This is a genomic window from Janthinobacterium psychrotolerans, from assembly GCF_001677885.1.
GTDB classification, from domain to species: domain Bacteria; phylum Pseudomonadota; class Gammaproteobacteria; order Burkholderiales; family Burkholderiaceae_D; genus Janthinobacterium; species Janthinobacterium psychrotolerans.
This window is the reverse complement of the sequence record NZ_LOCQ01000059.1, coordinates 57672-115046: the sequence shown is the minus strand read 5'-3', so window position 1 is coordinate 115046 and position 57375 is coordinate 57672. Positions and strand designations below refer to the sequence as shown.

Below are 57375 nucleotides of genomic sequence, written 5' to 3'. Positions count from 1 at the left end.
ACAGCGTCAAGCTGCATGCCGTCGCTGGCCACGCGCTGCTGCAGGGAGCGGGCGGCATCGGCGCCATCGCCCTCGACGTGTGCCTGCACCACCATGAAAAATTCGACGGCAGCGGCTATCCGCACGGTTTGAAAGGCGAGGAAATCAGCCTGTACGCGCGCATGGGCGCCGTGTGCGACGTGTATGACGCCGTCAGTTCGAATCGCCCGTACAAGGCGGGCTGGGGACCGGCCGAATCACTGCGCCACATGGCCGAATGGAACCGTGGCGGGCATTTTGACGAAAAAATCTTTGCCGCCTTTGTCAAATGCCTGGGCATTTACCCGGTCGGCACGCTGGTCAGGCTCAAGTCGGGCAGGCTGGGCGTGGTGGCCGAACAGAAACAGCAGGGCTCGCTGTTGCAGCCCAAGGTAACGGTCTTCTTTTCAACCCGGTCGCTGACCTATATCGTGCCGCAGTTGCTCGATCTGGCGCAGCCGGGCGTGGGCGACGCCATCATCTGCTGCGAGCAGGAACGAACCTGGGGCCTGTCCGATATCGACCGGTTCTGGCAAGCTCCGCCGGGCGCCAGCCGTGACGGTTAAGCCGGGTCCGCATAGCGCTGCTGAATCTGCAGCAATTGCGGCATCAGATCGATGAACAGGGTGGTCAGTCGCGGATCGAACTGCAGGCCCGCGCCCGCCCGCAGGTGGCTGACGATATCGGACACCGGCCACGCCTCCTTGTAAGGACGGCGCATGCTGAGCGCGTCGAACACATCGGCGAGCGCCACGATGCGTGCCGATTCCGGAATATCGGTGCCCGCCAGGCCGTACGGGTAGCCGCCGCCATCCCAGCGTTCATGGTGGTACAAGGCGATTTCCGCCGCCAGCCTGAATACTGGCGCATCGCTCTTGCTCAATATGTCGTGGCCCAGCCGCGGATGAGTCCGCATGATCGCCCACTCGCCGGCGTTGAGCGGGCCCGGCTTTTGCAAGATGGCCTGGGGCACGCCGAGCTTGCCCGTGTCGTGCATCGGCGCGGCCAGTTCCAGTTGCGCGCAGCGCTGCGCATTCCACCCTGCGGCATGGGCCAGCGCCACCGCATAGGCGGCCATGCGCCAGATATGCGCGCCGGTATCGTTGTCGTTGAAATGACCGGCATGCCCCAGCATCTGGATGGCGTCGCGGTAGCTGCGCTCGAGCATGGTCGCGCGTACCAGCGACAGGTGCGCCGCGACACGCGCGCGCACCAGTGGCGCATGCACCGGCTTGACGATGTAATCGACGCCGCCGGCGGCAAAACCGGCCGCTTCCTGTTCGGCGCCGCTGTTGGCGGTAATGAAAATGACTTGCAGCGCCTGGCCGGGATCGATCCGGCGCAGCTCGGTGCATAGCACGTAGCCGCAGATATCGGGCAGCCCGACATCGAGCAGCACCAGCGCCGGCCGATGCTTGAGCACGGCGGCCATGGCTTCGGCGCCATCGCGCGCATACACCATCTGGTAATCCTGGCCCAGGATGCTGCGCAGCTGGGCCAGGTTCGCCGGTTCGTCGTCGACCACCAGAATCACAGGGGCGCTCATGAATGCTCCTCGGCGTGTGCAAGCTGCCGCGCCGCCAGGATGCCCACGGCTGCGCGCGCGGCGCGGAAATCGAAATTGGACAGCGCCGTCGTCACTGGCTCCAGCTGCGCGCCAGGCAGCCAGGCGCGCAGCTGGCCGAGCAGCGGCTCGGCTGGCGCCGGGTCGTCCTGGTCGAGCACCGCCAGCAGCTGGCCGAGCAGTGCGGCCAGTGGCGCCGGCGCCTCTTGCGCCAGCTGCGGCGCCGGCGGCAGCGCCGCAAGATGCACGGCGATGGCGCGCTGCGCCCGCGCCAGCTCCTGCTCCAGCACGTCCAGCGCCCCGTTCACCTCATCGATCGCATGCTGGTCCCGGCTGGCCAGCAGCAGCCGTTCGACGCCGCGCGCCGCGCGTGCGACGCCTGGCAGCGCCAGGTTGGCGGCGATGCCGGACAAGGCGTGCGCCAGCGCCAGCATGGCGCCGGTGTCGCCGGCGCCGAGCTGCTGGCGCATGCGCGAGGCGCTGTCGGCATGACTGGTGCCGAAGCGTCCGAGATGATGGCGGTAGGGCGCCTCGTCCAGCCATTGCGCCATGCCGCGTACCGGATCGAGCGCCGCGCCGGCCGCGGCGGGCTGTGGCGCCTCGGGGCTGTTCTGCGCCGGTGGCGGCGCCATGGCGGGCGCCGCGCCGCCGTGGCACCGGTGCAGCCGGGCGATCAGGGCAATAGCCAGCGGCACATCGAACGGTTTGCTGATGAAATCGTTCATGCCGGCGCGCAGCGCCACCGCGCGCTGTTCCTGGAAGGCGCCGGCTGTCAGCGCGATGATGGGCAGCGTCTCGAATTGTCGCATGGCGCGCAGCCGCCGCGTCGCCTCGATGCCGTCCATGACCGGCATTTGCACGTCCATCAGGACGATGTCGGCTTGCGCCGGGTGCGCGCACAGCCAGTCGAGCGCCTGCCTGCCGTCGCTGGCGAATACCGCGTGGGCGCCCTGGTCCTGCAGTATATGGCCCGCCACCTCACGGTTGATGTCGCTGTCATCGACGACCAGCACGCAAACATCCTGCAGGGCGCGCCCGGAGGACTGCGCGGGCGGCGCCACATCCAGGTCCGCCGGCGCTTCGGGCAGCATGCGTAGCGGTATCGTGAAGCTGAAGGCGCTGCCTGCCCCTAACTGGCTGTCGACGCTCAGCTCACCGCCCATCAGTTGCACCAGCTGGCGGCAGATCGTCAGTCCCAGCCCGGTGCCACCGAAGCGCCGGGTGGTCGAATCGTCCGCTTGCGTGAACGGTGAAAAGATGGCCTCGCGCTTGTCGTCGGCGATGCCGATGCCGCTGTCGCGCACGCAAAAGCGCAAGCGCACCTGCTCGTTCTCGCAGTCGGCCACCGCGATCCGCAGTTCGACCTGGCCGGCGGCGGTGAACTTGACCGCATTGCCGGTCAGGTTGACCAGCACCTGTTCCAAGCGCAGCGCGTCGCCGACCAGCCGCACCACGCCGACCGGCGGCGCGTCGATCAGCAATTCCAGCGCCTTGCCATTGGCGGCCACGGCCATGCCGGCGGCGACCGTGGCCAAGACGTCCGCCAGGCGAAAGGGGGCCTGCTCGATGCGCATGTGGCCAGCCTCGATCTTCGACATGTCGAGCACGTCGTTGACGATGGACAGCAGGGACTGGCCGGCGGCGCGCACCTTGCGCACCATGTCCTGCGCTTCGGCGTCGAGCCGCGCCCGCTCCAGCAGCCAGGCCATGCCGAGGATGGCATTGAGCGGGGAGCGGATCTCGTGGCTCATGTTGGCCAGGAACTGCGCTTTGGTAAGGCTGGCGGCCTGGGCCGCGTCGTGCGCCAGCCGCATTTCCTGCTCCGCATGCTTTTGCGCCGAGATATCCTGGGCAAACACCAGTGTTGCCGGCCCGTCGGCCAGCAGCACCCTGGCGGTGGTTTTGAACACCGGTACCAGGCTGCCCTGCTTGCCCAGGCCCAGCGCTTCGAAACGTTGTTCGTCGGGCGAATCGGCGTCGATCATGGCCGCGCTGGCGGCCAGGCTGGCGCGCGATTGTGGCGCGATCATGCTGTGCCACGGCAGGCCGCCCAGGTCGTCGTGCGGCGCGTAGCCGTGCAGCGCCCGATAGCGCGGGTTGGAATAGAGGAAATAGCCGCCGCGCAAGATGGCGATGGCCAGTGGCGCATCCTCGATCAGGGTGCGAAAGCGCGCTTCGCTGCTGGTCATGGCCAGCAGGGCCTGGCGCTCCTCATCGCGCTTCTCTTGCAGGGCCGCATGGTAGGCGCGTCGCCGCTGCAGCCAGTATAACAGTGCGCTGCTGGCCAGCGTCACCAGGCCGCTGGCCAGCAGCCAGGTCCACGCCTGGCGCTGCAGCGGCGCCGCGATCGCCGCTTCGCTGCGGCTCAGGCCGATCATCAGGGCGCGATCCATCTTCAGCGCGTCCGGCCTGACCGTGTTGATCGCCATCACGCGCGCCTCGCCGTTGTCATGCAGCGTACCGCGCAGGATGCTCGCCGGCAGGGCACTGTCGCGATGACGGCGGAAAAACGAGCCTGGCCGGTCCAGGTCGTCTCCATCGACGGCGCCGCTGAGCGGATAACTGAGAATCTGCCGGCCGTCTCCATGCATCAGTACGCCCCAGACATCGGACGCATACATGGCCGTATGAAATTTTGCCTTGAAATAGGCGGGATCGAGGGTCGCCACCACCACGCCGTCAAAATTGCCGGCCGCGCCAGTGACCATGCGCGCCACCGAGATCACCAGATCGTCCCTGAATGAGCGGTAGGGCGCCGCGACGTGCAAGGCGCTGGCGTCGGGCGTGCGCAGCAAGGCCTGGAAATAAGCGCGGCCGGAAAAATTCTTGCCGATGACGTCCGGTGCGCTGGCGGCCGTCGCCAGGCCGGATTTGTCCAGGACCGCCAGCGCGCGCACGCCCGGCATCGCCGCCACGATCGCGTCCAGGCGCCGCGCCAGTTCCACGCCCTGGCCGATGGCCGCGGGGCCTGCGAGATAATCGTGGATGATGCCGGCCAGGGCCGCATTGGTGGCGGCGAGGTCCGCTTCGATGTTGTTCGCCATCAGGGCCGACAGCACGCCCAGTCTCTCGCGCTCGGCGTGGTACTGGCGCGCCTGTTCGGCCAGGTGTGACAAGGACAGCGCCGCGCCTGCCATCAGCAAGGCCGCCGCCAGTCCCAGCCATTCCATCACGCTTCTGCGCCTGCCTGTCACTGGTTTTTTTAACATGCATTCAATGCTATACCTCTTGCGTATTATCAACAATGACACAGTCGACTTGCAACTTGATAGTGTTGTTGAACAGCATGAAATAGCATCAGCTTGGGCTTGACTTTCAGCCATTTTTGACCTGCAGGCCGAATATCGATCCCTTGCCCGGCGCTGATTGCAAGGTGATGCTGGTGTTCATCAGCATGGCCAGCCGGGCGGCCGTGGCCAGTCCGAGGCCGGCGCCCGAGCGGGCGCGGCTGGGCGCATCGTCGATCTGGGAAAACTTGTCGAAGATGCCCGCTTGCCGTTCCGCTGCGATGCCGGCGCCGCTGTCGGCCACCTCGAAGCGGCAGGCGCCGGCTTGCTGGCTCACCCTGAGCGTGACATGGCCGGCGTCGGTGAACTCGAGCGCATTGCCCAGCAGGATGTCGAGCACACGTACCAGCTTGCTTCGATCACATGGCAACAGCGCCGGCAGGCCGTCCTGCCGCGACAGCGCCAGGGCGACGCCTTTTGCCGCAGCCTGCGCGCGGTGTGGCGCGAGCGCCTGTTCCAGCAGCTCGTCGAGCGGCGACAGGGCGATCCTCAACTGCTGCTTGCCCGATTCGAGCGCGCTCAGCTCGAGCACCGCCTCGATCATCCCGAGCAGCTTGCGTCCGCTGGCGGCGACCGCCTCGGCGCATTTGATCTGCGCGGGCTGGTCGAGCTGTTCGAGCAGCAATTCGGAAAAACCGAGTATGCCATTGAGCGGTGTCCGCAATTCATGCGACATGTTCGACAGGAAGCGGGACTTTGCCAGACTGGCCGCGATGGCGCGCCGGCGGCTGTCGATCAGCCGGCCGATCAGCAGGATCAGCGCACCGCAAAACAGCACGATCGCGGCGCTGCTGATGCCGGCAAGCAGCAGCGACTGCTTGCGGCGTGACTGGTATTCGGCCAGCACTGCGGTGCCGTCGAGTCCGACCAGCATGTACAGCGGGTAGTTGGTCATCTTTTCAAACGCGTAGTAGCGCAGCACGCCGTCCACCGGACTGCGCTCGACGAAGCTGCCGCGCTCACGTCCCCGCATGCGGCCGAACAGGGCGCTGCCACTGATGTCCTGGCCGATCGAATTGGCGCTGCCCACGCGCCGCGCGCGCACCACGCCGTCGGTGCCGATCATGGCGATCGAACTGCGCTGACCGAGATCGACCTCGTCATACAGGCGCGTGAAATAAAACGGGTCCATCGAGACCACCACCACGCCCTTGAAGGCGCCGTCGGCGTGATTGATGCGCCGGGTCATCTGGATCGACCATTTTTTCGACACCCGCCCCAGCACCGGTTTGCTGATGAACAGGCTGCCGGTATCCTGCCGTGCATGCACGCGGAAGTGCTCGCGGTCGCTCAGGTTGGTGGGCTTGAACGGCTGGCTCGACAGCACCATGTCGCCATGCGCGTCGACGATGGTAAACAAATTGTAGAGATTGCCCGGATTCAGGCCCTGCCTGAGGTCCTGCGCGATGTCGAGCGCGGCGCCGGCCGTGTTATAGCGGTGGCGCAGATAAGTGACGGCCTGATCGGCTGCTTCGATGGTGCGTACCGCATGCTCGTCGAACACCCGTGCCAGCCCGCGCACTTCGCGCTCGGCGTCGGCGATGGCGCCGTCGCGCGCCTGCCGCAATTGCAGCAGTGTCGCGCCCCATATGCCCGCCATCAACAGCACCACGAACGCGCACAACAGCATGCGTGCATCGACGCGATCCCAGCTCCGGCGTTTGACGATGGACCACATGGCATCTCCGGAACACAAGGTAAATGAAGAGCCTAGTGTAACAAAGTGCAATGAAAAAAACAAATTAAATGATTTTAATTTTTAAAATTAATTTAATCGTTAAAAAATCTGTGCGATTCAGGTGCGAAAGCCGATTGTGGCGCGCCGTTCAGGCATGACTCAGCCAGCGTGCGATGACGGCGTTCAACTGGGCGGCACTGAACGGCTTGGACAGATAGTCGTCCATGCCCGCCTGCAGGCAGTGCAGGCGGTCATCGTCAGTGGCGCCGGCCGTCAGCGCGATCACCGGCGTGCGCGCCAGTCCCAGCCGCGACTCTTTCTCGCGTAGTGCGCGGCAAGCCTGGTAGCCATCCATCACCGGCATCATGCAGTCCATCAGCACCAGGTCGTAGCGCTGGCGCTCCAGCGCCGCCAGCGCCAGTGCGCCATCTTCGGCGATATCGATCTGGTGGCCATGGCGGCGCAGCTGCAGCGTGACCAGTTGCCGGTTCATTTCGGTGTCGTCGACCAGCAGGATGTGCGCCGGCGCGCTCGGCGTGATCGCGGCGCCGGCGGCAAGCTCGGCTGGCTCGGCGGCGGCAGCGACGGCGGGCGCGGCGGCGCAGACGATGCGAAAGGCGAAGCGCGAGCCGCTGCCGATGGTGCTGCTGCAAGTGATGGCGCCGCCCATCAGGCTGACCAGCTGCCTGCAGATGGCCAGCCCCAGTCCGGTGCCGCCGTAAGCGCCGTTGATGCTGTCGTCGGCCTGCGAGTAGGGCAGGAACAGGCGCTCCTGCTGCTGCGGCGTGAGGCCGATGCCGCTGTCGCTGACGGCAAAATCGAGGCAGGCACGGCCCTGCTCAACGGCGCCGGCCAGCCGCACCGTGACCAGGCCGGCCGGCGTGAACTTGACCGCGTTGCTGACCAGGTTGCCCAGCACCTGAGCGATGCGGGCGCGGTCGGACCAGGCCAGCGGCGCGAGCGCGGCGTCGATCTCGGCACGGATCTGCACGCCCTTGGCGTCGGCCTGCGGCCGGTGCAGCGCGATCACGTCGCGCACCAGGGCGCGCGGATCGAACGGCGCGGTCATGATCGGCATCTGGCCCGCTTCCACCTTCGACAGGTCGAGGATATCGTTGACGATGCGCGTCAGGTCGCGCACGCCGTCGCTGACATGGCGTGCATAACGGCGCTGGCTGTCGTCCAGCGGCGTGTCGGCCAGCAGTTCGGCCATGCCGGCGATGCCGCCCAGCGGCGTGCGGATCTCGTGGCTCATCAGGGCCAGGAAGCGCGACTTGGCGGCATTGGCCTGTTCCGCCTCGGCTTTCAGCGCACGCGCCAGCGCCGCATCGCTTTCCTGGCGGCGCAGCAGCCGCGCCATCAGCCATAGCGCCACCGACAGCGCGGCCAGGCTCAGCACCATCGAGCCGCCCATTGCGCGCAACATGCGCCGCCAGTCGGCCAGGAACACCTGTTCGGTGACGGTCACATTGACCAGCAAGGGATGGTCGCGCACCACGCGCGCGGCGCCCAGGCGGTGCACCGGCTTGCCGTCGTCGGCCGCCCGCGGTCCGCGCGTTTCCAGCACGCCATGGTCGGCGCCTGGTCCGATGATGCTGTGCGTGGTGCCGCCCAGGTTCTGCCTGCCCATCTGTCGCGGCGCGGCCGGCCAGCGCGCCAGCAGGGTGTAGTCCTTGCGGTACAGCGAGACTGCGGCCGATTCGCCGATGCTGGTGCGGCGAAAGAAATCGCTGAAAAAATCGCAGGAAAGGCCGACCAGCGCCACGCCGATGAACTGGCCGCCGGCGCCGTCGATGCGCCGGCTCAGGTAAAACGTCCACTTGCCGTTGACCTTGTTCTGCACCGGCGCGCTCACATGCTGGCCGGCGTCGCGGTGCTCGCGGTGGTAGGCGACATAGTCGCGCTCGGCCAGGTTGACCGGCGGCGCCGGATAGGCGCGCGTGGAGGCGACCAGCGTGCCGTCGGCGCCGACGATGCTGGCCACGTCGATCTGCGGCGCGCCGCTGATCTTGTGAAGCAGCATCTGGTGCGTTGGTAAAGTGGCGTAGGCCGCCACCAGCGCCGGCACGCCCGGCGGCGCGCCAGCGGCCACTTCGGCGGCCACGCTGTCGAGCACCAGGCTTGCCGAGGTCATGCTTTGCGCCGTGTTTTCCGCCATCAGCAGCGACAGATTGCTCAGGTCGCGGCGCCAGTCATCGACCGCTTCCTGTCGCAGCACCCAGGCCGAGGCCACGCTGCGCACGGCCAGCGCGCCGATCAGCACGGCGCCGATCAAGGCCAGCGTGGTGCGCGGACGATAGCTGCCAGCAAGACGGCGCAGCGATGGGCCGATGCCGGCAACGGCCTTCATCGGTCGTTTTGGCCGTTGGCGATGCTCAGCCGCACTTCGTCACAGGTCAGCGCGAACAGGCGCGCCACCTGCCGCAATGGCGCCGCAGCGGGCGGCTCGCCAAGCCGCGCCTGGCGTTCCAGTCCGGCCAGCAGCGCGCTCAGTTCGTGCCCGCCCAGCAGCACGGTGGTGCCGCGCAGGGTATGGCAGGCATGCATGAAGGACGGCAGGTTGCCGGCGCTGGCGCTTTGTTCCAGCTTTGCCAGCAGCGCCGGCGCGGTGTCGAGGAAGGTTTGCGACAGGCTGCGGAACAGCTCCAGGTCGCCGCCGGTGGCAGCGAGCAACACTGGCGGATCGATCATCAGGTAGGGCTGGCTCATGGTGCTGCGGGGCAGGCGGCGAATCAGGCGCCTGGCGCCACGCGTCGTGCGTGGCTGGCGCAGCAGGCGCGCAGATAGCCGCGCAATTCGTCGTAGTTGACCGGCTTGGAAAAGAACACCACGCCGGACGGAATGCCACCGCGTTCGGCCAGGTCGTCCGGTGTCAGGCTCGACAGCATGGCGATATGCATTTCGGCCAGCTGCGGGTCGCGCATGATGGTACGGATGACTTCATAGCCATCGATGCCCTCCATGACGATGTCGGCCAGCAGGATGTCGGGCTTGTGGCGGGTGATCTCGATCAGCGCCTGGTAGCCATTTTCACAAAAGCGCAAACTGGCCTGCAGGCCCCAGGAATTGATCTGCTTGTCGTACAACTGGCGCTGCATCGGATTGTCTTCGATGACCAGGATGGCCGGAACGGCGTTGGCAGCCTGGCGCGACTGGCCACCCGCATCCGGCGCGGGCGCGCCCCGATAGGCATGGACCGCCGCCAGCGGGATGCGGCGGTGTCCGCCCTTGGTCTTCCAGGCTTCGATCACGCCCGCCTCGACCAGTTGTTGAACCGAGGTGACCGAGATGCCGAGAATTTCGGCGGCTTTTTGCGTGGTACAGACGTCAGCGCTTTGCATGAGTGGCAATTCAGACAGAGAAATGCCTATCATACCTATTTGAGTGAAATAAATCAAATTCCACAAATTGCATGAATTTCAGCGCATGCCTGGCCGTCAGGATCAGGTAGCGATGCCGTATTTGTGCTGCGTGGCCTCATACTGATTCTTCAGCGATTCGAGTTTCGGATGCGTGGGGTCGATCTTGCGGATCACCCGCAGCTGCTCGACCAATTGCTCGGCCAGCACCGGCTCCCAGCCCAGCATGTTCAACTGGCGCAGGATCGCCTCGACCGAGGCGAACAGCACCGGCATATTGCCCGGCGTGCGTCGCAGGGCCTGGCGCAGCATGAAGACGGCGCCCTTGAATTCGCCGCTTTCGGTCTTGCCGGCCGCGTCTTCCAGCAGTTCCTGCACCTGGTTTTTGATCTGCTGGCCCAGGCCCTTGGCCAGGTCGTGGCGGCCGGCCTTTTCAAACACGTCCACCGCCTGTTCCATGCTGACGCTACTGTCGGTCTCGTTGACCATCTTCATCATCACTTCCGCGGCGGCGTCGTCGAGATTGTTTTTCAGGCAGCTTTGCACCAGGCCGATCTTGAGCCGGGTCGACAAGCCTTGCGCCATGCCGGCGGCGCTGGCGGCCTGTTGCAGTTCGTGGGCGGCCGCCAGGTCGTTGCCAGCCAGTTCATGCAGCATGGCGGCCGAGATGGCGCGGCACGCTTCCACATTGGCGCCGCCGCGCAAGGAGCGCTCCATGTCGCGCAGCACGCCACTGGCTTGTGGCGCATCGCCTTTTTTTACCAGCGTTTTCACCAGGTTGACATGGTCTTCCGGGTCGCGGAATTCCGAATACTTTGCCTTGATCACCACCTGCTTGTAGGACCGTTCGGCCGCGCCGATATCGCCCGATTCGAACGCCATGCCGCCCAGGCGGCGCAGGCGGCGCACCACGTGCGGCGAAATCGTCACCGCGTCTTCAAGGATTTTCTTGGCCTGCAGCTGCTGGCCCATCGCTTCATGGTTTTGCGCCAGCAGGTCGTAGGCGGCCATGAAGCGGGGATTCTGTTCGATCAATACGCCCAGCGCCTCGGCCACTTCCTCGTGGCGCTGCTGCTCGAACAGGGTGCGCGCCAGGCCCAGGTGCACCCAGGCCATCGGCCGCGTGGCCAGCATGTCAAGGTAGATCTGTTGCGCGTCCTGCCAATGGCCCAGCGACAGCTGCAGCTCGGCGCGCAGGCGCGCAAAATCGGCGGCCAGGCGCGGATGCTTCGCTTCGGCGGCCAGGCAGGCTTTCACCGCGCCCTGCAGGTCGCCCTTGTCCATCAGCTGGTAAGCGGGCAGGAAGATGGCGCGCCGCTCGATGGCGCGCGCGATCCGCCCGCTCAGCACATCGACCGTAAATGGCTTGAGGATGTAGTCCGAAGGCGACAATTCGGCGGCGCTGACCACCTTGCCGTGGATCGCTTCGGAGGTCAGCATGATGAAAATGGTCCACGGCTTGACCAGTTCGTGGTGGCGCAAGTCTTCCAGCAGTTGCTGGCCGTCCTGGGCCTCCGTGCCACTACCAAGATCGTATTCACACAGGATGATATCGAACGATTTCTTGGTCAGCAAGCGGATCGCGGTGCCGGCGCTGACCGCGTATTCGACCTTGCTGATGGCCGCCTGGTTCAGCATATTGTGCAAATTGCCGCGCATGCTGGGGTTGGGGTCGACAATGAGGACAGATAAGTTGCTATTTTCCGGCATCGTTCAGCTCTCGTTCATCCGTTCGGCCGCCAGGGGCCGGTATGCAAACAGGTGGTCGTGGCAACCGCGTTTTTATCAGCATACTGCAAAGCCGCGTCTTCTTGCCAACTACCTGGCGTGTATCGGCGCGCGCCGTGCCGGCGGGCCAACTTCGGGCAAAAAGAGGGGGCAAAAACGGGTATAATGCGCGCAAAGGAAATTTGCCACACCATGATCTTGTCTTGTCATACCTACCTTTAACCCGCAGCCACGCTGCATCAACCACCTTCCAACCATGTTGATACTGCCGGGTTCCAATGCCCTGTCCGCCTTCCGTAGCCACCGCCTGCTGACCCAACTGCAAGCCGTCTCGCCTGCCATCGTCGCGGTGCAAGCACGCTATGTCCATTTCATCGATGCCAGCGCGCCCTTGTCCGCCGACGACAGCACGCGCCTGGGCGCCTTGCTGACCTACGGCGAGCCGGCGCAGCCTGACAATACCGATGGCGGTGTCGAAGAGTTCTTCGTCATCCCGCGTTTCGGCACGATCTCGCCGTGGGCCTCGAAAGCCACCGACATCGCCCATAACTGCGGCATGGCGCACATCAGGCGCGTCGAGCGCGGCGTCGCCTTCCGCATCAGCCTGAAGTCGGGCATCCTGGGCAGCGTGATCGGCGCCGGCAAGCTGGCGGCAGAACAGATTCAGGCCGTGGCCGACCTGCTGCACGACCGCATGACCGAATCGGTGCTGCGCAGCGCCGACCAGGCGCAGGATCTGTTCCGCACCCTGGAAGCGCGCCCGCTGGAATCGATCGATCTGCTGGGGCAGGGCAAGGCCGCGCTGGAAACGGCCAACGTGGAGCTGGGCCTGGCCATGTCGGAAGACGAAATCGACTACCTGGACGCCGCCTTTACCAAGGCTGGCCGCAACCCGACCGACGTCGAACTGATGATGTTCGCGCAGGCGAACAGCGAGCATTGCCGCCACAAGATCTTCAACGCCGACTGGACCATCGACGGCGTGGCGCAAGCCAAGTCGCTGTTCGGCATGATCAAGAACACCCACGAACTGCAGCCGAAAGGCACGGTGGTTGCCTACAGCGACAACTCGTCCATCATGGAAGGCGCCACCGTCTCGCGCTTCTACCCGCGCGGCGAAGGCCACGAATATGCCGCCTCGGAAGAACTGACGCATACGCTGATGAAGGTGGAAACGCACAACCACCCGACCGCCATTTCGCCATTCCCCGGCGCCTCGACCGGCGCCGGCGGCGAGATCCGCGACGAAGGCGCGACCGGCCGCGGCGCCAAGCCGAAGGCCGGCCTGACCGGTTTCACGGTCTCGAATTTGTCGCTGCCGGGCGCCGTGCGCAGCTGGGAAAGCGCAGCTTCCGTGACCGCGCCGCTGGCCGGCCGCCAGGAAGCGGCGCAGTACGGCAAGCCCGAGCGCATTGCTTCGCCACTGCAGATCATGATCGACGGCCCGCTGGGCGGCGCCGCGTTCTCGAACGAATTCGGCCGCCCGGTCTTGGGGGGCTACTTCCGTACCTATGAGCAGAACGTCGGCGTGGACAAAGATGCGGTGTTCGGCTACCACAAGCCGATCATGATCGCCGGCGGCATCGGCAATATCTCGGCGCAGCACACGCATAAAAACGATATCCCGGTCGGCAGCCTGCTGGTGCAGCTGGGCGGCCCCGGCATGCGCATCGGCATGGGCGGCAGCGCCGCCTCGTCGATGACCACCGGCAGCAACACGGCCGACCTGGATTTTGATTCGGTCCAGCGCGGCAACCCGGAAATGGAACGCCGCGCCCAGGAAGTGATCAACGCCTGCTGGCAGATGGGTCCCGACAATCCGATTATCTCGATCCACGATGTGGGCGCGGGCGGCTTGTCGAACGCTTTCCCGGAAATCACCAACGACGCCAAGCGCGGCGCGATTTTCGACCTGCGCAAAGTGCCGCTGGAAGAATCGGGCATGGCGCCGAAGGAAATCTGGAGCAACGAGTCGCAGGAACGCTATGTGCTGGCGATCGCCCCGGAAAGCCTGCCACTGTTCAAAGCCATGTGCGAACGCGAACGCTGTCTGTTCGCCGCCGTCGGCGTGGCCACCGAAGAGCGTCAGCTGAAGCTGATCGACACGGAACTGGGCAACGAGCCGGTCGACATGCCGATGGACGTGCTGCTGGGCAAACCGCCGAAGATGCAGCGCGACGTGGTCCACGTGGCCAACGACTTCCCGGCGATTGACCTGACCGGCATGGACCTGGCCGACGTGGCGCAAAAAGTGCTGCTGCTGCCGACCGTGGCCGACAAATCCTTCCTGATCACCATCGGTGACCGCAGCGTGGGCGGCATGACCGTGCGCGACCAGATGGTGGGCCCGTGGCAGGTGCCGGTGGCCGATTGCGCCGTCACCACCATGAGCTTCGAGGGTTATCTGGGCGAAGCGATGGCGATGGGCGAGCGCACGCCGCTGGCCGTGATCGACGCGGCGGCTTCGGGCCGCATGGCCGTCGGCGAAGCCGTCACCAATATCGCCGCCGCCGCGATTGGCGACATCTCCGACATCAAACTGTCCGCCAACTGGATGGCCGCCTGCGGCCAGCCGGGCCAGGACGCGGCCCTGTACGACACGGTCAAAGCGGTCGGCATGGAACTGTGCCCGGCGCTGGGCATCAGCATCCCGGTCGGCAAGGATTCGCTGTCGATGCGCACCACCTGGAAAGACGAAGACAATGGTGCTGCCAAGTCGGTCACGTCGCCGGTGTCGTTGATCGTCTCCTCGTTCGCGCCGGTCACCGACGTGCGCAAGTCCTTGACGCCACAGCTGAAAACCGATGCCGGCGAAACTTCCCTGATCTTGATCGACCTGGGCCGCGGCAAGAACCGCCTCGGCGCTTCGGCACTGGCGCAAGTCATGGGCCAGCTGGGCAATGCCACGCCGGACGTCGACAGCGCGGAAGACCTGAAAGCCTTCTTCACCGCCATCCAGCAATTGAATAGCGACGGCAAGCTGCTGGCCTACCACGACCGTTCGGACGGCGGGCTGTACGCCACCCTGGCGGAAATGGCGTTCGCCGGCCACACCGGCATGTCGGTGAATCTGGACATGCTGACCATGGAAAGCGAACACGCCAGCGACTGGGGCGACGCCAAGAACTGGACCGGCCAGGTGGCCGAGCGCCGCAACGAACTGACCCTGCGCGCCTTGTTCAGCGAAGAGCTGGGCGCCGTCATTCAAGTGCGTGCCGAAGAAAAATCCATCGTCATGGACGTGCTGCGTACCTTCAACCTGGGCGCCTGCAGCCATATCATCGGCAAATTGAACGACCGCGACGTAATCGAATTCACGCGCGACGCCAAGCTTGTCTACACCCAGCCGCGCGCGCAACTGCACCGCCTGTGGAGCGAAACGAGCTGGCGCATCGCCCGCCTGCGCGACAACCCGGCCTGCGCCGACGCCGAGTACGACCGCCTGCTGGACGTGCAGGACCCGGGCATGCTGCCTGTCGTCACGTTCGACCAGAACGAGAACATCGCCGCGCCGTTCATCGCCACCGGCGTGCGCCCGCGCGTGGCCATCCTGCGCGAGCAGGGGGTCAACTCGCATATCGAAACGGCGTACGTGATGCACCAGGCAGGCTTTGTGGCCGTCGACGTGCACATGAGCGACCTGATCGCCGGCCGAGTGAAACTGGACGACTTCCAGGGCGTGATTGCGGTCGGCGGCTTCTCGTACGGCGACGTGCTGGGCGCCGGCGAAGGCTGGGCAAAAACCATTTTGTTCAACGCCAGCCTGGCCGACCAGTTCGCGCGCTTCTTCGCCCGCAGCGACAGCTTCGGCCTCGGTATCTGCAACGGCTGCCAGATGATGAGCAATTTGAAATCGATCATCCCCGGCGCCCACGCCTGGCCCAAGTTCACGCGCAACAAGTCGGAGAAATTCGAAGGCCGCTTTGCCATGGTCGAGGTGATGGACTCGCCATCGATCTTCTTCAACGGCATGGCCGGCACGCAAGCCGGCATCGCGATTGCCCACGGCGAAGGCTATGCCGACTTCTCGCAAACCGGCGACATCACCCAAGTCAGCAAAGCCATGCGCTTTGTCGACAACCAGGGCGCGGCGACGGAGGCGTACCCGTACAACCCGAACGGCTCGCCAGAGGGTATTACATCGGTGACCACGGCGGACGGCCGCTTTACAGTGTTAATGCCGCATGCGGAGCGGGTGTTCCGTTCAGTCCAGCAGTCGTATCATCCTGAGGCGTGGGGTGAGGATTCGCCGTGGATGCGCATGTTCAGGAATGCACGGAAGTTTGTGGGGTGATATAGTTGTTCGCAAGGTAGCACTTTATTGCAACGTGCTGCCAGTGCCGAAAAATGAAAAGCCGCTGTTGCAAAACAGCGGCTTTTTTCTTGCCCAATGACAGGGAAATATCGGTTGATGTCCAGAGTGTCTATCCAAACATATTGCGCATGGATATACGCGGCCTGTAACTGTCACTTCAGTGCGCGGCTTGCTTGTATTTCAAGCTAGCGCCCCCAGCTAGCAACCAGTGGTAGTGTTCATCGCTGCTCAAACCCAACCAACCCGGAGATCCCCTATGAGTTTCGATTCCTTTCTGTCCAAACTGAAGACCAAGGCAAGTGAACTGAAGACCGAAGCGCTGAAGTACAAGAACAAGGATTTCCTGAACGCCGCGATGGCTGGCTCGGCCCTGATCGCCATGGCGGATGGCAGTGTCAGTGCGGAAGAGAAGCAGAAGATGGTCAAGTTCATCGAGAGCAATGAGGCGCTGTCGGTGTTTACCACCACCGATGTGATCAAGGCTTTCCAGGACTTTGTCAGCCAGCTGGAGTTCGACAAGGATATCGGCGAGGCCAAGGCTTACCAGGCGCTGGGCAAGATGAAGTCGAACGTGGAAGCGTCGCGCCTGCTGGTGCGGATGATTATTGCGGTGGCGTCGTCGGATGGCAATTTCGATGGGAATGAGCAGCGGGTGGCCAGCAAGATTGCCAAGGAACTCAATCTGAATCCGGCCGAGTTCGAACTGCAGTAAGCCATGCTTGCAGGCGCCGGCTGATCCCTGCCGCGTGGCACGGCCGGCCCGCGCTGTTGTTACATGGGGCGGCGCATGTTACCTCTGCGGAAACTGCAGCGCCGCCACTTCTTCACCGCCGATGCTGCCGTCGGGCGGTACGCGGCCCGGCACCACCATCACCAGTTCTCCCTTGATGCTGCCGTCGCGGCGGTGTTCGATGCGCAGCTTGAGCTTGCGGTTGAGGGCCACGAAGACGTTCTTGCCGGCGCCGACGATGCGATGCTCTTCCTGCTTGCCGATCCTGGCGTACATGGCGCCGCCGCTGGCGCAGGGTTTGGCCGCTGGCGCAGGGTCTGGCCGTTGGCCAGCGCGTATTGGCCGGCGTACGATTTGAATTTCTCGGCGCTGATGTAGCGTGGCTGGTCCGGCGCGGTGATGCGCAGCGACCGGGCCGGCACGGACACGCTGCGATCCGGCGGCAGCACTTGCGCCGTGGCCAGGGTGGAGGAGGCGATGACGATAGCGTAAATCAAACCATTTTTCATGTTGGATGCTTGAGGTCGAATGCCATGCGGGCCACGCTGCCGCTTGCCTGGCATAGGCAAGCGGCGCGACCTGTGGCGGTTTCTATTTGCCGGGGAAGTTCATGGCGGCGATGCGCTCCTGTGTCACGCTGCCGTCGGCCAGTTGCTGCGACGGCACCACCATCACCAGTTCCCCGCCCACCGTGCCGTCGTCTTTATGGTCGATGCGCACTTTCAGCTGACGGTCGAGCGCGACGAATGCATTGCGGCCGGTGGCGACGATCTGGTGTTCCTGCTGATTGCCGATGCGCGCATACATGAAGCCGCCGGCGCGCCGCAGTTCCAGTGTGTCGCCGTTCGACAGATCGTAGCTGCCGGAAAATTGTTTGAAGTCTTCGCGCATCATGTGATGCTGCCGGGCCGGCAGGTCGATGCTGAGCGAGTTGCCGGGCACTACCACGCGCTGGCTGTCGGGCAGCATTTGCGCGGTGGCGGCGGTGCAGGTGGCGAGGGCAAGGATGGCGCTTGCTAACAGGGTTTTCATGATGTGTACTCTCCAGGTTGGTATTCCGTAACGGAATGTGGCTTGAACGAATGGCCTCTGATGCGTTGTCTTGAAAGCAAGGCATGCAGGAGGTGGATGCAGTCTAGGCAGGCCATGACCGCGTCGCATCATCCATTCGAAGGAGGTACAGGAAAACAATCAAGCCTGATGCACGAGGCCGTAACCGCCGGCGAGGCACGGGTGCGGCAGGGCGTCAGCGCCAGTCACCGCGCAGGCGGCTGTGCAGCGCCGATGCCGCCCGCGCATTGGTGTAGCAGGGCGATCAGCTCGCCCTGGCGCGCGGCGCCGGTTTTGCCGTAGATGTGATGCAAATGGGTCTTGACGGTATTGACCGATACGCCGCCGGCGGCGGCGATGGCATCGATGCCGGCGCCTTGCGCCAGCGCCTGGCCTACCTGCGCTTCGGCTGGCGTCAGCGCGAACAGTTGCTGCAGCGCCTGTGCGCAGATGCCGGCTGCTCGGGCTTCGCGCGCCAGCACGATGGCGCAGCGCTGGTCGGCGCATGCGCCTTGTGGCGGGTGGAACGGCGCAACGTTCAGATACAGGTCAGGGCCACCGGCGCGCGGCAGTCGCAGCGCCTGCGCCACCGGCTGCACCGCGTCGCGGCCGGCTGCCGCATTGGCGCCGATGGCCTGGCGCACGGCGCACGCCAATTGCGGCGGCATGCGCCAGCGCGCGTCGGCGCCTGCCAGGCACTGCAGGCCGCGTGGCGGGTCGGGACCGAACAAGTCCAGCGCCCTGGCGTTCGCGTACAGCACGTCGAGACGGGTGTCGAGCAGCAGTACGGCCGTGTCAAGTGCGTCGAGCGCGGCGCGGCTGTAGCGCTCGGCCATGCTGCTGTGCGCCAGGCGCGAACGTATCTGCAAGGCACGCTGCAAGTGCGGCAGCAGTTCCTGTAATTGGGCTTGCAGCAGCGCGCCTTGCGAAAACTGGCCTTGGGCGCGCTGCCGGTGCACACCCAGCAAGGCCACTTCGCCGGGCGTGATCGGCACGATGGCGCCGATCACGTGGAACAGGTCGCGCGGACGGCAGAAGTAAGCATAGAATTCGGTGCTCATCAGCTCCTGGTCGCGCACATGCTCGGCGCTGCGATGGACTCTCGATACGCCCAGCCGGCGCGCCCAGGCGGCCCAGATGTCGTGCTGCCAGTAGTAGGCCTCGTAGGCGCGCACGGCGTCCTCGTCGAAGTTGCGCGTGGAACTGAACAGATGCGCGCCATCGGCGTTTTCAAGTATCACGATGGCGTCGCTGGCGCCGCCAAACAGGTCGGCCAGGTCTGCGCACAGGGCGCGCCAAAGCGAGTCGTCCAGCGCGCAATCGTAGAGCCGGCCAACCAGTGTTTGCTGTGCTTCCGTCAAAAAGCTTGCCATGGCGCTACCATCGGGTGAATCTGGCAGATGATCACAATAGATCAAATATTCGCGTCAAGCAACGTGATCCACGGTCTTCCGCGGCCCGGAAAGGCATGTCGAAGGCTGGAGTTCGGCAAGGATATCGGCGAGGCCAAGGCTTATCAGGCGCTGGGCAAGATGAAGGTGGAAGCGTCGCGCCTGCTGGTGCGGCTGATTATTGCGGTCGCTTCCCTGGATGGCAATGGCGTGGCCACCCGCTGTACCAACTCAGCTTAATATTGTCGTAGTGGCGATCGCCAGTACGGCTAAAGGCCAGTGGATATGTCTTCTGATCGAATCTGATTCCTGCCAAGCCCCTCCAGTCAAGGAGATTGCGAAACGTGTCATTGCCTTTTTTATCAGATTTGCCAGCATAATGCCCGGTATCGCAATCAAGGCCGTGCAAATGCTCGCGCCTAACAGCAGAAACGTGAATTTCGCATCGAAGTATTCAGCCAGATGCTCATTGCCAAACAGTCTTTGGAAGACTGGTGCCCAGGGCAGTTGTAGCACGGCGGCAAGCAGGAAAAACATGGCCGGCCAGATGGCGTTGACCAGGTTTCCTTTCCAGCCTTTGCCCGAAGGTTGTATCAGCAAGGCCGAGGTGAACAGGAACAGGCCGTAGATGATTACGGCGTTTGCCAAATGTAGTTGTTGTCTTGCAATTGCAAATGTGAAAAAGAAGGCAACGATGCAGCTGATCCCGATGCCAATGATTTCTTCGGGAGGACGTGGCAGATGCTGGCTTTTTGTTTCTGCGGAAGTCCAGCGGTGCTTGCTCATGACGGCGTAGACGTGCGAACAAAAGCTGAGGAACGACAGGTAAAACGCGATTCTGCTAAGGATGCCGATATAGCCATCAAGTCGATGAAAATGCTGCAAGTTCAATAATCCCGACAGCATATCCAGGATGCTGCTGATAGCCAGGATGCTCCCAGATATGGATAAAACGATAAATGATTTTTGCATGCTGTCGACTCCCGCTCGTTGGGACCATCATTGCCGGTCCAATGGCTATGGAAGCATGTTCGCTTTGCCGTCGTCGTGTGCAACTTCAAGCTTGCCGTTGAGCTGGCGCATGGCAGGTTCATTTCCAACTGGCATTAAAAGCGTAGCGATACGTTGCCAATTTGAAATCATGCGCCCAAGAAATGCTATCGTCATGTAATATTTGCACCGTGATTGATTTTACATTTTTCCGAGCCTATGACTCCCATAATGATTCCCGATGTCGCCCTGGTCGACAATACCGAACAACGCACGCCACTGGTGCTGGTGCTCGATTGCTCCGGCAGCATGGCGGGTGAGCCCGTCGCGCTGTTGAACGAGGGCCTGGCGCTGCTGGAGCAGGAACTGAAAGCCGACGTGATCGCCGCCAAGCGCGTGCGCATCCTGGTGATCCAGTATGGCGGCTACGACAACGCGCAGGTGGCCCGCAACTGGTGCGACGCGATGGACTTCACAGCGCCGCGCCTGGAGGCGGACGGCACCACGCCGACCGGTGCGGCTGTCGAGCTGGCGCTGGCCGAGATCGAGCAGGAAAAGCAGCGCTTCCGCCAGGCTGGCGTGGCCTATACGCGGCCGTGGCTGTTTTTGATGTCCGACGGCGAGCCGACCGACCGCTGGCAGGCGGGCGCGGAGCAGGCGCGTGCCGCCGAGCAGGCCAACAAGGTGGCGATTTTCCCGATTGCCGTCGGCGAAGGCGCCAATCTCGACATGTTGGGGCAGTTTTCCAGCCGTGGCGAACGCGGCGTCAAGCAGCTGAAGGGCTTGCAGTTCCGCGAGCTGTTCCTGTGGCTCAGCGCCAGCATGCAGGTAGTGTCTCAGTCGCGCCCGGGCGCGCAGGCGCAGCTGGCGTCGACCGATGGCTGGTCGGTGGTGCCTACCTGAGATGGCGGCAACCGATCACATGGAAAATGGCTGGCGCGTGTTTGGCGCCTGCGTCACGGGCAAGTCGCACCTGGACAAGGGCATCCCTTGCCAGGACGCGCATGCGCATGTGCAGGTGGGCGGCTCGCTGGTGGCTGTCGTCTGCGATGGCGCCGGTTCCGCGCGGCATAGCGAACTGGGGGCGCAATTTGTCGCCGGCACCCTGGCGCAGGCCCTGGCGCAGCAGCTGCGCCAGGGCGCCAGCATCGAAGCGCTGCACGATGGCGCGCTCGCTGGCGCCATGGCGCAAGTGCGTGGTGAACTCGAGGCGCTGGCCGACAATCACGGCGCCGTGCTCGACGACTACGCCACCACGGTGGTGGGCGTGGTAATGGGGCCGTCCGTGGGCGTGTTCTTTCACCTCGGTGACGGCGTGGGCGTGGCGCAGCTGGACCAGGGCGGCGAAGTCATTTCGCTGCCGGCCAATGGCGAATACGCCAATGAAACCTACTTTATCAGCGGCGAACGCTGGCGCGACCAGCTGCGATTGCTGCCGATACCGCGCGGCGTGCGCGGCCTGGTGCTGATGAGCGACGGCTGCATGCCGTTTGCGATGAGCAAGAACAACGCCTCGCTGTACGCGCCGTTCATGGGCGCGGTGCAAAATTACCTGAGCTGCATGGACGACATCACCCTGGGTGAAGAAGCGCTGGCCCATACCCTGGCGGACCCGCGCACGCATCAGATCACCGGCGACGACAAGACCTTGCTCCTGGCCATGCGCGCATGAAGGGCAGCAAGCTGGCAAAGAAAGCGGCGGGGCAGGGCGATACGATCTGGCTCGATGGCGCGCGCAGCCTGGTGCTGGGCAAACTGATCAAGAGTGGCGGCGCCGGCAGCGTGTATCTGCTGCCGGGTTCACCCGCGCAAGTGGCCAAGCTGTATCACCCTCACCTCGATAGCAATACCAGCCGGCGCAAGATCGACGCCATGCTGGCGCTGACCCCCGACTTGCCCGACCGGCTCGAAAACGGCCGGCGTTATGTGCAGATCGCCTGGCCGCAGGCGTCCGTGCACGACAAACAGGGCGGTTTTCTCGGCTTTGTGATGCCCTTGCTGGACATGGCGCACACGGCCGAGCTGGAAGAAGTGCTGCTGGAGCGCCAGGCGCGCGCGGCCGGCTTGCCGGTGGGGCTGGGGCCGAAGGTCACCCTGGCCGCCAACCTGGCGGGCGTGCTGGCGGCGCTGCACCAGCAGCGGCATTATGTGGTCGACCTGAAACCGGTCAACCTGCGCTTCTACCGCGATACGCTGACGATTGCCATGCTCGACTGCGATGGCTTCAGCATCCAGGGCCAGGGCGAGCGGTATCGCGCCGAGCAGTTTACCGCCGACTACCTGGCGCCGGAATTCCAGCACAAGGGCATGCGGGCGGGGGCGGAACCGGCGCAGGACCGTTTTGCGCTGGCCGTGGTGATCTTCCAGCTCCTCAATTTTGGCATCCATCCCTACAGCGGCCAGCCCGCAGGCCGCCAGGTGCCGACCGACATCCCGGCGCGCATCCGCGATGGCTATTACGCCTATGGCGTCCAGCGCCACAAGGCGATCGCGCCGAACGTGACCAGCGGCCATGCGCTGATGCCGGCGGAGCTGCGCGCCTTTTTTGACCGCGCCTTTACCAGCAATAACCCCGACCGGCCGTCGGCCAGCGACTGGGCCGAGCTGCTGCGCGCGCTGGCCCTGCGTGGCGGCGCGCCTGGCGCCAGCCGCATCGTTGTGTGCAAGCGCAATGCCGAACACCAGCATTTTGCCGGCTTTGGCTGCGCCGCCTGCGCGCGCGAGCAGGCGATCGCGGCGGCGGCCACGGCCGCGCAGAAGGCACAGAAACAGCTGCAGGCGCAAGCGCCGCGCGCGCAAGCGGCACGGCGTACGGCGGTGGCACAGGCCCAGGGCGCCCCCGGCGCCCTGGGCCTGTCGAAAAATAGCTGGGCCGTCATCATGACCCTGCTGTTTTTTTTCCTGATCGGCATGGTGCTCTATGTCGCCGAGCCTACGCCGCGGGCGTCCATGACTACCGGCCCGGCACAGTCCAACAACAAGGCCGCGCGCGATGTGCTGGAGTGGCGTGACCGCGGCAAGACCGTGACGCTGCCGTCGGACGCGCGCGCCAGCCTGCGCGCGCTGGACCGGGCAGTGGCCGAGCAGCGCGGTGCCGATATGCAGCAGGGGCTGCAACTGCTGCACGGCACGCAGCAGGAGAACGGCCGCAGCGACCCGAGCCTGGCCAGGCTGCGCCGCACCATGATGGAAATGTCGGTCTGGGCGCCGGCCATGAAAAAGGGTGAAGCGGACAAGTTCCGCGACCAGCTGATCGCCCAGCCGCGTGACTTCATGGTGGCGTCGGCCCTGGGCCGCATGCACCTGTCCGCCGGCGAACCGCTGGCCGCCGCCCAGTATTTCGAGCAGGCGATCTGGGCCCAGCCGACCGATGGCGTGGCCTATCTGGGCCTGGCCGCCACCGCCATGCGCGGCAACGACAGCGAGCAGGCGGCAAGGCTGGCCGCGCTGGGCCTGCTGACGGCGCAGCGCTATCCGGACACCAACGAGCCCGACGATGGCGCCAAACGCATCGAGCGCGCCGTCATGATGCTGGCCATGAGCATGCCGCCGCAGGCGCGGAAAGACTGGCAGGCGGTCATGGGCAACGCCCGGGCGCTGGCGCAACGGCTGGCCAGCCTGCCGCCGCTGGCCGACCGGCCCGCCAGCGTGGCGCCCGACTCCTTGCGCGCGATCGCCCACAACGACAGTGGCGCCGTCCAGCCGGCCAGCGAGACGCGCCTGACGATCGTTTTCAACCCGGCTGGCGTGCCACAGCACATCAGTTCCAGCCCGGCCGCGCCCACGCAGCTGAACCAGGCCTGGCTGGAGCAGGCAAAAAAATGGCGCTATGTGCCGTCCATCAGCAATGGCCGGCTGCAACCGTCGTCGGTCGAGGTGCTGGCGCGCTACCGCGACGGCAACAGCAGTTTCAGTGTCGTGCCGGCGCCAGTGCCGGCAGCGGCGAGCGCGCCATGAAGCCGGGCGACACCATCGCGCTGGCCGACGGGCGCAGCCTGCAGCTTGGCAAGCTGATCAAGAGCGGCGGCGCCGGCAGCGTGTATATGCTGCCGGGTTCGCCGGCGCAGGTGGCGAAGATCTATCATCCGCAGCTGGACATGGTGGCCAGCCGGCGCAAGCTCGAAGCCATGCTGGCCTTGACGCCCGAGTTGCCCGACCATCTGGAAAATGGCCGGCGCTACGTGCAGATCGCCTGGCCGCAAGCGGCCGCGCGCGACAGCCAGGGCGGTTTTCGCGGTTTCGTGATGCCCCTGCTGGACATGGCGGAAACTGCCGAGCTGGAGCAGATATTGCAGGAGCGCCAGGCGCGCGCGGCCGGTTTGCCGACCGGCCTGGGACCGAAGGTGACCCTGGCGGCCAACCTGGCCGGCGTGCTGGCGGCGCTGCACCAGCAGCAGCATTATGTGATCGACCTGAAACCGGTCAATCTGCGCTTCTATCGCGATTCCCTGACGATTGCCATGCTCGATTGCGATGGTTTCAGCATCCGGGGCAAAAACGAGCGTTACCGCGCCGAACAGGTCACCGCCGACTACCTGGCCCCGGAATGCCAGCGCTCGGGCCTGCCGACGGGCGACGAGGCGGCGCAAGACCGTTTTGCGCTGGCCGTGGTGATCTTCCAGCTCCTCAATTTTGGCATCCATCCCTACAGCGGCCGCGTGAGCGGTGCGCTGGCGCCGACCGATATCGCGGCGCGCATCCGCGATGGCTATTATGCCCATGGCGTCACGCCGCACCAGCAGATCGCGCCGAATGTCACCAGCGGCCACGCCCTGATGCCGGCCGAACTGCGCACCCTGTTCGACCGCGCGTTCGCCGGCCCGCCGCAGTCGCGGCCGACAGCGCTGGACTGGATGGCCTTGCTGCGCCGCTATGCGCTGCGCCACCCCGATCCGTCGGCCAACGCGCTGCTGGTGTGCCAGGCCAATGCCGCGCACCAGCATTTTGCCGGTTTCGCCTGCGCCGCCTGTGCGCGCGTGGACGCCATTGCCCAGGCCGCGGCTGACGCCCAGGCCGCGCAGCTGAAGCTGCAAGCACAGGCGCCGGCGGTCGCGCCGTATGCCTATCAGGGTGTGCCGCTGACGCCGCGCGCCTCGTTCGGTCCGGTGCCACGCCCGCCACGGCCAGCCTTCGGCCTGTCGGGCAGGAACTGGACCCTGCTGGTGCTGCTGATTGCGCTGTCGATGTTTGCCTTCAGCATGTTTACCACCTCGCGTAACGCTGCCACGCAAGCACCTGCGGACACGGCGGCGGCACCGGTGCAGACCGACAGCTCGATACGGCTGCTGGACTGGCAGCGTCGCGGCAAGGCCGGGAAGGGCGCGGATCCATCGGCCGCGCGCGTCGCCATCCGCGCGCTGGACCGTACATTGGGACAGCAACGCGACGATGACGTATTGCTGGGTTTGCGCATGTTGTACCGCATGCAGCCCGACGACAAGGGCAATGATGGGGCCAGGGCGCGCATGCGCCGCAGCATGATGGAAACCTCGATTTTTTCCGCCGACATGGACGAACAACTGGCCGACGCCTACAGCGATCAGTTGCTGGAGGATCCGCGCGACTATATGGTGGCGTCCGTGCTGGGCCGCATGTACCTGGCCGCCAACGAAGCGCTGGCCGCGCGCCAGTATTTTGAGCAGGCCATCTGGGCCAGGCCCACCGATGGCGCCGCCTGGCTGGGCCTGGCGGCCTCGTCGGTGCGCCGCATGCAGGGCGCATCCGCCGTCAACCAGGCGGCGCTGGGGCTGGTGATTGCACGCAGCCACGCCGATGGCGCCACGCAAGAGCAAGTGGACCAGCGCATGGAGCGCGTGGCGAGCATCCTGGCGCTCAATCTGCCGCCTGCGCGCCGCAAGGACTGGCAAGCCGCCATGGCCGAGGCCACCGCGATCGCCGGCCGCCTGCTCAAGGCGTTGCCGGCGCCAGAGCGCGCGGCAGCGGTGGAAGCGGAATCGCTGACGCCGCTGTCGTATGACGACGTCGCGGTCGGCACGCCCACGCGGCTCGCTGGCGACAATACGCTGACGATTGCGTTCGATGCCGCCGGCGTGCCGCAAAAGGTCAGCGCCAGCCAGCCGGCGCACACGCGCATCAACGAGACCTGGCTGCGAGCGGCCCGCCAATGGCGTTACCTGCCCGCCGTGCAGCGCGGCGAGTTGCAACCGTCCACGGTGCAAGTGGCCGTGCATTACGCCAGGGGCAAGATGGTGTTCCGGCCGGTAACACCGCAGTTGGCGTCCACGACAGGAGAAAATAAATGAGCAAATGGAAGACGATTGCCCAGCTGGCCATATTGCCGCTATTGGCCTGGCCCGCTACGGCACGCCTGGAAATACTGCAGCGGCAGGTCGTCGCCGCCATATCCGCCGAGCCCGACAGCGAAGGCGCCGACGGGCTGACCATGGCCGCGCCCACCGGCTGCGGCGGCAAACATCTGCGCATGGATGCCGGTTCGCTGGGCATGGACGACGCCGCCTATGGCGCCATGAAGCTGGAGCTGGCCAAGCGCATCCGCAGCAAGACGGCGATGCTGGTCAGCCTGGACGAATGCCCACCGCCTGGCAGCGCTGGCGACGCCGCCGTGCCCGTGATCCGCAAACTGGTCGGCTGCGAACCGTCCGCGTGTGCGGATGGCAAGGCGCGCATGTATCTTGATGAAAACCTGTTCCCGCAGGAGCGGCGCCGTGCGCCCTATGTGCTGGTGCTGCCGCTGCCGCCGGGCAAGCAAAAAAATACCTGGAAGGTCGAGGTCTATTCCACGCAGCAAGGCAAAAACTTGCGCCTGGCGACCCACCTCGATGCGCCCGATTATGTCGAGGGCAACCGCGTCGGCGGCTACACTTTGTATTATGCCAACGGCCAGATCGAAAAGCAGCTGCCGCAAAACGCCCAGGGCCGCGAGGAAGGCGAGTCCGTCAGTTACTACCAGGATGGCACGGTCAAGTCGCGCAGCCACTGGCGCAATGGCCTGCCGGAAGGCAAGCACAGCGACTACCACCGGAGCGGCAAGCTGCGCGAGGAAACCACCTACCGTAGTGGCGCAAGGGTCGATGGCCCAGCTGAAACCTTCGATGAAGACGGCAGGCTGCGCACGCGCATGAACTACGTCAACGGCAAGCTCGAAGGCGAGATGCTCATCTATTATCCCGACGGCATGGTGTCCAACCGTAGTGTGATGAAAAATGGCAGGTTCAACGGCCTCAGCACTTATTATTATCGCGACGGCAAGGTGCGCAGCACCGTCAGCCATGTCAACGATGCGCCCGACGGCGAAGAGCGCGAGTATTACCAGGACGGCAAGCTGTCCAGCCTGCGCGTCTACAGCGACAATGGCGTGATGCGCAGCGAGCAGCAATACGACGAGCAGGGCCAGCTGCGCGTACAGCGGCAGTGGGACCGGCGCCAGCGCGAACAGGGCGGCTTCCATGTCTGGCATGGCAACGGCAAGCCGCAGCAGCTGGTCGAATATGTCGACGGCCGGCGCGAAGGATGGAGCCGTACCTGGCGCGAAGATGGCAGCGTGGAAAAAGAGTGCAGGTTTGTGAAAGATGAAGGCCAGGGCTGTACCAAGTAGACTACCGTGAAGGATGCAAGCAATGCCCCTCAAACTATCGACTGCGGCCGGCCTGGCCGCCTTGTTCTTGCTGCCTGCGATTGCCAGCGCGGACATCGTGCAGCGGCAGGTGATTACGGCCTTCGCTGCGCAGCAAGATGGTGACGGCGCCGATGTGCTGACCATGGCCAGCACCACCGGTTGCGGTGGCAAACTCTTGCGCATGGACGCGCCGTCGCTGGGCATGTTGCGCGCCGACTATGCGGCCATGAAACAGGCGCTGGCGAAACAGATCAGCCATAAAACGTCGATGCTGGTGATCCTGGAGGCGTGTCCGGCGCCGGGCAGCGCTGGCGACGCCGCCGTGCCCGTGATACGCCGGCTGCTCGCCTGCGATCCTGCCGCCTGCAAGGATGACCAGGCCCGTCTGTATCTGAGTGAAGAGCTGATGCCGCAGGACCATCGCGCGGCGCCCTATGTGCTGGTGGTGCCGCTGCCGCCAGGGCAGCAGAAAGCTAGCTGGCAGGTCGATGTCTATTCTGCAAAGCAAGCCAGGACCCTGCGCCTTTCAGCCCACATCGATGCACCCGACTATGTTGAAGGCAAGCGCGTCGGCGGCTATACCTTGTATTACCCGGATGGCAAGGTCGCACTGCGGGTGGCGCAAAATGCGCAGGGCCAGCAGGACGGCGAGGCGGTCCAATACAATCAAGATGGCAGCGTGCAGGCGCGCGGCCTATGGCGTAACGGCGTGCGGGAAGGCAAACACAGCGAATACCACAAGACGGGCAAGCTCAGCGAGGAGATCACTTACCGCAACGGCGAACGGGTCGATGGCCTGGCGGAGACCTTCCATGACAATGGCCAGCTCAGCTCCCGCACCAATTACGTCAACGGCGAGATGGACGGCGAGCTGCTGACGTATTATCCGGACGGCACGCTGGAGAGCCGCAGCACGAGGATCAAGGGAAAGCTCAACGGCACCAGCACGTTTTACTATCCCGATGGCAAGGTGAAAAGTACGCTGGACTATGTGAATGACGCGGCCGATGGCTGGGCCCGGAGCTGGCGCCAGGATGGCACGCTGGAAAAAGCGTGCCGGTTCGTGAAGGGGGAGGGGCAGGGGTGCGACGTCAATTAGTCCACACCCCAGTCCATGCCGTTGCGTTGCTTAGCGATGCGGCGGCGTCAGCACGCTGGCGATCGCCTTCGGCAAGGTCTCGGGATAGTCACGGCTGAAGTGCAGGCCACGGCTTTCGCGGCGCGACAGGGCGCTGTTGACGATCATCGAGGCGACGTCGACCAGGTTGCGCAGTTCCAGCAAATCATGGGTGATGCGGAAATTGCGGTAATACTCGTCGATCTCTTCCTTGAGCAGGGCGATGCGATGCTGGGCCCGCTCCAAACGCTTGGTGGTGCGCACGATGCCGACATAGTTCCACATGAAGCGGCGCAGTTCGTCCCAGTTGTGGGCGATCACCACTTCCTCGTCGGCGTCGGTGACGCGGCTTTCGTCCCAGTCCGGCAGGTAAGGCGTGCCCAGTTTTTCCTTGCTTTCGATATCCTGGGCGCAGGCGCGGCCGATCACGATGCATTCGAGCAGCGAGTTCGACGCCAGGCGATTCGCGCCATGCAGGCCGGTGCAGGCCGTTTCGCCGACCGCGTACAGGCCCGGCAGGTCGGCGCGGCCTGCCAGGTCCGTTACCACGCCGCCACAGGTATAGTGGGCGGCCGGCACGATGGGAATCGGCTGCCTGGTGATGTCGATGCCCAGTTCCAGGCAGCGCGCGTAAATGGTGGGGAAATGTTCGATCAGGAATTCGGCCGGCTTGTGGCTGATGTCCAGGTGCACATAATCGAGGCCGCGCTTCTTGATCTCGAAGTCGATGGCGCGCGCCACCACGTCGCGCGGCGCCAGTTCGGCCCGCTCGTCGTGGGCCAGCATAAAGCGCTGGCCCGCTGCCGCGCCCGCTTCAGGCGGCAGTTTCAGCAAGCCGCCTTCGCCACGGATGGCTTCGGTGATCAAAAACGACTTGGCGTACGGGTGGTACAAGCAGGTCGGGTGGAACTGGATGAATTCCATGTTCGACACGCGGCAGCCGGCGCGCCACGCCATGGCGATGCCGTCGCCGCTGGCCGTGTCGGGATTGGTGGTATATAAATACACCTTGCCGGCGCCGCCCGTGGCCAGCACGGTGTGCTCGGCGGCAAAGGTCAGCACCTTGCCGGTCTGCTCGTCCTGTACATACAGGCCGTGGCAGTGCGGCTGGGCATTGCGCTGCACCGGCTTCATGCCCAGCTTGTCCGAGGTGATCAGGTCGATCGCGCAGTGATGTTCGAACAGGGAGATATTCGGGTGCGCGCGGACTTTTTCTTCCAGCGTCACCTGCACCGCGTGGCCGGTGGCGTCGGCCGCATGGATGATGCGGCGCTGGCTGTGGCCGCCTTCGCGCGTCAGGTGGAAACCCAGCTCGGCCGTGGCGTCGCGCGTAAATGGCACGCCTTGCTCGATCAGCCATTCGATCGCTTCGCGGCCGTGCTCGACAATGTAGCGCGTGGCGCTCTCGTCGCACAGGCCGCCGCCGGCGACCAGCGTGTCTTCGATATGCTGCTGGTGGCTGTCTCCCGAATCGAGCACGGCGGCGATGCCGCCCTGGGCCCAGTTGCTGGCGCCATCGAGCAGCGCACGTTTTGAAATGATCGCGACCGTGCGCGTCTCCGCCAAATGCAGTGCAACCGAAAGACCCGCCAGGCCACTGCCGACAATCGCTACATCAAATTTCATGACATGTATATTTTTTTAGGGGAAGCATACTATAGTCCATTTCACATCAAACGGACATGTGTTGAGATAAATTCTGTAAATCAAAGATAGCTGAGGTTGCGGTTTGCGGCTCATCAAGGCTTGCGTTGAACAGTTCGCCATGATGGATAGACCGGTTCCAGCCTGCCAGTTTCCTGGTGGTAAGAGCCTTGCCGCAGGGGGAGCGATGATCCGCATATTCAGCCATTACGTCTCAAAAACAGCGTTTGTATTGCTGTTGCTGGAAATTTTGATACTGCTGTTTTCAGCGACGTTTACCTCCCTGATCGGACTGGCCGACAGCCGTGGCATGCTGCGCGCGGGCGAGGTCTACCTGGCCTCGTCGATCTTCGCGCTGGTGATCGTGTTGTCGATGAGTGCGCTGGGCATGTACCAGCATCGCTCGCGCGAGGATATTCGCAACACCCTGCTGCGCATCCTGCCGGCCTTTGCGCTCGGTTTCGCCGTGCTCAGCCTGCTGGTGCGTTTCGTGCCGTCGCTGCATTTCGGGCGCGGCAGCGTGATCATCTTCGGTCTGGGCGCCATCGGCGTGCTGCTGGCGCGGCTGGTGGTGTTCAAGTCGTCGCAGTCGGCGCTGATGGAAGGCCGGCTGATTCTGGTCGGCGGCGGCGCGCTGGCCAGGGAATGCATGGACCTGGCGGCCAGCAAGATCGGCTTTCATCAATTCACGGTGGTGGGCTGCATCAATGTGCCGGGCGAGCAATGCTGCGTGCCGGCCTCGTCGATGCTGCCGGCCGGCCTGTCGCTGCTGGCCATGGCCCGGCGCTACGACGCCCATGAAATCGTGGTCTCCGTCACCGATCGCCGCAACGGCGCCTTCCCCGCGCGCCAGCTGCTCGAATGTGCGCTCGGCGGCGTGCGCGTGATCGACGCGGCCACGTTCTTCGAGCGCGAAACCTGCCAGATCCGCATCGATTCCCTGCAGCCCAGCTATCTGATCTATGGCGGCGGTTTCGACCAGAGTTTTTTCCGCGCCGCCTCCAAGCGATTGTTCGACCTGGCCGCCAGCGCCACCATTTTCGTCGCTTCGCTGCCGCTGATGCTGCTGACCATGCTGTGCATCCGCCTGGAAGACGGCGGCCCGGTGTTTTACGAGCAGGAAAGGGTCGGGCGCGATGGCGCGCCCTTCAGCGTGCTGAAATTTCGCAGCATGCGCTGCGACGCCGAGCGCGACGGCACGCCGACCTGGGCCCAGGCCAATGACAGCCGCGTGACGCGAGTTGGCCACTGGATACGCAAGCTGCGCATCGACGAATTGCCGCAGATGCTCAATGTGTTTCGCGGCGAAATGAGTTTTGTGGGGCCACGCCCGGAGCGTGCATTTTTTGTCGATCAGCTCAATGCGCAGGTGCCGTATTACGATATTCGCCACAGCATCAAGCCCGGCATCACGGGCCTGGCGCAGGTGCGCTACCAGTACGGCGCCTCGGTCGACGACGCCGTCAAGAAGTTGCAATACGATCTGTATTATGTGAAAAACAACAGCCTGTTCCTCGACCTGCTGATCTTGCTGGAAACTGTGCAGGTGGTTCTGTTTGGCAAGGGGAGCCGGTGAATCCAGCACCGGTCTTGCTGGCCGTGGCCGACGCGGCCGCGCTCAGCCATGCGGTCGCTTCGCTGGCGTTTTTCCTGCTCTCCCTTTTATTGATCAGCAACTGGCGCGCACGCCGCCATGCGCGCGCCTTGCTGGCCGCCTGCCTGGTGACTGGGCTATGGGCCACCGGCATCGTGATGCTGGTGCTGCTGGGGCGGCGCTGGTCGCTCGCTGGCGATGGGCTGGAATTGCTGCGCACCCTGGGCTGGCTGGTGTTCCTGCTGCTGCTGATCGCGCCCTCGCGCGCGCGTTTGCTGGCGCTGGTGGCCGGCGGTGCTGGCGTGGCGGCGATCGCCATGGTGCTGTGGTGGTCGGTCTTGCCGCAGCTGGGCGCAGAACAGGCTGCCTTTGCCCGTACTGCGGCGATCGCCTGCCGCTTGCTGCTGGCGGTGCTCGGCATGCTGCTGGTGGAACAGTGGTACCGCAACACGCCGCCGCTCAAGCGCTGGGGCATCAAGTTTGCGTGCCTGGGCGCGGGCGGCCTGTTTGCCTATGATTTTTACCTGTACAGCGACGCGCTGCTGTTTCGCGAAATCAATGACGATATCTGGGCCGCGCGCGGCGTCGTCGATGCGCTGTGCGCGCCGCTCCTGGGTGTATCGGCCGCGCGCAATCCGGGCTGGGCGCTGGGCTTGTCGGTGTCGCGCCAGATGTTGTTCCGCTCGGCGGCTCTGCTCGGTTCGGCCATCTACCTGCTGGCGATGGCGGCCAGCGCCTATTATCTGCGCTATTTCGGCGGCGCCTGGGGTTCCCTGATGCAGATGGCCTACCTGGGCGGCGCCATGCTGCTGCTGGCCGGCGTGCTGTTTTCTGGCGCCTTGCGCGCCAGGCTCAAGGTCTTCATCAACAAGCATTTTTACCAGGCCAGTTTCGATTACCGCGAAGAATGGCTGCGCTTTACGCGCGCCTTGTCCGAAGATGGCCCGGCGCTGGGCGAGCGCACCATACAGGCCGTGGCGCAGCTGGTGGAAAGCCCGGCCGGCGGGCTGTGGATCGCGCGCGAGGCCGGCGTATTGACGCCGGTGGCCGGCTGGAACTGGCCGCCGCAGCTACCGGCCGTGCCTGCTGATGGCCCCTTGTGCCGCTTCCTGAAAGCGCGGCAATGGGTGATCGAGGTGGCCGATGGCAACCACCTGCCGCAGCATTACGGCGGCCTGGTATTACCGCCGGCGCTGCTGGCGCTGCCCGCCATCTGGCTGCTGGTGCCGTTGATGCTGCATGGAAAGCTGTTCGGCTTCGTGGCGCTGGCGCGGCCGCGCGCGCGCATCGGCCTGAACTGGGAAATTCGCGATGTGCTGAAAATTGCCGGCAGCCAGGCCGCCAGCTACCTGGCGCATCGCGAATCGCTCGATTCCCTGATGGTGTCGCGCCAGTTTGAATCGTTCAACCGCATGTCGACCTTTATCGTGCACGACCTGAAGAACCTGGTGTTTCAATTGTCGCTGCTGCTGAGTAACGCCGAAAAGCACCGCGCCAATCCCGCCTTCCAGCAGGACATGCTGGCCACGCTCGACCATTCCGTGCAAAAAATGAAGACTTTGCTGCAAAAGCTGGCGCGCGGCGAAACCCCGGATGCGGCGTCACCGTTGCAGCTCGACGGCTTGCTGCGGCAGGCGGTGGCGGCCAAGGCCAGCCTGGAACCAAAGCCGCAGCTGGAAATTGTCGACGGCGAACTGACGGTGCTGGCCAATCGCGCCCGCCTCGAACGCGTGCTGGGCCACCTGATCCAGAACGCCGTCGAGGCCACCGCCAGCAGCGGCCAGGTGGCCGTGCGCCTGCGCCGCGAACTGCGCACGGCGGTGGTCGAGCTGAACGATACGGGCGCCGGCATGAGCGAGCAATTCATCCGCGAGCGCCTGTTCAAACCGTTCGACACCACCAAGACGGCCGGCATGGGCATCGGCGTGTTCGAAAGCCGTGAATATATCCGCGAAGTGGGCGGCAGCCTGGAAGTGCGCAGCGAGCCGCAGGTGGGCACCACGTTTCGCGTGATCCTGCCCTTGCATCCGGCCTGAACGGAAATACACTCCCAGTACAAAGGAAAGCGCATGGGCAAGCAGAAACTGCTGGTGATCGAGGACGATCCCGGCCTGCAAAAGCAGTTGCAATGGAGCTTTGACGGCTACGAGGTGCTGCTGGCGGGCGAGCGCGAGGCGGCGCTGGCGCAAGTGCGGCGCCACCTGCCGGCCGTCGTGACCATGGATCTGGGCCTGCCGCCCGATCCGGACGGCGCCACCGAAGGGCTGGCCACCTTGCAGCAAATCCTGGCGCTGGCGCCCGACACCAAGGTGATCGTGCTGTCGGGAAACCAGGAGCGCGCCCATGCATTAAAGGCGATCGCGCTGGGCGCCTATGATTTTCACCAGAAACCGTTCGACGCCGACATGCTGGGCCTGGTGATCGCGCGCGCCTTTTATTTGCACGCGATGCAGCAGGAAAACCGCCGCATGCTGCAAACCCAGCGCGACTCGCCGCTGGCCGGCATCGTCAGCCGCGATGCCGGCATGCTCAAGCTGTGCCGCAGCGTGGAAAAAGTGGCGCCCTCGTCGGCCAGCGTGATGCTGCTTGGGGACTCGGGCAGCGGCAAGGAGCTGATCGCGCGCGGCCTGCATGCGCTCAGCAGCCGCAGCGGCCAGCGTTTTGTCGCCATCAACTGCGCGGCGATTCCCGAAAACCTGCTCGAAAGCGAACTGTTCGGCTACGAGCGCGGTGCGTTTACGGGCGCGGCCCGGCAAACCCTGGGCAAGATCGAACTGGCCCACGGCGGCACGTTTTTTCTCGATGAAATCGGCGACATGCCGATGGCGCTGCAGGCCAAACTGCTGCGCTTCCTGCAGGAGCGCGTGATCGAACGGGTCGGCGGACGCGGCGAGATCGCCGTCGACGTGCGCATCGTCTGCGCCACCCACCAGGACCTGAAAGCGCTGGCCGGCCAGGGACGTTTCCGCGAAGACCTGTATTACCGGCTCAGCGAGATCGTGCTGCGCATTCCGCCGCTGCGCGAACGGGCCGGCGACTGCGCCTTGCTGGCCCATCATTTCAAGAACAAATTCTGCGCCAGCGAAGGGCGCGCCAGCCTGCATTTCAGTAATGACGCATTGCAGGCGATCGAATCATACGACTGGCCCGGCAATGTGCGCGAGGTGGAAAATTGCATCAAGCGCGCCGTCATCATGTGCGACGGCCCGCAGATCACGGTGGACGACCTGGGCCTGCCGGACCACGCCCACGCCGTGCCGCAGGAAGAGAGCGTCAACCTGCGCCAGGCGCGCGACGCGGCCGAATACAAGGTGATGGTGCGCGCGCTGGCGCGCTCCGACGGCAATATCGTCAAGGCGGCCGAACTGCTGGGCGTCAGCCGGCCCACCCTGTACGACCTGATGAATCACCACGGCATCAAGTAGCGGTTTCCGACCTGTATCAAATACAACCTTCTGTATGACGTCGCACATACGCTCGCGGCGTGGCGCGGCATCCTTGTCCTCATCAACTACAAGGAGGCGTCATGAACGCAATCAGCTTATTAATGAAGGACCACAAGGACGTCAAGGCGCTGTTTGCCCAGTACGAAGGCTTGAGCGATCGTTCGTTTGCAACCAAGAAAAAACTGGCCGAGCAGATCTGCCACGAACTGACTGTGCACACGCAACTGGAAGAAGAAATCTTCTATCCGGCCGTGCGCCGCCCCATCCACGATGGCGACCTGATGGACGAGGCGGTCGTCGAACACGCCAGCGCCAAGGAACTGATCGCGCAGATCCTGGCCATGGACCCCACCGAAGACCTGTACGACGCCAAGGTCACCGTGCTGTCCGAGCAGATCGAACACCACGTCAAGGAAGAAGAGGGCGACATGTTTCCCAAGGTGCGCAAGAGCGCCGTCGACCTCGACGCGCTGGGCGAGCAGATGGCCGCCCGCAAGGAACAGCTGGCCGGCGCGAAAGCGTGACGCGCTGACCTACAATATTTGATAACAGGGAAACATCATGCAAACTACGCAATTGTCCGTCCCGGACCTGAATCAAGCTGGCGTCTCCTGGGGCGCCGTGTTTGCCGGCGCCGCCGCGGCGGCCGCCTTGTCGTTCATCCTGCTGATCCTCGGCGTGGGCCTGGGCCTGTCGTCGGCCTCGCCGTGGTCGTTCAACGGCACGGCGCTGGGCGTATCGGCCATTGCCTGGCTGGCGTTCATGCAGCTGGCCGCGTCCGGCATCGGCGGCTACATGGCCGGCCGCCTGCGCGTCAAGTGGAGCTCGGTGCATACTGATGAAGTGCATTTCCGCGACACCGCCCACGGCCTGCTGGCCTGGGCCGTGGCAACCCTGGTGACGGTGGCCATGCTGGCCGGCGGCACGCGCGCCGTGCTGAGCGGCGCCATCGACGCGGGCACGGGCGTGGCGGCGGCGGTTGCGCCAGCGGCGGCGGCCGGCGCCGGTGCGGCGGCAGGCAACGCCAGCGAAGGCACCAGCGGCGCGGTGCATCCACTCGACTATTTTTCGGACATGCTGATGCGTTCAGCGCCGGCGCCAGCCGCCGCCGGCGCGCCGGCCATGCCGGTGACCGACGCACATGTCAACGCCGCCGACCAGCGCGTCGAGATCGGCCGCATCTTCGCGTCGAGCATGTCGAATGGCAGCCTGGCCGCCGATGACCGCGTCTACCTGGCGCAGATGGTTGCCAGGCGCACCGGCGCCACCCAGGCTGAAGCCGAAGCGCGCGTCGACGCCGTCTACGCCCGCGCCACCAAGGCCGCCGCCGACGCCAAGGCGAAAGCCAAGGAAGTGGCGGACGCTGCCCGCAAGGCTGGCGCCAAGAGCGCCCTGTGGATGTTCGTTGCCCTGTTGCTGGGCGCCTTTGTTGCCGCGCTTGCCGCAACCTTTGGCGGCCGCCAGCGTGACCACGAGCGCGTACTGCGCCACGTGACGATTTGATTGACGACCTTATTTCAGGAGAAACTCCATGCGTTCCATCCTCTTGCTGTTGCTGGGCATCCCGCTGCCGATCGTGATCCTGATCGCCATCTTCGTCCATTAAACGTTTCCGCCTGGCGGAGACGATGAACCATCAGGCGCAGCCCGCAAGGCCTGCGCCTGATTTGTTTTGTGCTGGCTCAATCGGCTGTGTAAGATAGCCGGACTTATTTTTCGAGAACTTCCATGACTGCCACCTCCAAGCGCTGCTTCCTGAAAACCGCCGCCATCGCCGCCGCTGCCTGCACCATGCTGGCCTCGTGCTCGACGCTGATCGGACCGCGCGACGTGACGGTGTCGCTGGCCAAGATGCAGCAGGGCCTGGAGCGCCGCTTTCCGATCGACAAGCGGGTGCTGTCGCTGATCGACGTCAGGGCGACCAACCCGCAATTGTCCTTGCAGCCCGAGCGCGAGCGCGTGGCGCTGTCGGTCGACGCGGCCGTCACGCCGCCTTTCCTGCGCCAGCAATGGCGCGGCAACCTGGCCATGTCGGGCCGGCTGCGGCTCGATGTGCAGCGCAACGCCGTCTACCTGTTTGATGCCAGCGTGGACAAGCTCACGATCGACGGCATGGATGAGGCGCAGCAGCGGCAGTTTGCCAAGGTGGCCAGCCTGCTGGCCGACCAGCTGATGCATGAGACGCCGATCTATACCTTCAAGCCGGAGGACTTGCGCTATGCCGGCGTGCAGTTCGTGCCGACGCTATTGCGCACCACCGCCAGCGGGCTGGTGGTGTCGTTTGAACCGGTAAAGTAGGACGCCCATGAAAAAACCGCCCGCAGGCGGTTTCAGGTATGCAGCGCAAGCTTGTCAGATGTAATAGATCAGGGCGATCACCGCCACCACCAGCGCGATGCGCGCCAGGTTGTAGGCCGGCTTGCTCCAGGCCTTGAAGCGGCGGCGGTACTGGCCCATGGCCCAGGAAATACGGAACAGCTTGCTGATGCCGCCGGCCTGGTCGCCCAGTTCGTTGGGCGAAGCGGCGGCCGTCATCAGGGTGCGGCCCAGCCAGCGGTTCAGCGCCTGTGCCCAGCGGAAACGCATCGGACGCTCGATATCGCAGAACAGGATGATGCGGTCGCTGTCGGCGTCGTTGCGCGCCCAGTGGATATAGGTTTCGTCGAACATCACGGCCTGGCCGTCGCGCCAGCTGTGGCGTTCGCCATCGACGTCGATAAAGCAGCGGTCGTCGTTCGGCGTTTGCAGGCCCAGGTGGTAGCGCAGCGAGCCGGCGAACGGGTCGCGGTGCGGGTTGAGCTTGCCGCCGGTGGGCAACTCGGCAAACATCGCCGCCTTGATCGACGGAATCGATTGCAGCAGCGCATAGGTTTGCGGGCACATCTGCTGCGCCGACGGATGGCTGGCGTCATACCATTTCAGATAGAAGCGCTTCCAGCCATATTTAAAGAAGGAATTGAAGCCGACATCGTCGTTCTTTTCCGCCGCCTTGATCTTTTTCAGTTCCTGCAGGCGCAGCGCCTCGTCGCGAATGATGTGCCAGTTCTGCTGCAGTGGCGCCAGTTCGGGAAAGTCGGACACGGCCAGGTAGGGCGTGGCCGGCACTTTCGAAAACGTGTGCATGAACAGGTTCAGCGGCGCCATGAACGAGGAGTGGTCGAAAATCTGGCGCCTGAACGGCAGGCGCACCTTGCCCCGAAAATGGATATGTAAAACAGAAAACACAAAAATGCCCAGCAAGGCCCACTTCATATACAACCTCGATTTGAAAGAATGGGCAATTATAACCAGTTAATGCGCGCCGCTTCCGGCAGGGGGCTCATGGCGATGGCGCAGCCGGATGCTTGAACGCCGCTGGCGTGTGCGGCGGCCAGGCCCAGTTACGTTAACTGGCGCACATTATGGCAAAATACCTGTGAAAAATTTGCTTTAAAGCAAATATTAAGTGCTTTTAAGCATCAAAATTAAGTTTCTGAAAATCTTTTTTTGTTTCTCATGCGTTATAGTCTCACTCTTAGGAAAAACGCCGGCCCACACCCACACCCGCGCCACTCCCGCAGCACGCTCTCCGACAGCCCAAAAAACGCCAGTCACAGGCCGGCATCCTGATACAGGATGCCGCCACTCCCGTACTACCTACCGTATCGAGCCGCCGTGTCCGGCACGCATGTTCATTACAGCAACAGGATTAATCATGAAGTCACAACGTAGTCTGACCATCGGCATGCGCCTGACCCTGGGCTTTGCCGCCCTGGTGGTGCTGATGCTGGTGCTGGCCGCCTTCGCCTTGCTGCGCATAGGCGCCATCTCGAACGCCATGCGCGCGCAGGAAACCGTGCAGCAGCAAAAACTCGAGCCCTTGTATGTGGCGCGCGAAGCGCTCGACCAGACGGGCCTGGCCGCGCGCAATGCCTATATCTTCCGCGATGACGCGGCCGCCACCAGCGAGCTGGCCATCCTCGACCAGCAAAAGGCGCTGTATCTCGATGCGCTGGCAAAACTGGCGCCCGTGTTCAAGGGCGATCCCCAGTTCGACAAGGTCAGCGTCGGCCTGAACGCCATGGCGCAGGAGCTGCTGCGCCCGCGCCAGTTGCGAGAGGCAGGCAAGATGGAAGAATACGGCGCTTTCCTGGTCAATGACTGCAGCCCCTTGCGGCGCCGGATCGTGGCCGATATCGATACCGTATTGAAATCGGTGCAGCGCGAGTCGGTAGTTGCCAGCGAAGCGGCGCACGCCATCTATGGCCAGTCGGTACGCTGGATCGCCGTGCTGGCGGCCATCAGCGTGCTCGTTTGCGTGGCGGTGGCCACCGTCATCACGCGCCGCCTGCTGCGCCAGCTGGGCGGCGAGCCTGACTATGCGGCGGCGATTGCCGACCGTATCGCCCATGGCGAGCTGGCGATCGAGGTGCTCACCCGTCCGGGCGACGACAGCAGCATGCTGTTCGCCATGAAAACCATGCGCGACAATCTGTCGGCCATCGTCGGCAAAGTGCGCCTGGGTACGGAAAACATCACGGCGGCATCGACCGACATCGCATCCGGCAACCGCGACCTGTCGCAGCGTACCGAGCAGCAGGCCGGCTCGCTGGAGGAAGTTGCCTCTTCGATGGAGCAGCTGATCGCCACCGTGCGCCAGAATGCCGAAAACGCCCAGCAGGCCAATCACCTGGCGCGCGTTGCGTCGGAAGTGTCGGAGCAGGGCGGCAAGGCGGTGGCCGAGGTGGTGCTGACCATGGGCCTGATCAATGAATCATCGAACAAGATAGTCGACATTATCGGCGTGATCGACGGCATCGCTTTCCAGACCAATATCCTGGCGCTCAACGCCGCCGTCGAAGCGGCGCGCGCCGGCGAGCAGGGCCGCGGCTTCGCGGTGGTCGCCACCGAAGTGCGCAGCCTGGCCCAGCGCTCGGCCGCCGCCGCGCACGAGATCAAGGCATTGATACACGATTCGGTCAGCCGGGTCGGCACCGGCACCATGCTGGTCGAAAAAGCCGGCGCCACCATGCACGATGTGGTGGCCGGCATCGGCCGCGTGACCGGCATCATGGCCGAGATCAGCCACGCCACCCAGGAGCAGGGCGCCGGCATCGAGCAGATCAACCGCGCCATCGTCGACATGGACAAGGTGACGCAGCAGAATGCGGCGCTGGTCGAGCACGCGGCCGCCGCCGCCGTGCAGCTGCAACAGCAAGCGGAACAGCTGGAGCAGGAAGTGGGCATCTTCAAGCTGGCCCAGGCGCACAAGCAGCCGTTGCTGCTGGCTGCCTAGCCAAACATCGTGCCGGACGTGCAAGTCCTGTTTTAGGCGCTACAATGGAAGTCGGACCAGCGCCCCCAGGAATCGCATATGCAGCCGCATAGGAGTCACGATGTGGACAGCCCGGACTTCTTCTTGAAGGCCCGCGTGCCGGTGCTGCGCAATATTCTCGGTGCCATGGGCTGGGCCGTGCTCACCTGCATCATCAGCTTTGCCATCCTGGCCGCCGCCAAGGCCTTGCTGCCGCCGCAATACTGGGGCGCACACACGGGCCTGGCGCGCTTCCAGCGAGAAATGTCCTTGCCGCTGCTGCTGTTCTGGGTGCTTATTTATTCGCCCATCCTTGAAACCTTCCTCGGCCAGCTGCTGCCGCTGGAAATTTTGCGGCGTTTCCGCGTCAGCGAGCCAGTCAGCATCTTTATCGGTTCCATTCTGTGGGGCATCGTCCATTATCTGAGCGGCGGCTTGCTGCATGCGATCGTCGCGCTTGGCTCGGGCGCCATGTTCAGCCTGGTCTATCTGCGCTACCGCGCGCCCGGCGTGGCGCCGGCCTACACCACCACCGCGCTGGCGCGCGCTTTCAACAATTGCCTGCTCTTGATCGCCGTCGCCTACGGCATTGACGCCTGAGGGCGCTCCTTGCGCAGCAGATACACCAGCAGCAGCGCGGTCGCCACCGCCAGCGCCGACAACAGCAGCAATAAGTGACGGAACGCCACGTCATAACTGGCGCGCAGCAGTTCCATGTTGAAAGGCAGCAGTTGCGCGGCCTGGTGCAAATCGCCCAGCGCGGCGCGGCTGGCCGCTTGCGCCAAAGGCAGGCTTGCCGGCAGCGTAGCGGCCAGGCTAATGCCGATCAGGCCAGCCATCACGGCGCCGGCCACCGCCAGCGCCACGCCATCGGCCGACACGCGCACCGTATTGAAGATGCCGGTCGCCATGCCGGCCCGATCCGCTTCCACCACATCAAGGGCCATGGCGTCCATCAGGCCCCATGGCAAGCCGATGCCCGTGCCGATCAGCAGCAGCGCCCAGGGCGTTGCCGCACCGGCCATGGCCAGCCAGGCCAGGCCCAGGGCGGCCAGCAGCAAGCCCGCCGCGCACAGCAGTGACGCGCTGCACCAGCGCAGCAGCATGCTGGCCAGCACAGGCACCAGCAACAGCGGCGCGGCCAAGGCCATCATCAGGCGCCCGGCCGCCAGCGGCGCCATGTTGTCGACACCGATAAAACGCCCGGGCAGCATGACGATCAGCACGATGAACAGGAAAGCGGGCGAGGCGGCCAGCACCTGCACGCCGACAAAGCGGCGCTGGCGGAACAGCGACAGGTCCAGCAAGGGCTGCGCCGTGCTTTTTTCGATGTGGATGAACGCCAGCAATAGCAGCAGCGCGGCCAGCGCCGGCCAGATGACGGCCGGACTGCGCCAGCCATGTTCGGGCGCCAGCAGCAGCGCCACCGTCAGCAGGCCCAACGCACCGCTGAAGGTGAGGGCGCCGGGCCAGTCCAGCCGGCCACTGGGGTGCGCCGGGTCGCGCGGTACACTGGCGCCGGCCAGCAGCAGTCCCAGCACGCCGAGCGTGGCGGTGGCATGAAAAATGGCCGGCCAGTCGGCAACAGCCAGCATGGCGCCGGCCGCCAATGGCCCGAAAGCCAGGCCCACGCCAAAGGTTGTGCCCAGCAAACTCATGACCCGGTTGCGCGCCGCGCCCTGGAACAGCGGCGACAGTGAGGACATGGCGGCGGCAAACGCGGCCGCACCACCGAGGCCCTGCACGAAGCGCAGCAGGCCGATCAAGGGTACGGACCAGGCGCAAGCGATGGCCAGCGTGGCCAGGCAGAACACGCCCAGGCCCGATAGCCACACGCGGCGCCTGCCCAGCAGGTCCGTCAGGCTGCCGGCCACCATCATGGCGCTGCCGTAGCTGAGGATGTAGGCGTTCAGCACCCAGTTCAGGGCCGCTGGGCTGGCGCCTGCCAGCTTGCTCAGGGCGGGCAGCGCCACGGCGGGACCGGTAAAGGAGAGCGGAATCAGCAGGCCGGTCAGGCAGGCGGCCAGCACTTGCACGGCTAGGGTCCAGTGGGTGGAAGGCTTCAAAGTGATATGCATGGCAAGGCGTTCGAGTGAGGGAAGGACGAGTATGGTGGCCGGGCCATTGTGGAAAAATAGGCTAGACTGACGAACACAGCGGACAAATATGTCTTGCATGAGTCACGAGGGAAGCAAATGGATAGCCTGGGTAGTATTGCCATGTTCGTGCAGGTGGCCGACAGCGGCAGTTTTTCGGCCACCGCGCGCCAGCTGGGGCTGTCTTCCTCGGCGGTGGGCAAGAGCGTGGCGCGGATGGAGGCGCGGCTGGGCGCGCGCTTGTTCCGGCGCAGCACGCGGCATTTGTCGCTGACGGCGGAAGGGGAACAGTTTTTGGTGCGCTGCCGGCGCATCCTGGCGGAAGTGGAAGCGGCCGAGCAGGAGCTCAGTGCCTCAAGCAAAGGCCCCAGCGGACGGCTGCGCATCAGCCTGCCGCGCTACAGCGGGCTGTTTCATGAGGTGATGTTGTCGTTTATGCGGGCGTATCCTGCCATCGAACTGGACCTGGATTTTTCGGATGGCCTGGTCAATGTCATCAGCGATGGCTATGACGCAGTGGTGCGCACCGGTGCGTTGGAGGATTCCGGCCTGACGCGCCGGCGCCTGTGCGGTTTTCGGCGCTTGCTGGTGGCGGCGCCGTCTTATTTGGCGCGGCAGGGAACTCCCACCACGCCGGCGCAGTTGGCTGGGCATGCGCAGTTGCATTACCGGTTTCCTGCTACGGGCAGGTTGGAGCGCTGGCCCCTGGCGGCGGATGAGGTTTTATCGGTGAATGGCATGGTGTGCAATAGCGTGGAGATGCGGGTGTTTCTGGCTGTGCAGGGCGCTGGGATTGCTTATTTGCCGGCATTTACTGTTGAGCGGGAGCTGGCGGCAGGGCAGTTGGCTGGTTTGCTTGATGAATATACGCAGGACGAGGCGAGTTTCTGGTTGCTGTGGCCGAGCAGCAGCCATCTGCCTTCCCGGCTGCGCGTCTTTATCGATTTTCTGGTTGAAAGGCTTGGGAATGGCGGGCCGGAGACGCGGGCCTGAGAAAATGCCGATGGCGGCCTTGCGGCTTCCTTGCCGACCATGCGTACTGTCCGCGTCGCCGCGCCTTGCCCTCGGCATTTTTCAGGCCCGCTTGGCCCGGGAGCCTGTCTCCCTGACTTGGGCCGCATCGAAATTTTAAGGTTTTCATGCTCTGGGGTGGCGACTGTCTGGCGTGCGCGCTGTCAAAGCACGCCTGCATTTGTTATAGTTCCAGCCATCTTTCCTTACGCTCACACACTCCTGCCCATGACCAACGCTTTCAGTACGCCCCGCACTTTCGGTACGCCTTTGTCTTCCACCGCCATCAAGGTCATGCTGCTCGGTTCCGGTGAACTGGGCAAGGAGGTGATCATTGCCTTGCAGCGCCTCGGCGTGGAGGTGATCGCGGTCGACCGCTATCCGAACGCGCCCGGCCATCCTGTGGCGCATCGTTCGCATGTGCTCGACATGAGCGACGGGGTGGCGCTGGCGGCGTTGATCACCCTCGAAAAGCCGGACCTGATCGTGCCTGAAATCGAGGCGATCGCCACCGATACCCTGGCGGCGCTGGAAGCGGCGGGGCAGATTACCTGCATTCCGACCGCGCGCGCGGCGCAGCTGACGATGAACCGCGAGGGCATACGGCGCCTGGCGGCCGAAAAACTTGGCGTGGCGACGTCGCCCTACCGCTTTGCCAGCAGCTTGCGGGAACTGCAGCTCGCCTGCCAGGAGATCGGTTTTCCCTGCGTCGTCAAGCCGGTGATGTCGTCGTCGGGCAAGGGCCAGTCCAAGCTCGATGGCGCGCAGGACGTGGAAAACGCCTGGGCCTATGCGGCCAGCGGCAGCCGGGTCGATACGGGGCGCGTGATTGTCGAAGGCTTTATCGATTTTGACTACGAAATCACCTTGTTGACGGTGCGCGCCATCGGCGCGTCCGGCCAGGTCGAGACGCAGTTTTGCGAGCCGATCGGCCACTTGCAGGTACAGGGCGATTATGTGGAATCGTGGCAGCCGGCGCGCATGGCGCCGCTGGCGCTGGAACGCTCGCGCGAGATCGCGCGCAAGGTGACCGATGATCTCGGCGGCCTGGGCCTGTTCGGCGTGGAGCTGTTCGTCAAGGACGACATGGTGTGGTTCTCGGAAGTGAGTCCGCGCCCGCACGATACCGGCATGGTCACCATGGCCAGCCAGGTGCAGAGCGAATTCGAGCTGCACGCAAAAGCCATTCTGGGACTGCCCGTCAATGTGGCGCTGCGCTCGCCGGGCGCCTCGGCCGTGATCTACGGCCAGCTCGAAGCGAAGGGCATCGCGTTCGAGGGCGTGGCCGATGCCTTGCGCGTGCCAGGCACCGACCTGCGCCTGTTCGGCAAGCCCGAATCGTTCGCGCGCCGCCGCATGGGCGTGGCGCTGGCCACCGCCGACGATACCGATACCGCACGCCAGCGCGCCGTGCTGGCGGCGTCGAAAGTCCAACCCGTGGAGAAAAAATGAGCGAAGAAGATATGCCCCATGTAGCACCGTCGGAACACGCGGTAGTCGGCAAGGAAGCCGGCGCACAGATGCTGGCCAGGGCCTGCGCCGCGCGCGACGCCTTTTACGCCAGCCTGGGCGCCATCGATGGCGATGTGCTGGCGCCGCTGGTCAATCCTTCGTTCATGGGCGGGCCGCGCTGGCCGTCGCTGCGCCAGGCCTGGCGCGTGATCCGCCGGCCCAATTCCATCATTATCGCCAGCGATGGCCTGAGCGACCCGTTCGAGGATGACGACGATCTGTTCGAGCCGCGCGGCTATCTGGTGGAGGTGTGCGTGGAAGCGCCGCTGGCCAGCTTCGACGAGGGCGATATCGCCGGCTCGTGGCTGTTCGACCTGGTGTATCAGCTGAGCCAGAACGTGGCCGACCACGGCTCGATCGATTTGCTGGTCGAGCGCCACGGCAGCGTGTCGATGGCGCTCGACCTGCAAGCCCCGCCCGAAGGACTGGAAGACGAGAACGAACAGGTGGGCGTGCTGATCGACGCGGCGGCGCCGACCATTCCCGCTGCGTTCGAGACGCCTTATGGGCCGGTGATGATGCTGACGGCCACCGTGCTGCAGCCGGCGGAGCTGAACTATATTGGCGAAGCTGAAAACCGCGCCGGGGCGCGCGCGGCGCTGTCTACGGCGCTGGCGGCGTCGCCGACCGGGCGCCTGAGCGTGGCGCGGCGGCCGGCCGTCATTCTGCCGTAGCGGTATCTTTCGCCTGGGCCGGTGGCTCCTGCCACTGGCCGGCTTTTTTCAGCTGGTTTTTCAATCCCGGCAAAGGGAAGCCCAGGGCGTAGGCCCTGGCGGCGTGCTCGCGCGCCTGCGCGTAGTCCTTGCGTTTCACATACAGCAGCCCCAGGTTGTACTGCAAGGTGGCATGCTGCGGCTGGCGCCGCGCCGCTTCCTGCAACTGCTCCAGCGCCGCCGCATCCTGCTTGTTGGCCAGCAGGTAGTTGCCGAACACCATGCGCGCCGTCGTGTCGTGCGGCGCATAGGCGATGGCGCGCTCGAAATAGCAGCTGACGGTATAGCGCGCGCCGACCGGCTGCACGCGCTTGTCGCGCAGGCCCAGCTTGGCCATCGCGGCCAGCGCCTTGTGATGGTTGGGGAAGTGCTCCAGCGTGTAGCTGATGTCGCCGCCGAGGCTGCCCGTCATGCCCTGTTTCAGGGTTTCCACATTGCGCGAAAAATGGTATTGCTCGACCACCGCCAGGCCGGCGCGGTCGTCCGCATTGGTATAGTCGCCGCCCGGATCGTGTTTCACATATGGCGGGCAGGCCGACTGCGCGGCGGCGCTGGCGGCCACGCAGGCGCAGGCGCAAAACATCAGCAGGGTTTTCATGATGGACTCCGGTAAGTGACCTGGTCGAGCAGCTCGGCCAGCGCGTGGCTGCGGGCCTGGCGCGACTGCAGCGCGATGGCGCCCTGGCTGGCCAGCGGCGCGCGGCCCTGGCGCGCCAGTTCCAGGAAGCGCAGCAGCGCCCGCGCGCAGTCGCTGGTGGACGCCAGCTGGCCGATGGTGTCGATGCCGCACAGGCGCAGCTTGGCCGCGCTGTCGCCGGCCAGGTCGGTCAGGGCCAGCACCGGCCGGCGGCAGCGCAGGTATTCGTACAGCTTGGCGGGGATCTGATCATTGCAATTGGCCGCCTGCAGCAGCAGCAGGCCGTCGGCCGACTGCATTTCGCGCAGCGCCTGCTGGTGCGGCAGCAAGGGCGCCAGAGTGACCAGGTCGGCGATGCCGTATTTGGCCAGCAGGCCGGAGAGCCAGTCATCGTGGCCGGTGGCGCGCAGCAGCAGCTGGAAGTTGTGTGCAGCGAGCACGCCGCCCTGGCGCAGCCGGCCCAGCGCGGCGAACAGCGCCTGCGGGTCGCGCTCGGACGGATAGATCACGCCGCTATGGAGCAGCAGGAAGCGGCTGCGGTGGCCTTGCGGTGCGGCGGCGTGGCCGAAGCCGGCGTCGTCGTAGCCGTTTTCGATCAGGCAAAAACGGCCGGCCTCGACCTGCGCCAGGCGCCGGCGGTGCGCGGCGATGGCGCCCGGCGTGGTGCAGACGATGGCCGCGCTGCGCGCCGCGATGCGCTGCTCGATCCAGCCGTGCAGGCGGTGCAGCCGGACATTGGCCGGATACGGCGCCTGCGGGTCGCTGTCATCGAGCATCGGGTCGCGCTGGTCGGCGATCCACGGCAGGCCAGTGAGCTTGTGCAGGGTGAGGCCGATCAGATGGGCGGTGGCGATCGGGTAGGTGGACCAGATCGCGTCGGGCCGGTAGCGCCGTATCATGGCCAGGCCGGCCGGCACCGCGCTGAGCCACCAGGAACTCCAGCGGTCGGGCAGGGCCAGGCAGGCCGGATAGCGCCCGCGCAGCGACAGGTGGCGCGCCGCGTCGAGCGCGGCGCTGCGCCGCACCGTCAGCGCGCCATCGCCCGGGTCTTGCTGGTTGATGTGGACATGGGCGCGCGCGCTGGCCGTCAGCACCAGCGGCTGCCAGCCCGCTTCGGGCAGGTAGCGCGCGAAGCTCTGGGTGCGCAGTACGCCGCTGCCGCCCTGCAGCGGCGGAAAATGGTAGGCGACCATCAGCACGCGGCGCGGCGGCGGCATGGCGTTCATGAAGCGATCCAGTCGGCGCACAGGCGCTCAACTTGCGCGCGCGCCTGGGCGCTGGAAAAGGTATGGCTGGCGCCGGCCACTTCCTCGTGGCGCCAGCTGCGGCTGGCGCCCAGTTCGCGCCAGGCGCGGTCGCGCGCCATCAGGGTGGTCCATTCGCGCGCGCCCAGGTCGTCGCCGCTCAGGATCAGCAGCACCCTGCCGCGAAAGCCGCGCAGCGCCTGGAACAGCAGGGCGGCCGGCGCTTCCGGCTCTTCTTGCGCGTGCTGGCTGTCGGCGGCCACCTGGCGCAGCGCGGCCAGGCTGTCAGCGATCCGCACCCCGCCGCCGGCGAGCTTGCGCCAGAAGTTCTTTTGCAGCAGGCGTGGCAGATAATAGTGCAGCAAGGTGGCGCGCGCCAGCACCGCCGGGCTGCGCACCCAGGGGTTGAGCAGGATCAGGCCGCTGATGCGCGGGTCGCGCGGCGCATGGCAGGCGGCGGCCGTGGCGCCGTCGCACAAGCCCCACAGCACCACCTCGCGCAGGGCCGGCACGGCGGCGAAAAACTGCGCCAGCGCGGCGCCGATATCGGCGTCGACACTGCGGTAGTCGCGCGGTGCGCCCTCGCTGTCACCCATGCCGCGGTAGTCGAAGCGCATCACGGCCATGCCGCGCGCTGCCAGAAAGCGCGCCAGCAGCACGAACTGGCGGTGGCTGCCGGCACGGTACTGCGGCCCGCCCGTGACGATCAGCACGCCGCGCGGCCCTGGCGCACGCGGCATGGTCAGGATGCCGACCAGGCGCGCGCCGGCGCAGCGAAAGCGCAGCGCCAGCTGATGTACTTCGGTGAGCGGCGACAGTTCAGCGTGCATGCGGATGGCCTCCTTGATCGAGCCAGTCGTGACAGACGCTGGCGGTCGCTTCCAGCAATTGCGGGCATTCGAGCAACTCCGCGCTGCTCCAGAAGGCGCCGTCGCCAAAGCCGGCGAGGTGCAGCGCCACGCCCTCGCCGCGCCATTGCGCTGCCAGCCTGGCGGCCGGTACCGGCAACGCCGAGGCGTCGCCGGCCACATATTCGAGCCAGCAGACCGGTATCGACGGGCGCAAGCTGGCCGCCGCCATCTTGTCGATCGCCTGCGCCAGTTCCGGCGCCAGCAGATAGCCGGCCACTTCGACGGCGCGCCCGGCCGCCAGTTCGGCGCGCGCATGGCCTGCCGCTTCGGCTTCGCCGGCCAGCATGCGGCCGGCGAGGCGCAGGCGCAGGAAGCGGTCGATGGCGCGCCGGCCATCGAGTTCCGGCTGCCACAGCAGCAAACGCGCGAACGGCAGCGGCGCATGCGCGGCCAGTTCCAGCGCCAGCAGCGCGCCCAGGCGCAAGCCCCATAAGGACAAGGGACCGTCGACGCGCTGCGCCAGCCAGGCGCAGGCCAGGTGCAGGTCGTTGCGCCAGATGGTCCAGCGCGCGTCGCCGAAGTCGCCGCTGCTGTCGCCGCAGCCGTACAGGTCCAGCTGCAGCACGCTGTAGCCGGCGGCGGCAAAGGCGCGCGCCTGCACGGCGGCCACATGGCGGCATTTGTTGAGTTCCTCCGCAAACGGGTGGATGTAGACAATGCCGCCGCGCGCCGGCTGGCCCGGCGCCGGCAGGTGCAGCAGGCAATAGCGCTGGCCGCCTTGGGCCGGCAAAAAGAAGGGCAGCAGGCCGGTGGTGACGCCCCGCATCAGCGCAAGTCCGCTTGCGCCAGCTTGGCGTCGACAAACGCCTGCAAGCTGCCGACGGTGGCGAAGTGGCGCGCGTGGATGTCGTCGTCCTCGATGGTAAAGCCGAAATGGTCTTCGAGCGCGGCGATCACGCCGATCACGGCCATCGAATCGAGCTCCGGCAAGCTGCCCAGCAGCGGCGTGTCGCGGGCCAGCGGCTGCGCGCCCAGGCCCAGCGCGGCGCGCAGGATGGCGGTGATGGTGTCAAGTGGCGGCATGGCGGCTCCTGGGCAGGGTATTGAAATGAAATTGCGGGAAACTGGCGGGGTGGCGTGACAGATGGAGATACGGCGGCAGGCTGGCGAGCATCCACTGCCAGCGGCCGCAGCGAACGAACGTGGCGCGGCCCATGTTGACGGCGCCCAGGCGCGCATGGGCCGTGAGCGAGCCGGGATTGAAGCGCGAGATGCGGCTGCACGACCAGCGCACGCCCTGGGCATGCAGCACGGCGTTGGCTTCTTCCCACAGGCGGGCAAACACCAGCGCGCCGCGCTGCTGCGGGTGTACCCACACGTCGAGATCCCACGACAGTTCGGGCGCCAGCACATAGCGCGCGCGCACCTCGTCTTCCTGGCAGGCGCCGCGCAGCATCCACAGCCAGCCAGCCATCGCTTGATCCTGGTCATTGGCCGGCCTGATCCGCGCCACCAGGCATTGCGCGCCCTGGCGATAGCGTTCCTGCAGCACCGCGTATGGCCGGGCGGGGCCGGGCGGCAGCGACTCGGCGGCCAGGCAGGGCGTGATGGCAATGGCCTTGCCGCGACCGTGGCACAGCGAGCCGGGCGCCACCGGCTGTGCCACGAACTGGTAGCGGTGCAGCGCGCAGCGTCCTTTCGTGACAGCCTGCAACAGGCGCGCAGCCATATGCCAGGCGCCGTCAATCCAGCCCAGCTGGCGGACGGTGGCGGCGATACGGCGGAGAAATTGTGTGGAGCTGGCCATGGCGGATGCGGATGGGGCGGCTTTGCAGCCAACGTTGTCCATTAGAGCGCAGCGGCGCGCCGGAGTATTGCGCCGCCTCAAGTTGGGCCGCCGCGCCCCGTGAGTTGATTAGTTGATAAAAATCAAGAGCCGCGCCGGGGTTTGTCCCAATCATAGGGGATGCATGAAATGCATCATGCCCGTACCCGACAAGGAAAGACGATGGCGACACTGATTCATGACTTGATCTTCGAGACGGCGCGCCGTCTGCCTGCCGCACCGGCGCTGTCGTATCAGGGAGCGCAGCTTTCCTATGGCGCGCTGGCGCAAGGCGTGCGCGACTGCGCCGGCGCGCTGCTGCAGCTCGGTTTGCAGCGCGCGCAGCGGGTGGCCGTCTACCTGGAAAAGCGCGAGGAAAACGTGATCGCCATGTTTGGCGCCGCGGCGGCCGGCGGCGTGTTCGTGCCCGTCAACCCGCTGCTGAAACCCGAGCAGGTCGCCTACATATTGAGTGATTGCGCCGTCACTGTCCTGCTTACCTCGCGCGAACGGCTGGCCCAGCTGGCGCCGGTGCTGGCCGGCTGCCCGGCCTTGCGCACCGTGATCGTCACCGGCGAGCGCGGCCCGGACAGCGCCCTCGGTGGCGTGCAGCTGATGTCCTGGTCATCCGTGCTCGACTTGGGCGCGGACCTGCCGGCCACGCCGCACGCCGTGATCGAGCAGCCGGTGATCGACCAGGATATGGCGGCGATTTTATATACCTCGGGCAGCACCGGGCGGCCCAAGGGCGTGGTGCTGTCGCACCGCAATATGGTGGCCGGCGCCACCAGCGTGTCGAGCTACCTGCGCAACACGCCGCAAGACCGGCTGCTGTGCGTGCTGCCGCTCAGCTTTGACTATGGCCTGAGCCAGTTGACTACCGCGTTTGCCAGCGGCGCCTGCGCCGTGCTGATGAATTACCTGTTTCTGCGCGATATCATCGAAGCGGTGGAGCAGGAAGCGATCACGGGCCTGGCGGCGGTGCCGCCGCTGTGGATACAGCTGTCGCAGCTGAGCTGGCCCTTGTCGACACTCTTGCGCTACATCACCAATTCCGGCGGCGTGATGCAGCCGGGCACCGTCGACAAGCTGCGCGCGCAGCTGCCGCGCACGCAGATCTTTTTGATGTACGGGCTGACGGAAGCGTTTCGCTCGACCTACTTGCCACCGGAACAGCTGCAGACGCGCCCCGATTCCATCGGCAAGGCGATCCCGAATGCCGAAATATTGGTGCTGCGGCCTGACGGCAGCGTCTGCGGCGACAACGAACCGGGCGAACTGGTGCACCGTGGCGCGCTGGTGGCGCTCGGTTACTGGAACGATGCGGCGCGCACCGCCGAGCGCTTCAAGCCGCTGCCGCCGCAAGCCGATGGGCTGGTCGTGCCCGAACTGGCGGTGTGGTCGGGCGACACGGTGCGCCGCGATGCCGAAGGCTATCTGTATTTTGTCGGGCGCAATGACGAAATGATCAAGACCTCGGGCTACCGGGTCAGCCCGGCAGAGATCGAGGAAGTGGCGTATGCCAGCGGCCTGGTGGGCGAGGCGGCCGCGCTGGGCGTGCCGCATCCGCAGCTGGGCGCGGCGATTGCCCTGCTGGTGACGGCCGCGCCCGGTGTGCAACTGGAGCGCGAGGCGCTGCTGGCGGCTTGCCGGCAGCGTCTGCCTGCCTATATGCTGCCGCTGTGGATCGAGATCCGCAGCGAGGCGCTGCCGCGCAATCCCAACGGCAAGATCGACCGGGCCCTGCTGGCGCGCGAAATGGCGCGGCTGGCCGAAGCCACCGCCGGAGAGCGGCCATGAACGCGCGCGGCCTGCCGGTGCATGCGGCCCTGCAACAACTTGTCTCGGACGATGATGTGCTGCGCTTCGGCGGCCTGCCCTTGACGCGCCTGGCCCAGAGGGTCGGGCGCACGCCGTTCTATGCCTACGACCGCGCGCGGATCGCACAGCGGGTCGCCAGCCTGCGCGCGGCGCTGCCGGCCGGCGTGCACCTGCACTACGCGCTGAAGGCCAATCCCATGCCGGCCGTGGTGCAACTGCTGGCGAGCTTGGTCGACGGCATCGACGTGGCCTCGGGCGGCGAGCTGGCCAAGGCGCTCGACACCACCATGGCGCCAGCGTCCATCAGCTTTGCCGGACCTGGCAAAAGCGAGAGCGAATTGTCGCGCGCGGTGGCCGCTGGCGTGCTGATCAATGTCGAATCGGGCGCGGAACTGGAAAAGCTGGCGCGCGCCGGCGACCGGCTGGGCGTGGCGGCGCGGGTATCGGTGCGGGTGAACCCCGATTTTGCGCTGCGCCGCGCCGGCATGCGCATGGGCGGCGGCGCCCAGCCGTTTGGCGTCGATGCGGCGCTGGTGCCGGCCTTGCTGGCGCGCATAGCCCAGCTGCACCTCGATTTTCATGGCTTTCATTTGTTTTCCGGTTCGCAAAACCTGTCGGCCGTGGCCCTGGCAGAGGCCCAGGCGGCCAGCGTCGGGCTGGCGCTGCAACTGGCGCACGACGCGCCCGGGCCATTGAAAACGCTCAATATCGGCGGCGGCTTTGGCGTGCCGTATTTTCCTGGCGACATGCCGCTCGACCTGGCGCCGCTGGCCGACAATTTGCAGCGGCAACTGCACAAGCTGGCTCTTGCCGCTCCGGGCGCACGCCTGAATATCGAGCTGGGCCGCTATCTGGTGGCCGAAGCCGGCATTTATGTGTGCAAGGTGATCGAACGCAAGCTGTCGCATGGCCAGGTATTCCTGGTCACCGACGGCGGCTTGCACCATCACCTGGCGGCGTCCGGCAATTTTGGCCAGCTGATCCGCAAGAACTATCCGGTGGCGATCGGCAACCGCCTGCATGGCGGCGAGCGCGAAATCGTCTCGGTGGTGGGGCCGCTATGCACGCCGCTGGACTTGCTGGCCGAACAGATGGAGATGGCGCGCGCCAGCGATGGCGACCTGGTGGTGGTGTTCCAGTCGGGCGCCTATGGCCTGAGCGCCAGCCCGACCGGCTTTCTCGGCCACCCGCTGCCGGCCGAGGTGCTGGTATGAGCGGCCTGTGCGGTTGGCTGGGCGCCAGTGATGAATCGATCACGGTGATGGCCGCGCCCTTGGCGCGCTTTGACGCGGCGCCCTTGCAGGCGTGCAGCAGCCCGGGTGGCGCCGTGGCCGTGGCCGCCGGCGAGGGCTGCGGCCATCTGCATCAGCACGGTGACTTGCTGATTGCCGTATGGGGCCGGCCCGTGCTCGATGCATCGTCTGTTGGCGTGGCGCAGCGCCTGGCGCCGCTGTGGCTGGCGCGCGGCGCGGCGGCCTGCGCGGCCTTGTGCGGTGAATTTGCGCTGGCCATTCTTGACGGCGCCTCCGGCCAGCTGCTGCTGGCGGTGGACCGCGCCGGCAGTTATCCGCTGGCCTATGCCCGCCATGCGCAAGGCGTGTGCTTTGCCTCCTCGCACGACGCCATGCTGGCCCAGCCGGGCATGCGCGGCGCGCTCGATCCGCAGGCCCTGTATCACTACCTGTTTTTTCATATGGTGCCGGCGCCGGGCACAGCTTACTTGGGCTGGCAGCGCCTGTTGCCGGGAGAATACCTGCACGTGCGCGCAGGAACGCAGTGCAAGGGCAGTTACTGGTCGCTGGCGTTCCAGGAAAACACCATCGCCACCTTTGCCAGCCGCCAGCAGGCGTTTTTGCACACCTTGCGCCTGGCGGTGGAGAGCAGCCTGGGCGGGGCGGCGGAGCGCACCGGGGCATTCTTGAGCGGTGGCACCGACAGTACGACCATTGCCGCCATCGTCGGGCAAGTGACGGGCACGGGTGCGCGCACCTACTCGATCGGTTTTGACGCGCCCGGCTACGATGAGATGGATTACGCGCGCCTGGCCGCCGCGCATGCCGGCTGCGTGCACCATGAATATTATGTGACGGCCGACGATGTGCTGGCGGCCATTCCAGCCATGGCGGCCGTGTTCGACCAGCCGTTTGGCAACGCCTCGGCGATTCCCGCCTATTACTGCGCCAGGATGGCGCGCGACGACGGCATGACGCGCATGCTCGGTGGCGATGGCGGTGACGAATTGTTTGGCGGCAACGAGCGCTATGCGCGCCAGGCCTTGCTGTCGCGCTATGAACGTCTGCCGGCCATGCTGCGCCAGGGGCTGATCGAGCCGCTGCTGTTTCGCCAGGGAGTAGCGCGGCCATCACGCCTGGGCGACAAGGCGCGCAGCTATATCGGGCAGGCGACGATGGCGCTGCCGGCGCGGCTGGAAAGCTATAACTTGCTGCAGCGCTATGGCCATCGCACGGTGCTGGAGGACGGTTTCCTGGAAACCATCGACCCCGGCATGGCGCTGGCCTGCCTGAACAGCGCCTGGTGGCAGCGGCCCGAACGCAAGCTCAGCCAGATCAACGCGCTGCTGGCGCTCGACATGCGTTTTACGCTGGCCGACAACGACCTGCCCAAGGTGCGCAAGGCCTGCGAACTGGCCGGCGTGGAGGCGGCGTTTCCCTTTCTGCACGACGCCATGGTGGCGTTTGCCGCCAGCCTGCCGCCCGGTGACAAGCTCAGCGGCATGCAGCTGCGGCCGTTTTTCAAGCAGGCGCTGGCCGGCATCCTGCCCAAAGCCATCGTCCGCAAGAAAAAGCACGGCTTCGGCCTGCCGTTCGGCCTGTGGCTGCAAAGCCATGCGCCGCTGCGCGAATTTGCTTTTGACAATCTTGCCCAGCTGCGCCAGCGCGGCATTGTGCGCCCCGGCTTTATCGATGACCTGCAGGGCCGCCTGCTGCTGGAGCACCCGGCGTATCACGGCACCATGGTGTGGATATTGATGATGCTGGAGCAATGGCTCAGCGCCCATGCACGTGGCTTTGCCGCCGGTTCTGCCGCAGCCGCCACAGAAACGCCATGCGTCCTCGATCCCACGGCGTAAAGCGGGGCAGCTGGAACAGGTCCAGCCCGGCGCCCGCGCGCGCCACGCCCCAGTCGGTCGCCACGGCCGCCGCAAAGCCCAGGCTTTTGACGATCTCCACATGGGCCGGCCCGTAATCGCGGCCAGCCTTGCCGTTCGGATAGGCAAACAGGGTCACGGGCGCTTGCAGCAGTTGCTCGAGTTCGTGCTTGCCATTGGCAATATCGTTGCGCGCCGCCCGGTCCGACATGGCCGCCAGGATAGGGTGGCTGACCGTGTGCGCGCCGATGCCCATGCCGGCCGCCTGCAGGCGCCGCAGCTGCTCGGTAGTGAGCATCGCATGTTCAACAGTGCGCGTGGCGCCACCGGCGCGCCGGCGCAGGTCGACGGCCATGCGCTGGCGCTGCTCGAACGGCAGGTATTTCAGTTTCCCCAGCACATGGCCGATGGCGGCGCGGCGCTGCTCCAGGGTGGACAGCGGTACGCAATCGAGGCCCAGGTCGCGCAGGTCCAGCGTGTCGCCCGGCGCATGGCGGATGGCTGCGATGACCCGGTCATTCCACATCTGCCCGCCATTGAGGTAACCCGTGGCAATAAAGAATGTCGCGTGCAGGCCGTATTGCTGCAGCAACGGCAGCGCATGGTCGGCATTGTCGGCATAGCCGTCGTCGAACGTGATGCAGGCCGCACGCGGCGGCAGGGCGCCATCCTGCAGGCGCCGCAAGGCGACGGGCAGCGGCAGCACCGTGTAAAAGCGCTTGAGCAGGCGCAACTGGCGCTCGAACAGGGCGCGGTCGACTTCACCGGGGAACAGCGGGTCGGGCCGCGCCAGCACCCGGTGATAGATCAGGATCGACAGCGTTGCGCCGCTCATGGCTGGCCCGCCATGCCGGACTTGGCGGGTGCCGCCGGGGTCTTTCGCAGCGGCACGGCGCGTTGCGCCTTGACATGCTGCTCGACCAGGATGCGGGTGGCGATCAGCGCCGCCATCAGGTAATACGGCATGTCGAAATACAGCAGGCTGAGGAAAGCGCCGCCGACGGCAAAGCCCACCATGCTGGCCTGGCACATGGTCGCCAGGCCCAGCGCCCAGGCCAGCTCGGGCTTGCCGCGCGACAGCTTGATAATGGTGGCGGCCGTGCGCCAGCTGGCCCAGCCCAGCGCCAGATAGATGGCCAGGCCAACGAAGCCATGCTCGCCGAGGGCCTGGAAATAGATGCTGTGCGCCGCGTGCACGGCCTGCGGGTTGGGCGCATAGCGGGCAAAGATGCCGGCGTCGGACACTTCGAAGCCGCCACCGAGGAAGCGGTCGCGCGCCAGGTTGTACGCCATCTGCCAGGCATTCAGGCGGCCCTGGGCGGAAATATCATCCTGGAAGGTATTGATGGTGTCCATGCGTTCGGCCCAGCGTTCCGGCATAAAGGCCAGCAGCAGCGGACCCAGCAAGCACAGCAGCGCGCCCAGCGCCACTTTTTTGCCGCTCTTGACCCACATGAACAGACACATGGCGGCGATTGCCAGCAGGCCGCCGCGCGAATACGAACCGAGCGCGGCCAGGGCGCTCAGCACCATCGCCCCTGTCAGGCCACGGCGCACCCAGCGCTGGTCGCTGTTTTGCTGCAGATAGAACATCAGCGGGATCGTGATGATCAGCGCCAGGGCCAGCGCATTGTTGTCACCGATAAACGTCGCTTCCGGCCCCCACACCCGTTCCGTGCCGCCACTGCGGATGGTAAAGATGCCGCCCTTGACGCCATAAAAGCCGATCGACACCACCAGCACCCACACCAGCCT

The 57375-nt window shown here is 65.4% G+C and carries 47 protein-coding genes (2 of these 47 running past the window's edge); 24 read left to right on the top strand and 23 right to left on the bottom strand.

Annotated features, from left to right (window positions below; all coding sequences use genetic code 11):
• Window positions 1-584, top strand: the final stretch of a protein-coding gene (locus tag ASR47_RS19005; RefSeq protein WP_082989041.1) for an HD-GYP domain-containing protein. It extends 718 nt beyond the left edge of the window; 584 of the gene's 1302 nt are visible here — the last part of the coding sequence; the start codon falls outside the window, past its left edge; it ends in the stop codon at window positions 582-584.
• On the opposite strand, the gene ASR47_RS19000 is transcribed toward ASR47_RS19005, so the two are convergent.
• The 7 genes from ASR47_RS19000 to ASR47_RS18970 all read right to left on the bottom strand — a co-directional run bounded on the left by ASR47_RS19000 (window position 581) and on the right by ASR47_RS18970 (window position 11616).
• Window positions 581-1564 (bottom strand): response regulator, encoded by a 984-nt coding sequence (locus ASR47_RS19000; RefSeq protein ID WP_065309363.1) that lies wholly within the window; start codon window positions 1562-1564, stop codon window positions 581-583. The genes ASR47_RS19005 and ASR47_RS19000 overlap by 4 nt on opposite strands.
• The gene (locus ASR47_RS18995) at window positions 1561-4752 is read right to left on the bottom strand and encodes an ATP-binding protein (RefSeq protein WP_065309362.1); all 3192 of its coding nucleotides are present in this window, start codon (window positions 4750-4752) and stop codon (window positions 1561-1563) included. The genes ASR47_RS19000 and ASR47_RS18995 overlap by 4 nt, the downstream gene beginning before the upstream one ends.
• 145 nt (window positions 4753-4897) lie before the next feature.
• Window positions 4898-6547, bottom strand: a complete 1650-nt coding sequence (locus tag ASR47_RS18990) for a sensor histidine kinase (protein WP_082989039.1) — start codon at window positions 6545-6547, stop codon at window positions 4898-4900.
• Window positions 6548-6695: 148 nt separating this feature from the next.
• A complete protein-coding gene (locus ASR47_RS18985) occupies window positions 6696-8897 on the bottom strand; it encodes a hybrid sensor histidine kinase/response regulator (RefSeq protein ID WP_065309361.1) in 2202 nt (733 codons plus the stop codon).
• Window positions 8894-9256 (bottom strand): Hpt domain-containing protein, encoded by a 363-nt coding sequence (locus ASR47_RS18980; RefSeq protein ID WP_065309360.1) that lies wholly within the window; start codon window positions 9254-9256, stop codon window positions 8894-8896. The genes ASR47_RS18985 and ASR47_RS18980 overlap by 4 nt, the downstream gene beginning before the upstream one ends.
• Before the next feature lie 23 nt (window positions 9257-9279).
• Window positions 9280-9888 (bottom strand): response regulator, encoded by a 609-nt coding sequence (locus ASR47_RS18975; protein WP_065309359.1) that lies wholly within the window; start codon window positions 9886-9888, stop codon window positions 9280-9282.
• Between the two features lie 102 nt (window positions 9889-9990).
• Window positions 9991-11616 (bottom strand): tetratricopeptide repeat-containing response regulator, encoded by a 1626-nt coding sequence (locus tag ASR47_RS18970; RefSeq protein WP_065309358.1) that lies wholly within the window; start codon window positions 11614-11616, stop codon window positions 9991-9993.
• Between the two features lie 274 nt (window positions 11617-11890).
• On the opposite strand from ASR47_RS18970, the gene purL reads away from it, so the two are divergent.
• Window positions 11891-15928, top strand: coding sequence for a phosphoribosylformylglycinamidine synthase (gene purL / locus ASR47_RS18965; RefSeq protein ID WP_065309357.1), 4038 nt, complete (start codon window positions 11891-11893; stop codon window positions 15926-15928).
• Between the two features lie 277 nt (window positions 15929-16205).
• Window positions 16206-16661, top strand: coding sequence for a tellurite resistance TerB family protein (locus ASR47_RS18960; RefSeq protein ID WP_065309356.1), 456 nt, complete (start codon window positions 16206-16208; stop codon window positions 16659-16661).
• A 78-nt stretch (window positions 16662-16739) separates the two neighbouring features.
• Here the strand turns inward: ASR47_RS18960 and ASR47_RS18955 are convergent, their stop codons facing one another.
• The 3 genes from ASR47_RS18955 to ASR47_RS18945 all read right to left on the bottom strand — a co-directional run bounded on the left by ASR47_RS18955 (window position 16740) and on the right by ASR47_RS18945 (window position 19102).
• Window positions 16740-16955: a hypothetical protein gene (locus ASR47_RS18955; protein ID WP_065309355.1), complete on the bottom strand. Its 216-nt coding sequence runs from the start codon at window positions 16953-16955 to the stop codon at window positions 16740-16742.
• A gap of 315 nt (window positions 16956-17270) precedes the next feature.
• The gene (locus ASR47_RS18950) at window positions 17271-17711 is read right to left on the bottom strand and encodes a hypothetical protein (protein WP_065309354.1); all 441 of its coding nucleotides are present in this window, start codon (window positions 17709-17711) and stop codon (window positions 17271-17273) included.
• Window positions 17712-17935: 224 nt separating this feature from the next.
• Window positions 17936-19102, bottom strand: a complete 1167-nt coding sequence (locus tag ASR47_RS18945) for a helix-turn-helix transcriptional regulator (RefSeq protein ID WP_082989038.1) — start codon at window positions 19100-19102, stop codon at window positions 17936-17938.
• 27 nt (window positions 19103-19129) lie between these two features.
• Here ASR47_RS18945 and ASR47_RS18940 point away from each other — a divergent pair, with 27 nt between their 5' ends.
• Window positions 19130-19360, top strand: coding sequence for a hypothetical protein (locus tag ASR47_RS18940; protein WP_065309352.1), 231 nt, complete (start codon window positions 19130-19132; stop codon window positions 19358-19360).
• Here ASR47_RS18940 and ASR47_RS18935 read toward each other — a convergent pair.
• Window positions 19352-20092, bottom strand: coding sequence for a hypothetical protein (locus tag ASR47_RS18935; protein ID WP_065309351.1), 741 nt, complete (start codon window positions 20090-20092; stop codon window positions 19352-19354). The genes ASR47_RS18940 and ASR47_RS18935 overlap by 9 nt on opposite strands.
• A 45-nt stretch (window positions 20093-20137) precedes the next feature.
• Window positions 20138-20287, bottom strand: coding sequence for a hypothetical protein (locus tag ASR47_RS27515; protein WP_171898989.1), 150 nt, complete (start codon window positions 20285-20287; stop codon window positions 20138-20140).
• 42 nt (window positions 20288-20329) lie between these two features.
• Here ASR47_RS27515 and ASR47_RS18930 point away from each other — a divergent pair, with 42 nt between their 5' ends.
• The 6 genes from ASR47_RS18930 to ASR47_RS18905 are packed head-to-tail and all read left to right on the top strand — an operon-like array spanning window position 20330 to window position 28806.
• Window positions 20330-21013, top strand: a complete 684-nt coding sequence (locus ASR47_RS18930) for a vWA domain-containing protein (RefSeq protein WP_065309350.1) — start codon at window positions 20330-20332, stop codon at window positions 21011-21013.
• Between the two features lies 1 nt (window position 21014).
• A complete protein-coding gene (locus tag ASR47_RS18925; protein ID WP_171898988.1) occupies window positions 21015-21782 on the top strand; it encodes a PP2C family serine/threonine-protein phosphatase in 768 nt (255 codons plus the stop codon).
• On the top strand, window positions 21779-24067 hold the full coding sequence (locus tag ASR47_RS18920; RefSeq protein ID WP_065309349.1) for a hypothetical protein: 2289 nt from the start codon (window positions 21779-21781) through the stop codon (window positions 24065-24067). Before ASR47_RS18925 ends, ASR47_RS18920 begins: the two co-directional genes overlap by 4 nt.
• Complete coding sequence (locus ASR47_RS18915; protein ID WP_065309348.1) at window positions 24064-26373, top strand: hypothetical protein; 2310 nt, start codon at window positions 24064-24066, stop codon at window positions 26371-26373. Before ASR47_RS18920 ends, ASR47_RS18915 begins: the two co-directional genes overlap by 4 nt.
• A complete protein-coding gene (locus ASR47_RS18910; protein WP_065309347.1) occupies window positions 26370-27686 on the top strand; it encodes a toxin-antitoxin system YwqK family antitoxin in 1317 nt (438 codons plus the stop codon). The genes ASR47_RS18915 and ASR47_RS18910 overlap by 4 nt, the downstream gene beginning before the upstream one ends.
• Before the next feature lie 22 nt (window positions 27687-27708).
• A complete protein-coding gene (locus ASR47_RS18905; protein ID WP_065309346.1) occupies window positions 27709-28806 on the top strand; it encodes a toxin-antitoxin system YwqK family antitoxin in 1098 nt (365 codons plus the stop codon).
• 30 nt (window positions 28807-28836) lie between these two features.
• Here the strand turns inward: ASR47_RS18905 and nadB are convergent, their stop codons facing one another.
• Entirely contained in the window at window positions 28837-30450 is a 1614-nt protein-coding gene (gene nadB / locus ASR47_RS18900; protein WP_065309345.1) for an L-aspartate oxidase, read from the bottom strand.
• Between the two features lie 205 nt (window positions 30451-30655).
• Here nadB and ASR47_RS18895 point away from each other — a divergent pair, with 205 nt between their 5' ends.
• The 6 genes from ASR47_RS18895 to ASR47_RS18870 all read left to right on the top strand — a co-directional run bounded on the left by ASR47_RS18895 (window position 30656) and on the right by ASR47_RS18870 (window position 37806).
• Complete coding sequence (locus tag ASR47_RS18895) at window positions 30656-32044, top strand: TIGR03013 family XrtA/PEP-CTERM system glycosyltransferase (RefSeq protein ID WP_065309344.1); 1389 nt, start codon at window positions 30656-30658, stop codon at window positions 32042-32044.
• Window positions 32041-34098 (top strand): XrtA/PEP-CTERM system histidine kinase PrsK, encoded by a 2058-nt coding sequence (prsK, locus tag ASR47_RS18890; protein ID WP_082989035.1) that lies wholly within the window; start codon window positions 32041-32043, stop codon window positions 34096-34098. The genes ASR47_RS18895 and prsK overlap by 4 nt, the downstream gene beginning before the upstream one ends.
• A gap of 33 nt (window positions 34099-34131) precedes the next feature.
• Window positions 34132-35487: a PEP-CTERM-box response regulator transcription factor gene (prsR, locus tag ASR47_RS18885; RefSeq protein WP_065309343.1), complete on the top strand. Its 1356-nt coding sequence runs from the start codon at window positions 34132-34134 to the stop codon at window positions 35485-35487.
• Window positions 35488-35588: 101 nt separating this feature from the next.
• A complete protein-coding gene (locus ASR47_RS18880) occupies window positions 35589-36032 on the top strand; it encodes a hemerythrin domain-containing protein (RefSeq protein ID WP_065309342.1) in 444 nt (147 codons plus the stop codon).
• Between the two features lie 37 nt (window positions 36033-36069).
• Entirely contained in the window at window positions 36070-37011 is a 942-nt protein-coding gene (locus tag ASR47_RS18875; RefSeq protein ID WP_065309341.1) for a hypothetical protein, read from the top strand.
• Window positions 37012-37236: 225 nt separating this feature from the next.
• The gene (locus ASR47_RS18870) at window positions 37237-37806 is read left to right on the top strand and encodes a DUF1439 domain-containing protein (RefSeq protein ID WP_065309340.1); all 570 of its coding nucleotides are present in this window, start codon (window positions 37237-37239) and stop codon (window positions 37804-37806) included.
• Between the two features lie 54 nt (window positions 37807-37860).
• Here the strand turns inward: ASR47_RS18870 and lpxO are convergent, their stop codons facing one another.
• Window positions 37861-38760 carry a lipid A hydroxylase LpxO gene (lpxO, locus tag ASR47_RS18865; protein ID WP_065309339.1) on the bottom strand — a complete coding sequence of 300 codons (900 nt, stop codon included), beginning with the start codon at window positions 38758-38760 and terminating at the stop codon, window positions 37861-37863.
• A gap of 442 nt (window positions 38761-39202) precedes the next feature.
• Here lpxO and ASR47_RS18860 point away from each other — a divergent pair, with 442 nt between their 5' ends.
• Both ASR47_RS18860 and ASR47_RS18855 read left to right on the top strand, forming a co-directional pair.
• Complete coding sequence (locus ASR47_RS18860; protein WP_065309338.1) at window positions 39203-40783, top strand: methyl-accepting chemotaxis protein; 1581 nt, start codon at window positions 39203-39205, stop codon at window positions 40781-40783.
• A gap of 78 nt (window positions 40784-40861) precedes the next feature.
• Window positions 40862-41401: a CPBP family glutamic-type intramembrane protease gene (locus ASR47_RS18855; protein WP_082989034.1), complete on the top strand. Its 540-nt coding sequence runs from the start codon at window positions 40862-40864 to the stop codon at window positions 41399-41401.
• On the opposite strand, the gene ASR47_RS18850 is transcribed toward ASR47_RS18855, so the two are convergent.
• Complete coding sequence (locus tag ASR47_RS18850) at window positions 41383-42879, bottom strand: MFS transporter (protein WP_065309336.1); 1497 nt, start codon at window positions 42877-42879, stop codon at window positions 41383-41385. The two genes, ASR47_RS18855 and ASR47_RS18850, sit on opposite strands and share 19 nt — an antisense overlap.
• Window positions 42880-42996: 117 nt before the next feature.
• Here ASR47_RS18850 and ASR47_RS18845 point away from each other — a divergent pair, with 117 nt between their 5' ends.
• The 3 genes from ASR47_RS18845 to ASR47_RS18835 all read left to right on the top strand — a co-directional run bounded on the left by ASR47_RS18845 (window position 42997) and on the right by ASR47_RS18835 (window position 46094).
• Window positions 42997-43890 (top strand): LysR family transcriptional regulator, encoded by an 894-nt coding sequence (locus tag ASR47_RS18845; RefSeq protein ID WP_065309335.1) that lies wholly within the window; start codon window positions 42997-42999, stop codon window positions 43888-43890.
• A 246-nt stretch (window positions 43891-44136) separates the two neighbouring features.
• The gene (gene purT / locus ASR47_RS18840; RefSeq protein WP_082989033.1) at window positions 44137-45360 is read left to right on the top strand and encodes a formate-dependent phosphoribosylglycinamide formyltransferase; all 1224 of its coding nucleotides are present in this window, start codon (window positions 44137-44139) and stop codon (window positions 45358-45360) included.
• Window positions 45357-46094 (top strand): hypothetical protein, encoded by a 738-nt coding sequence (locus ASR47_RS18835; protein ID WP_065309334.1) that lies wholly within the window; start codon window positions 45357-45359, stop codon window positions 46092-46094. The genes purT and ASR47_RS18835 overlap by 4 nt, the downstream gene beginning before the upstream one ends.
• On the opposite strand, the gene ASR47_RS18830 is transcribed toward ASR47_RS18835, so the two are convergent.
• From ASR47_RS18830 to ASR47_RS18805, 6 genes are read right to left on the bottom strand one after another with little or no spacing between them, the layout of a single operon-like run.
• Window positions 46081-46731, bottom strand: coding sequence for an ABC transporter permease (locus ASR47_RS18830; RefSeq protein ID WP_174551164.1), 651 nt, complete (start codon window positions 46729-46731; stop codon window positions 46081-46083). The two genes, ASR47_RS18835 and ASR47_RS18830, sit on opposite strands and share 14 nt — an antisense overlap.
• Complete coding sequence (locus ASR47_RS18825) at window positions 46728-47996, bottom strand: glycosyltransferase (protein ID WP_065309333.1); 1269 nt, start codon at window positions 47994-47996, stop codon at window positions 46728-46730. The genes ASR47_RS18830 and ASR47_RS18825 overlap by 4 nt, the downstream gene beginning before the upstream one ends.
• Window positions 47993-48844, bottom strand: coding sequence for a hydrolase 1, exosortase A system-associated (locus ASR47_RS18820; RefSeq protein WP_065309332.1), 852 nt, complete (start codon window positions 48842-48844; stop codon window positions 47993-47995). Before ASR47_RS18820 ends, ASR47_RS18825 begins: the two co-directional genes overlap by 4 nt.
• Window positions 48834-49691 carry a hydrolase 2, exosortase A system-associated gene (locus ASR47_RS18815; protein WP_065309331.1) on the bottom strand — a complete coding sequence of 286 codons (858 nt, stop codon included), beginning with the start codon at window positions 49689-49691 and terminating at the stop codon, window positions 48834-48836. Before ASR47_RS18815 ends, ASR47_RS18820 begins: the two co-directional genes overlap by 11 nt.
• Complete coding sequence (locus ASR47_RS18810) at window positions 49691-49948, bottom strand: acyl carrier protein (protein ID WP_065309330.1); 258 nt, start codon at window positions 49946-49948, stop codon at window positions 49691-49693. Before ASR47_RS18810 ends, ASR47_RS18815 begins: the two co-directional genes overlap by 1 nt.
• Window positions 49935-50672 (bottom strand): GNAT family N-acetyltransferase, encoded by a 738-nt coding sequence (locus ASR47_RS18805; protein WP_065309564.1) that lies wholly within the window; start codon window positions 50670-50672, stop codon window positions 49935-49937. The genes ASR47_RS18810 and ASR47_RS18805 overlap by 14 nt, the downstream gene beginning before the upstream one ends.
• A gap of 201 nt (window positions 50673-50873) precedes the next feature.
• On the opposite strand from ASR47_RS18805, the gene ASR47_RS18800 reads away from it, so the two are divergent.
• From ASR47_RS18800 to ASR47_RS18790, 3 genes are read left to right on the top strand one after another with little or no spacing between them, the layout of a single operon-like run.
• Window positions 50874-52490: an acyl-CoA ligase (AMP-forming), exosortase A system-associated gene (locus ASR47_RS18800; RefSeq protein ID WP_065309329.1), complete on the top strand. Its 1617-nt coding sequence runs from the start codon at window positions 50874-50876 to the stop codon at window positions 52488-52490.
• Entirely contained in the window at window positions 52487-53725 is a 1239-nt protein-coding gene (locus ASR47_RS18795) for a pyridoxal-dependent decarboxylase, exosortase A system-associated (RefSeq protein WP_065309328.1), read from the top strand. The genes ASR47_RS18800 and ASR47_RS18795 overlap by 4 nt, the downstream gene beginning before the upstream one ends.
• A complete protein-coding gene (locus tag ASR47_RS18790) occupies window positions 53722-55602 on the top strand; it encodes an asparagine synthetase B family protein (protein WP_082989031.1) in 1881 nt (626 codons plus the stop codon). The genes ASR47_RS18795 and ASR47_RS18790 overlap by 4 nt, the downstream gene beginning before the upstream one ends.
• On the opposite strand, the gene ASR47_RS18785 is transcribed toward ASR47_RS18790, so the two are convergent.
• Complete coding sequence (locus tag ASR47_RS18785) at window positions 55520-56455, bottom strand: polysaccharide deacetylase family protein (RefSeq protein WP_065309327.1); 936 nt, start codon at window positions 56453-56455, stop codon at window positions 55520-55522. The two genes, ASR47_RS18790 and ASR47_RS18785, sit on opposite strands and share 83 nt — an antisense overlap.
• Window positions 56452-57375, bottom strand: partial view of a putative O-glycosylation ligase, exosortase A system-associated gene (locus ASR47_RS18780; protein WP_065309326.1) — the 3' portion only. 381 nt of this gene lie beyond the right edge of the window; the window shows 924 of its 1305 coding nt (coding positions 382-1305); its start codon lies beyond the right edge, outside the window; the stop codon is at window positions 56452-56454. The genes ASR47_RS18785 and ASR47_RS18780 overlap by 4 nt, the downstream gene beginning before the upstream one ends.

Bases quoted from the DNA above. Each gene is read 5' to 3' on its own strand.
- ASR47_RS18795 (WP_065309328.1), top strand. From the start codon at position 52,487: ATGAACGCGCGCGGCCTGCCGGTGCATGCGGCCCTGCAACAACTTGTC.
- ASR47_RS18895 (WP_065309344.1), top strand. From the start codon at position 30,656: ATGATCCGCATATTCAGCCATTACGTCTCAAAAACAGCGTTTGTATTG.
- ASR47_RS18880 (WP_065309342.1), top strand. From the start codon at position 35,589: ATGAACGCAATCAGCTTATTAATGAAGGACCACAAGGACGTCAAGGCG.
- ASR47_RS18815 (WP_065309331.1), bottom strand. From the start codon at position 49,691: ATGCGGGGCGTCACCACCGGCCTGCTGCCCTTCTTTTTGCCGGCCCAA.
- ASR47_RS19000 (WP_065309363.1), bottom strand. From the start codon at position 1,564: ATGAGCGCCCCTGTGATTCTGGTGGTCGACGACGAACCGGCGAACCTG.
- ASR47_RS18980 (WP_065309360.1), bottom strand. From the start codon at position 9,256: ATGAGCCAGCCCTACCTGATGATCGATCCGCCAGTGTTGCTCGCTGCC.
- purT (WP_082989033.1), top strand. From the start codon at position 44,137: ATGACCAACGCTTTCAGTACGCCCCGCACTTTCGGTACGCCTTTGTCT.
- ASR47_RS18915 (WP_065309348.1), top strand. From the start codon at position 24,064: ATGAAGCCGGGCGACACCATCGCGCTGGCCGACGGGCGCAGCCTGCAG.
- ASR47_RS18950 (WP_065309354.1), bottom strand. From the start codon at position 17,711: ATGAAAACCCTGTTAGCAAGCGCCATCCTTGCCCTCGCCACCTGCACC.
- ASR47_RS18830 (WP_174551164.1), bottom strand. From the start codon at position 46,731: ATGAAAACCCTGCTGATGTTTTGCGCCTGCGCCTGCGTGGCCGCCAGC.
- nadB (WP_065309345.1), bottom strand. From the start codon at position 30,450: ATGAAATTTGATGTAGCGATTGTCGGCAGTGGCCTGGCGGGTCTTTCG.
- ASR47_RS18905 (WP_065309346.1), top strand. From the start codon at position 27,709: ATGCCCCTCAAACTATCGACTGCGGCCGGCCTGGCCGCCTTGTTCTTG.
- ASR47_RS18805 (WP_065309564.1), bottom strand. From the start codon at position 50,672: ATGGCCAGCTCCACACAATTTCTCCGCCGTATCGCCGCCACCGTCCGC.
- ASR47_RS18920 (WP_065309349.1), top strand. From the start codon at position 21,779: ATGAAGGGCAGCAAGCTGGCAAAGAAAGCGGCGGGGCAGGGCGATACG.
- ASR47_RS18810 (WP_065309330.1), bottom strand. From the start codon at position 49,948: ATGCCGCCACTTGACACCATCACCGCCATCCTGCGCGCCGCGCTGGGC.
- ASR47_RS18825 (WP_065309333.1), bottom strand. From the start codon at position 47,996: ATGAACGCCATGCCGCCGCCGCGCCGCGTGCTGATGGTCGCCTACCAT.
- ASR47_RS18925 (WP_171898988.1), top strand. From the start codon at position 21,015: ATGGCGGCAACCGATCACATGGAAAATGGCTGGCGCGTGTTTGGCGCC.
- lpxO (WP_065309339.1), bottom strand. From the start codon at position 38,760: ATGAAGTGGGCCTTGCTGGGCATTTTTGTGTTTTCTGTTTTACATATC.
- ASR47_RS27515 (WP_171898989.1), bottom strand. From the start codon at position 20,287: ATGACGATAGCATTTCTTGGGCGCATGATTTCAAATTGGCAACGTATC.
- ASR47_RS18970 (WP_065309358.1), bottom strand. From the start codon at position 11,616: ATGCCGGAAAATAGCAACTTATCTGTCCTCATTGTCGACCCCAACCCC.
- ASR47_RS18790 (WP_082989031.1), top strand. From the start codon at position 53,722: ATGAGCGGCCTGTGCGGTTGGCTGGGCGCCAGTGATGAATCGATCACG.
- ASR47_RS18995 (WP_065309362.1), bottom strand. From the start codon at position 4,752: ATGGAATGGCTGGGACTGGCGGCGGCCTTGCTGATGGCAGGCGCGGCG.
- ASR47_RS18785 (WP_065309327.1), bottom strand. From the start codon at position 56,455: ATGAGCGGCGCAACGCTGTCGATCCTGATCTATCACCGGGTGCTGGCG.
- ASR47_RS18930 (WP_065309350.1), top strand. From the start codon at position 20,330: ATGACTCCCATAATGATTCCCGATGTCGCCCTGGTCGACAATACCGAA.
- ASR47_RS18875 (WP_065309341.1), top strand. From the start codon at position 36,070: ATGCAAACTACGCAATTGTCCGTCCCGGACCTGAATCAAGCTGGCGTC.
- ASR47_RS18800 (WP_065309329.1), top strand. From the start codon at position 50,874: ATGGCGACACTGATTCATGACTTGATCTTCGAGACGGCGCGCCGTCTG.
- ASR47_RS18870 (WP_065309340.1), top strand. From the start codon at position 37,237: ATGACTGCCACCTCCAAGCGCTGCTTCCTGAAAACCGCCGCCATCGCC.
- ASR47_RS18955 (WP_065309355.1), bottom strand. From the start codon at position 16,955: ATGTACGCCAGGATCGGCAAGCAGGAAGAGCATCGCATCGTCGGCGCC.
- ASR47_RS18835 (WP_065309334.1), top strand. From the start codon at position 45,357: ATGAGCGAAGAAGATATGCCCCATGTAGCACCGTCGGAACACGCGGTA.
- ASR47_RS18910 (WP_065309347.1), top strand. From the start codon at position 26,370: ATGAGCAAATGGAAGACGATTGCCCAGCTGGCCATATTGCCGCTATTG.
- ASR47_RS18935 (WP_065309351.1), bottom strand. From the start codon at position 20,092: ATGCAAAAATCATTTATCGTTTTATCCATATCTGGGAGCATCCTGGCT.
- ASR47_RS18820 (WP_065309332.1), bottom strand. From the start codon at position 48,844: ATGCACGCTGAACTGTCGCCGCTCACCGAAGTACATCAGCTGGCGCTG.
- prsR (WP_065309343.1), top strand. From the start codon at position 34,132: ATGGGCAAGCAGAAACTGCTGGTGATCGAGGACGATCCCGGCCTGCAA.
- ASR47_RS18975 (WP_065309359.1), bottom strand. From the start codon at position 9,888: ATGCAAAGCGCTGACGTCTGTACCACGCAAAAAGCCGCCGAAATTCTC.
- ASR47_RS18850 (WP_065309336.1), bottom strand. From the start codon at position 42,879: ATGCATATCACTTTGAAGCCTTCCACCCACTGGACCCTAGCCGTGCAA.
- ASR47_RS18845 (WP_065309335.1), top strand. From the start codon at position 42,997: ATGGATAGCCTGGGTAGTATTGCCATGTTCGTGCAGGTGGCCGACAGC.
- ASR47_RS18855 (WP_082989034.1), top strand. From the start codon at position 40,862: ATGCAGCCGCATAGGAGTCACGATGTGGACAGCCCGGACTTCTTCTTG.
- purL (WP_065309357.1), top strand. From the start codon at position 11,891: ATGTTGATACTGCCGGGTTCCAATGCCCTGTCCGCCTTCCGTAGCCAC.
- ASR47_RS18940 (WP_065309352.1), top strand. From the start codon at position 19,130: ATGATCACAATAGATCAAATATTCGCGTCAAGCAACGTGATCCACGGT.
- ASR47_RS18960 (WP_065309356.1), top strand. From the start codon at position 16,206: ATGAGTTTCGATTCCTTTCTGTCCAAACTGAAGACCAAGGCAAGTGAA.
- ASR47_RS18945 (WP_082989038.1), bottom strand. From the start codon at position 19,102: ATGGCAAGCTTTTTGACGGAAGCACAGCAAACACTGGTTGGCCGGCTC.
- ASR47_RS18990 (WP_082989039.1), bottom strand. From the start codon at position 6,547: ATGTGGTCCATCGTCAAACGCCGGAGCTGGGATCGCGTCGATGCACGC.
- ASR47_RS18860 (WP_065309338.1), top strand. From the start codon at position 39,203: ATGAAGTCACAACGTAGTCTGACCATCGGCATGCGCCTGACCCTGGGC.
- ASR47_RS18985 (WP_065309361.1), bottom strand. From the start codon at position 8,897: ATGAAGGCCGTTGCCGGCATCGGCCCATCGCTGCGCCGTCTTGCTGGC.